Raw genomic sequence first — 57,671 nt, 5'->3', positions numbered from 1 at the left:
TTATTGCGGTTATTTACTTTATCCTGACTTTCACTATCACCCGTATCCTTCGTTACATCGAACGTCGCTTAGATTCTGATACCTATACAACCGGTGCCAATCAAATGCAAGTCAAAGAGGTGAAATAATGGCAGAAAAAATACTTGAAATCAAACACTTAAAAAAATCCTACGGTCAAAACGAAGTTTTGAAGGACATCTCTCTTTCTGTTGAGAAAGGCGAAGTGATCTCCATCATCGGGAGCTCTGGTAGCGGGAAATCTACCTTCCTTCGCTCCATTAATCTCTTAGAAACGCCGACTGATGGAGAAATCCTCTATCGGGGGCAAAACGTTCTCAATCCAGATTACGATCTCACCCACTATCGGGAAAAATTGGGCATGGTGTTCCAAAGCTTCAACCTCTTTGAAAACTTAAATGTCTTAGAAAACACCATTGTCGCTCAAACAACTGTCCTAAAACGGGACCGAGAAACGGCAGAAAAGATTGCTAAAGCGAATTTAGAGAAAGTTGGCATGGGAGAACCTTATTGGGCTGCTCGTCCAAAACAACTTTCTGGGGGTCAAAAACAACGGGTAGCTATCGCTCGGGCCCTCTCTATGGATCCAGATGCTATTCTCTTCGATGAGCCAACCTCTGCTCTGGACCCTGAAATGGTCGGAGAAGTTCTTAAAATTATGCAAGACTTAGCCAAAGAAGGCTTAACCATGATTGTGGTAACACACGAAATGGAATTTGCACGAGACGTCTCAAGTCGTGTGATCTTTATGGACAAGGGGGTCATCGCTGAACAAGGTGATCCAAAAGAAATCTTTACCAATCCAAAAGAAGAACGGACGAAAGAATTCTTACAACGTTTCTTAAACTAAAACAAACTCCCTCACTGGAAATCCTTCCGATGAGGGAGTTTTTAAATACCATCAATTAAAAGAAAGATTCCACACATAAACTTGTTGAAATCCTTTGATAGATATGAAGAAAGCTAGTGATACTTTCCTACGATATCCTGATTTATACTATATAAAAAGAAGGGAAATTTTTTCCCTTCTTTTTTATAACTCATTTTAATTTTCGAATTTTTGATGATTCTTATCATAAAAATCTATTAAGCCAAGCGCAGTTTCAAACGAGATGTTCTTCACTTTTGCACGACCTTGCGCAAGTGCAATGATAGACATTTCACGGGCGTTCGTTTCTTTACTAATACGATAGCCAGTGATTTTTTTATCACGTACCCAACCAACAACTGATTCCACTTTTTCGAAGTTCGATTTAGCCATGATTCTTCTCCTATATTATTATTTCCAATACTAATATAAAATTTTTTGCATATTTTGTCAACCATAATAGCTGAAAATACGAACAATTTTAAAAAAGTCAGATATTTTGTTATTTAGCTTTTAAAGCTGAGAGGATTTGGGTGCGAATATTTTCTACGCCATCCGGATTTGCTGGTAAGAAGAGGGTATTGGTGCCTTGTTTTTCTGCAAAGTTATTCAAAGTATCCAAATACTGGTTAGTCAAAAGAATCGACATAATCTGTTCTTCTGTCAAATTCACATTGGTGTCTTTCAATTCCTTGATAGAATCTGCCAAACCATCTACGATAGCCTTCCGTTGCTCTGCAATCCCGACCCCGTGAAGGCGATCTTTTTCAGCTTCTGCTTCGGCTGCGGTAACAATCTTAATCTTATCAGCTTCAGCCAATTCTTGGGCAGCCACACGTTTCCGTTGAGCAGCGTTGATTTCATTCATTGACTGCTTCACTTCAGCATCTGGTTCAACTTTAGTAATCAAGGTTTTTACGATAATGTAACCATAGGTCGACATTTCTTCAGCTACTTGTTTTTGAACCTCAAGGGCGATTTCATCTTTTTTCTCGAACAGTTCATCCAAGGTCAACTTTGGAACAGATGAGCGCAAGGCATCTTCGATGTATGATTTGATCTGAGCTTCTGGACGCATCAATTTGTAGTAAGCATCCGTTACATTGTTTTCATTTACGCGGTATTGTGTCGCTACATTCATGGTAACGAATACGTTATCTTGTGTCTTAGTTTCGACCACAATCTCGCTTTGCAAGAGACGCAATTGCACACGCGCCGCAATTTTATCGATTCCAAATGGTGCACGGACATGAATCCCACTGTTGCTGATCTTTTGATAGCGTCCAAAACGCTCAATAATCGCAACAGATTGTTGTTTCACCACATAGAGCGAGCTAATGAATACAGTAGCTCCAATTACTAGAATAGCCAATAGAAAAATCCAAATCATTTCCTGATTCTCCTTTATATTTTATTTACTTTTTAGAAGTGATTCTTTGTTAAAGAATCCATCATACCAACATGTTATAGAGGGTTTCATTTCCATTCAAGTTAATGAAAGAAGGGTCGAATTGTTCAATCCGATTGATCAGTCCTGCATAGTCATGCTTATCTGCCAAAGCGACACCAATCAAGACTGGCCCAGTCCCTTTACTTGCCCGTTTGATGTACTCAAACCGCGTGATATCGTCATTTGGACCTAAGATATCATTTACAAACTCTCTCAAGGCTCCTGGACGTTGCGGGAAGTTGACGATGAAGTAGTGTTTGATACCATCATAGATTAAGGCTCGCTCTTCCATCTCTGGCATCCGGTTAATGTCATTGTTCCCACCAGAAATCACACAACAAATGGTCTTCCCTTTGATATACTCTCTCAATACTTCCAAAGCTGCAACACTGGCAGCTCCAGCTGGTTCTGCAACCAAGCCTTGCTTGGAGTATAGATCAATCAAGGTCTCAGAGATCAAGCCCTCGTTGACGCCAATCAAGGTCTCAACATTTTTTTTCGTTGCTTCATAAGTCAGCTGACCAACCTTTTGAACAGCAATCCCATCCGCAAACTTATCAATCTGTTTGAGTTTTACTGGACCTCCGGCTTCAAAGGCTGCCTTCATCGACCGAGCGCCATCTGCTTCGATCCCAATCACCTCGATTTCCGGCGCTTGTTCCTTAATGTAGGTGGATACTCCAGCGATGAGACCACCCCCACCAACTGGTACTAAGACAGCATCAAAATCAATTGACTCTTTTTTTGCTTCCTCAAGAATTTCATAGGCTACAGTTCCTTGACCCGCTTGGACATTGGCATCATCAAATGGATCAATGAAGGTACAGTTTTTAAGCTCGGTATATTCCTGCGCCGCCTTAGAAGAAGCATCAAAGGTATCTCCTACTAATTTAATGGTCACATACTCTCCACCGAAGAAACGAACCTGGCTAATCTTTTGCTGAGGTGTTGTAATCGGCATAAAGATGGTCGCTGGGATTTTCATTTCCCGGCAGGTGTAGGCAACTCCTTGAGCGTGGTTGCCCGCCGAAGCACAGACGACTCCTCGCTCTCTCTCTTTCTCATTCAACTGAGAAATCGCGTAGTAGGCTCCACGAATCTTAAAGGAACGAACACGCTGAGCATTTTCCTTCTTTAAGTAGATTTTCGCTCCATACTTTTCGGATAAATAATGATCATAATCTAAGGGAGTCTCAACAACCACACCCTTTAAGACCTTGTGGGCTTTTATGATATCTTTCGATGTTATCATAGTCTTCCTCTTCTTCTCCTTATTTCATCTAATTATATCAAAAGACTGCAAAAATTTCAGCGTGTTTCCCAAATTTTCAGAAAAATCACCCAAAATGCTCGATACGGCACGTCTCTTCATACAGATTCTGCTAAATGGTTGAAAATACCTTCCAATCCATCTCTGCTATTGATGAAAAAGAAGTTGGGATTTCTCCCAACTTCACCATCACCTCATTAGTTATAGATTTTAAAGGCGTCGTCATCATTTTTTCCAACGAATGGCATTGCTTTACGCAATTCAGCACCAACTTTTTCGATTTCAAGGTTAGCTGCTTGTTCACGGTAAGCAGTCAATTTTGGACGACCAGCTTTGTAGTCGTTGACAAAGTCATTAGCAAATTTACCATTTTGGATGTCCGCAAGAACGGCTTTCATGTTTTCTTTCACTTGCTCAGTAATGACACGTGGACCTGACACGTAGTCACCGTATTCAGCAGTGTTTGAAATTGATTGACGCATTTTCTTGAATCCACCTTCGTAGATCAAGTCAACGATGAGTTTCATTTCGTGAAGTACTTCGAAGTAAGCCAATTCTGGAGCGTATCCAGCTTCCGTCAAGACTTCAAAACCAGCTTCGATAAGAGCAGTCAAACCTCCACAAAGAACGGCTTGTTCTCCAAACAAATCTTCTTCCGTTTCTTCTTTGTAGGTTGTTTCCAAAAGTCCTACACGTGCTGAACCAACACCTTTACACCAGTCCATAGCGATGTCTTTAGCGTTACCTGTAGCATCTTGGTATACTGCGTAAAGTGCAGGAACACCAAATCCTTCTTCATACGTACGGCGAACTAAGTGACCTGGTCCTTTAGGCGCACACATGAAGACATCAACATCTGCAGGAACTTTAATGAATTCGAAGTGGATGTTGAAACCATGTGCAAATCCAACAGCATTTCCAGCTTCCAAGTTTGGAGCAATTTCTGCTTCGTACAATTCTTGTTGGATTTCGTCTGGAGCCAAGATCATGATAACATCAGCCAATTTAGTTGCTTCTGCTACTGTGTAAGTATCAAAACCATCTTCTTTTGCTTTGTCAAAAGATTTACCTGGACGTACACCGATGATCACATCATGACCTGAGTCACGCAAGTTTTGAGCATGGGCATGACCTTGTGATCCATAACCGATCACGGCGATTTTTTTACCGTCAAGTGCTGCTACTTTTACATCTTTTTCGTATTCCATTTGAACTGCCATAGTTTTTTTCTCTCTTTTCTATTTTTATTGCCTCTTAGGCGGTAGTAACTATTTTGAATGGTGGGCTTTAATCGCGGGTAAAGCCAGTTGCACCCGTCCGTGCAACATTCTTAATCCCATAAGGACGAATGACACGCAAGAGAGCTTCGTTCTTCTCTGCATTTCCTGTCATCTGCACGGTGATGGAGCTTGGAGCCACGTCTACCACAGTCGCGCGGAAGGGCTGGATAATGGCTAGCAATTCTGCCCGTTTCTCTGCAGGCGCTGAGACCTTGATCAGAATCACTTCACGCTCGAGGTGAGGTTTATCTGTAATATCTCGAACGCGAATCACATCGACCTGGCGGTTGAGTTGCTTGATGATTTGTTCCACTTCATCATGAGACGCGACGTCAATGATAATAGTAATCCGTGACACATTGGGATTTTCTGTCGCCCCTACCGAGATACTCTCAATGTTGACTTGGCGTCTAGACAAGACACCAGTAAAGCGATTGAGAACCCCAGACCGGTTTTGAAGTTTGGCTGTTAACATTCTACGCATTAAACTTCACCCCCAACATCTCATGATTGCTCTTACCAGCTGGTACCATTGGTAAAACGTGCTCTTTCCGAGAAATGTCGATCTCGATGAACATTGGTACATCTTCGGTAATAACTTCCAAATCCTTCTCTAAGGTTTCGGGATTATCAAATTTGTAATTCTTAATCCCATAGGCTTGCGCCATCAATTGGAAGTCTGGCAAGGTTTCAAAGACAGACTCTGATGTTCGTCCATCATAGAAGGCTTCTTGCCACTGCCGAACCATTCCAAGTGAATGGTTGTTGAGCATGATGACCTTGATTGGAACCTTGTAAACATTCAAGATTGCCAACTCTTGGTTGGTCATCTGGAAGCCACCATCGCCGACAAAGAGCACGACTTCTTTATCTGGATTGGCAATCTTAGCACCAATGGCTGCTGGCACACCGAATCCCATGGTTCCTAGACCACCAGAAGTCACCAACTGCCGTTCGTTTTGGTACGGGTAGTACTGAGCAGCCCACATTTGGTGTTGGCCAACGTCTGTCACGACGATGGCATCCCCCTTGGTCAACTCACCCACGCGTTCAATAACTGCTTGGGGTTGGACCACGCGTTCTTTCTTATCGTAAGAACGAACCCGATTTTTATCTTGGGTAACTTTCTCAACCCATTTCTCCGTATTGGTATGAACCACTGGCTCTGCTAACAATTGTTTTAAGGCTTTTTTGGCATCGCCAACGACTGGAATATCGACTGCAATGATTTTACCAATCTCTGCTGGGTCAATATCAATGTGAGCGACTTTGGCATTCTTCGCAAAGGTCTTTGGATTTCCCGTCAGACGATCATCAAAACGACAACCGATGCTAATCATAAAATCTGCTTCTGTCATAGCAATGTTGGCCGCAAAAGAACCGTGCATGCCTCCCATCCCAAGGAAGAGAGGGTGGCTGGTTGCAATCGTTCCCTGTCCTAGAAGACTAGTTACCACAGGAATCTGATAGCGTTCTGCCAAGGCTACCAATTCATCCGCCGCTTCTGCATAGCTGACGCCACCTCCAGCCAAGAGGACTGGTTTCTTAGCCTTGCCAAGTTGCTTCAAGATTTTCTTAATCTGTAATTCATTTGGTTCAATAGTCGGCTGGTAACTTGGAATGTTAATGGCCGGATTGTAAATATAATCAGTTTCTAGGGCAGAGACATCTTTTGGAAGGTCAATGACGACGGGGCCTGGACGCCCAGTTGTCGCAATATGAACTGCTTCCGTGATAACCCGTGGAATATCCGCTGTCTCACGTACTTGGTAATTGTACTTGGTAATCGGCATGGTAATCCCAACAATATCTGCCTCTTGGAAGGCATCTTTCCCGATCCCAGAACGGTTGACCTGACCAGTAAACACAAGAAGAGGAACACTATCACTCATGGCATCCGCAATCCCTGTAATGGCATTGGTTGCTCCAGGTCCACTAGTGACGACTGCGACACCCAACTTTCCAGTTGATTTGGCGTAGCCTTCCGCTTCATGCAAGCACCCTTGTTCATGTCGACCAAGAATGTGTTTGATCCCTTTAAAACTATAAATAGCATCGTAAAGGGGCAAAACCGCTCCACCTGGGTAGCCAAAAATGGTATCAATCCCAAGATCTCGAAGCGTTTCTAGCACAAGCTCTGAACCTGTCTTTGCAGTTTCTAAGGTAATTTTCTCCATGTCTCTCCTTTCTGTTTCTTTGATTATCAAATGAGCATGCTACTATCATATCATTTTTGGAAAATATTTCAAGTAAAAATCACAAATTTTCTGAATTTTCTATCCAAATCCGAATAATGAGATATTTCCTGAAAAAAGAACAATCCAATCAAAAAAGTCTCTAGGAATCCTAGAAACTTTGCTTGCTTATAGCCAGCCCCTTTCTTGGGCAATCTTTGCTGCCTCGGTCCGGTTCTCTGCATCCAATTTAGTCAGAATCGCTGACATATAATTGCGGATGGTCCCGTTAGAGAGAAATAAACGATCAGCAATTTCTTGGTTGGAAGCTCCTTTGGCGACTTCTTTTAGGACTGCTTGCTCCTGAGAACTTAGAGGATTGGGATGGGTCAAGATTCCCTCCATTAATTCAGGAGAATATTCTTTTTGACCTGCCAAAACGGTATGCAGGGTGCCCATCAAGTCCGTGATGCGGCGTTCTTTTAAGACATAGGCATCGACTCCAGCCTTCAGGGCCCGCTCAAAGTAACCCGGCCGCTTAAAGGTGGTAACGATGACAACCTTGAGCTGGGGTTGTTGACTTTTGGCCCATTCCAACACTTCTAGTCCTGTTTTGATAGGCATCTCAATATCTAAAATAGCAATATCAACTGGATGGGTTTCGAGTAAGCGAATGGCTTCTTGCCCATCTCCAGCTTGCAAGACTTCTTCTACATCCTCTTGCAAAAGCAAGAGCTGGCAGAGGGCATCGCGCAACATACTTTGGTCTTCTGCAACTAATAAGCGCATTTTATTTCCTTTCTTGATAGGGGATCCGTATTTCTATCCGGGTCGGCTTGTATTGATGACTGATCTCCAGCTCTCCTCCCAACAAGGCAATCCGTTCGCGGATCGAGTGCAGGTCCTTATCGGAGACCTTATCAAAGCCGATACCATTGTCTTCTGCGACCATTTCCACCCCTGTTTCGGTGGAGCGATAAGTGAGAAGGGCTTGCGTCGCTTTGGCATGTTTGATCATATTGGTGGCTAGTTCCAGAGACACCATGGCCAGAGCAGACTCTAGGACCGGCGAGATGCTAGCTGTATCGAGCTCGTTTTGAATCTCTACTTTGACTTGAGCTACTTCCAGCATTTGCTTGACGGTTTCCAACTCTCTTGCCAGGGTTCGCTGTTTCAAGTTCTCCACAATCTCTCGGACTTGGTGCATAGACTCTTGACTAATGGCTTGGATCTCTTGCACCTGCTCCTGCGCCTTCTCAACCTGACCCAATGCTAAGAATTGATCAGCCAGGTCTGCCTTGACACTGAGCATAGCAAAGGTGTGCCCCAGACTGTCATGTAGATCACGGCCAATCCGATGGCGCTCGTTTTCTGCCAGCAAGAGATTGATCTGGGCATTTTGCTTGGCATGGTCAGCTTTCAACTCTTCCATCATCCGAATCCGAACCATGCCGTAAGTCATGGCATGGGTAAAGAAGAAAATGATGATTAAAAATACCCATTCATACTCCATCGCATTCTGTTTGAAAAAGATAACTCCAAAAAGTAGAAATTGCGATAGAAAAACTGTCCAAAGATAAGGAGAGCGAAAATTGCGAATCTCAAAGTGATAGACTAACAGGTTACTGATGAAGAAATAAAACCAAAAATAGTTGGCGTTAATAAAAAGAGTATTTCCTGCTACATAGGCTAGGAGGTACAGCCAACAAATCCAGATCAGCTTTTTGTTTTCAGTAATCAAGATTCCTAGATAGGAAGCAATAAACAAGAGGGCTAAAAAGAAGTGCCAGTAGGGAACCTCACCCAATAAAATAGAGATAAATGGGAATCCCATAAAGACTAGGCTAGCGTAAAACATATAATGAATACGCTTGAGTTTTTCAATCATGAACGAACCTCAGAATGACGACGATAGACGATGACAAGGGTAAACAAGACCAAAGTAAACAAGGTTAAATAGAGACTAGCAAAGCCATTGACCTGCCCCTTATTTAAAAAGGTCTTGATCAGTTCCATCAATTGATAGGTTGGCAGGCATTTGCCAATAGCTTGCATCCATTCCGGAAAGACACTAATAGGCATCCATAGGCCACCCATAACAGCCAGTCCCATATAGAGGAGATTGCCCGCAACCGACATCAATTGACTGGAAGGAAGCAAGGTCAAGACCAGACCGATAGCTACAAAAGCTAGACTTCCTAGGATGAGAAGGAAGGCCGCTAAGACCCAATCCTGTAGAGACATGTTCACATGGCGCACCACATGACCCACGGTAAAGACGACCCCAATGGATAGGAGAAAGTCTACAAAGAGACCCGCAACCTTTATTAGATAATATTCTACCATAGATACCGGGGTATGGCGCAAGACTTTTTGCCAATTATTGAGTCGATCAGTTTCAAGAACTGTTGGAAAGGAAAATAGAGCCGTAGACATCATGGAAAAAGCCGTCATGGAGAGGAGATAATCCCTCATAAAGTGAGCGGGTGCCCCTGGTGTATCCTGGTACATCCCTGAAAAGAAGAGATAAAAAGCCGTGGGCATCCCTATTGATAATAAATAATAAATGGCTTGGCGTCTGGTCAAATGCCACTCAACCACGCCGAGAGCTTTCATGCGTTTCATCTTCTCTACCTACTTCCTTTGTATTTTCAAAAATAGAATCCAATAAACTTCGATTGGTCACTTCGATCTCTTGGATCGAACAGCCTTCTTCTTGCAATCGAGTCCACAAACGATTGGCATCGCCTGTCACAACTTGAAGGGCATCAGGTTTGACCGTCACTTGACCAATTCCGTCCATCCCTGCCACTAGAGCTTGGTATCGCAAAGGCAGGGTAAAATGTTTTTCTACCTCTTCACTTCTCATAGCTAGTGGCGTCGTATCTCGAAGCAAACGTCCCTGATGCAAGACCAGGATCCGATCAGCCGTATGCTCGACTTCCTCAATGTAATGGGAAGAATAGACAATAGTGACGCCTTGTTCCTTTAAATCCCCGACAATCTCCCAAAAGCGTTGGCGAGTGGACGTATCCATGGCAGCCGTTGGCTCATCCAAAAAGAGAAGAGACGGACGACCAATCAAGGTCAGGACAAAGGATAGGAGACGTTTTTGCCCACCAGACAGCTTACTGGCCAATTGTTTCTTTTGTTCTAGACTAAAACGCAATAGCTCATCGATTTCACAGACCGTTAAGGGATTGGGATAGATGGAGCGAAAGAAACTAATTAGTTCCTGCACGGTTAACTTTTGCACGATAGCATTCTCTTGAGGGAGATAAGAGATACTAGTCTTCAATTGAGGATGACCAGGAGCTTTTCCCTCTATTTCAATGGTTCCAGAAGTTGCCTTCCTATCTCCTAGGAGGCAATTCAGCAAGGTCGTCTTCCCTGCTCCGTTAGGGCCAATCAAAGCCAGGCAATCCCCTCGTTCGACTGCGAAAGAAAGATCTTCTAGAATCCCTTTTCCTTTAATACTTTTCTTCAAGTTCTCAACTCTAATGACACTCATGAGACTCTCCTTTCAACCAGGCTTGGCCAGCTGGAATGATGACATAGACGACCAAGGTCACTCCCCAAACCGTTTGGAAAAACCAGCTAGGAAAATGGGCAGAAAACCATCCCGTCATAACCTCTGTTGCCCAAAGGACCAAACACAGAGCAGCTACCAATCCAATTTCAATTTTCTTTTTCATTGCTCCATCTCCTTTTTAACAGCCTTGACCATTTTTAGCCCTTCTTGGACTGCCCAGCTCATGATGCCAATCCCCGCAAATAATTCCCAAGGGAAATGGTAATAGAGGCTATCATCCTTTGAAAAGATCAAATAGACGACCATCCCAACCACTGTTAACGTAAACACTTTATAGAACCATTGTTTCATTTTTCCTTACCTCTTACTTTCTGACTTCATTATAGCGAAAGGAATAACAGGCTACTAGATGATTTTGTCACTGGCTGACATGACAAATGTCATGGAAAATAAAAAAGGCCGGACAAGAGTCCGAACCTATGGTGCTGGCGTTTCTTCTTTAAAACCGTGGAGTTTTAATCCTGTGAAAACAGTCGATGCCTTGATGTCTTTTAGGTCACCGATACCAAGATCTTTAAAGTAAGATAGGTCTTTAACCTTGTCCCAATCAATGGTTTCCATATCAACAGAGACCGTTGAGGCTAATTTTTTCTCTGGAGTGACCTTATATTCGATACTGAAGCCAGCCATGTCTTTCAGAGCCTTGTATTCTGAATCTGACTGCAAGCCTTCATTAATAATTTTTGTCATCTCTTCAGGACTTAGATTAGCTGAATTAGTGGCGATTTTTTCTGGCAAGGCTGATAAAACATCTAACTTTAATTTCTGAACCTTATCACCTTTTGTCGTGATGGTGTAGCGATGTTGATTGCCATTGATTTCTGCAGTGAGAACCTTGGTTTCTTCCTTTGCCTCACTAGTACCAGTTTCACTTTTTTCTATCGAAGTAGTGGTTGAGCTTTTTGATGTTTCTGTGGACTGAGACTTAGTAGCACACCCCGTCATCACAAAAAGCAAAGCTCCTAAAAAGCAGATTACCTTTTTCATTTGCTTTTTCTCCTATTTCTATTTTTCTAAAGTATAACATATCAAATAAAAATTGTCTAAAAACACCTATCTAATCGCTTTCATAAAGTTTTTTTTATCAAAAAAAGGGCCAAAAAATCATTTTTTTGGCTCTTTTTCCTGCTATTTTTGAAATTTTTTGATTATTCAACGCTAAACAAATATGGGTAAACTGGTTGATTTCCTTGATGAATTTCGACTTCAACGTCCTCATATTTAGCCATCAAGTTTTGAGCCAACTCATTGGCTAGATCTTCTTGACCATCTTCACCGATATAGATCGTAACAATTTCACTATCTTCGTCCAACATCTTATCAAAGGTTGCTATCAAGGTTTCCATCATATCTGGATTGGAAACAACGATTTTGCCATCGACCATTCCAAGATTGTCGCTTTCATGGATTTCAAGGCCATCAATGGTTGTATCACGAACGGCTGTCGTCACACTACCTGACACCACATCTTCAATCGCTGCTGCCATTCGATCATGGTTTTCTTCAATAGACTTGCTCTCATCAAAGGCAAGAAGACTGGTCAATCCTTGAGGGATGGTCTTGGTCTCTACGACAGCTGCAGGTTGTTCAATGACTTCTGCTGCTGATTGAGCGGCCATCAAGATATTTTTGTTATTTGGCAAGATAATGATGTTGCGCGCATTCAACTCTTCAACAGCTTTGACAAAGTCTTCTGTTGATGGGTTCATAGTTTGACCACCAGAGATGATGTAATCCACACCTTGCGCTTTGAAGATATCCGCTAATCCGTCACCCGCAACGACTGCGATGATAGCATATTCTTTTGCTTCAGCTGGTTTCGCTTGACGCTCTTCTTTTTCAACTTGTGCTTCGTGCTGGTTGCGCATGTTGTCGACTTTTACCTTGACCAAGCTACCATATTTCAATCCTTCTTGCATAACAAGACCTGGATCTTCAGTATGGACATGGACTTTGACGATTTCGTCATCATTAACCACTAATAGAGAATCCCCAAGATTGTTCAAATAGTTACGGAATTCGTCGTAGTCAAAGTCTTTCACATAGGTTGGGCCTTGTTTCAAAGCGACCATGATTTCTGTACAGTAACCAAAGGTGATATCTTCGGTTGCCACATGACCTGCTACTGACTTGTGGTGCTCTGCGTTGATCATTTCTGACATGGTTGCTGGAGTCGCCACAAATTCTTCAGAAGCGATAAATTCTCCTGTCAAAGCTGATAGGAACCCTTCATAAATGAAGACCAAACCTTGACCACCAGAGTCCACTACACCAACTTCCTTCAGTACAGGAAGCATATCTGGTGTTTTGGCAAGAGCTGTCTTAGCTCCTTCAAGGGCCGCACGCATGACTTCGACAGCATCATTGGTAGATTCTGCTTTTTTCTTGGCACCGATGGCAGCACCACGAGAAACGGTCAAGATGGTTCCTTCTACAGGCTTCATTACCGCTTTATAAGCTACTTCAACCCCTGCTTGGAAGGCTGCCGCAAGAGCTGCTCCATCCAATTCATCCTTGTCTTTGACACTTTGAGAAAATCCGCGGAACAACTGAGAAGTAATGACTCCTGAGTTTCCACGCGCTCCCATCAAAAGCCCCTTCGCAAAGATATTTGCTGCTTCTCCAACAGTTGAAGCAGAGCGATCGGCTACTTCTTTTGCACCATTTTCAATGGTCATCCCCATATTGGTTCCAGTATCACCGTCTGGTACAGGAAAAACGTTCAATGAATTGACATACTCGGCTTGTTTATTTAAGCGAGTAGCCCCTGCTTGGACCATTTCTTGAAATAAACTAGTTGTAATTTTAGACACGATTATTCTCCCACAATTTTAATGTTTTGGATATAGACGTTGACTGTATCCGTTGTGATTCCAAGTTGATTTTCTAGACTGAATTTGACACGCTCTTGAATATTTTTTGAGACTTCGCTAATTTTTGTACCATAGCTCAAAACAGTGTAAACATCAACCGCAATACTTCCTGCTTCCGCTGTTTTCACAACGACACCCTTAGAGTAGTTTTCCTTACCTAAGAGAGCTTGGAAATTATCTTTAATCGCGTTTTTGCTAGCCATCCCAACCACTCCAAAAATTTCAGTGGCTGCACCGCCTACAACAGTTGCGATGACATCATCAGTCAATTCAATTTGACCATCTTTTGTATTGATTTTTACTGTCATAATTTCTACCTCAAAAGTATTTTATATTCTATTTTACCATAAAAGAGGGCGCGTGTAAAAGGGATACATCTTTCTCCTATCGGTTGATACAAATGTCCAAAAAGAGAAAAAATAAAGAAAAAAGAAAAGGACCTCCAAGAGATCCTCATTTCTGATTAAACGCGTTCTACTTTACCAGATTTCAATGCACGAGCTGAAGCCCAAACTTTTTTAGGTTTACCATCGATAAGGACAGTTACTTTTTGAAGGTTTGGTTTTACGGCACGTTTGGTTTGGTTCATCGCGTGTGAACGGTTGTTTCCTGATACAGTCTTACGACCAGTAAAATAACATACTTTAGCCATTCTGTTTTGCCTCCTATTAGATCTAATATTACGGATGTGCTAGCACCACATACCGTACTATATTACCAAAAAAACTTTCTCTTGGCAAGACCTTTGAATAAGTTTTTCTTAGATCGGCTTATGAAAAGGAATTCTCACCTACATAGATGATTTCTAGGTTCCCCAGTGAGACCTCTCCGACGATGTAAAAGTCCTTGCTGGTTAAATTGCTAGGATTTTCCTGGTGTTGGATAGCTGACAGAGAACTTTCTACATTGACATGAACCCGCCAGTCGCTCGGGACATAGAGACTCAAACTTCCAAGGGAAACATCCACCGCAAACTGAGCTGACGGCCCTTCGATCCGGCAATTGTCAAAATAGATAGAAGCTTCTCCTAAGCTCACATCGGCACTTCCGCCCGTAAAATTCTGGTCATTCAAATACTTGGTCACTGTAGAGAAGGAGACATCGATGTCATTGCCAGCAGTTTGGGAAGATGATCCTGCTGAGTAGGAGTTCCAAGTCGCTTTTGCTTTTTTAGAGGGCTTAAAGAGAATATTCAGACCAATCACCGCTAAAATAGAAGAAAAGATGACCACCGAGTTGGATACCGGAAGAAAATGATATTGGCCATTAAGGGAGAACAGGGCCAAGATCCCATATAGGAAGCCCCAGCCAAAGTGCCGCTTCAAAAAACTTGAGAGAGAAAGGACTGCTAGCAAAACAACCCAAGCCAGCGTCCAAATACTGATTTCCCATTTTACAAAATAGCCTTGTAAGAGCACTAGAGCTGCTAGGAGGATTAAGAAAATCCCAATTAATTTATTTTTCATCTCGTTACCTCATTTCCTTTAACCGTTCTTTTAAGAGTTGATAGTAGTGTCGGGACACGTGTACCTGTTTGTGGGTTTGATAAAAATTCACTGTACTGGTTCCCGAAAAAGATTTTTCGATAGAATAAATCTGCTTGGTATTGACAATGGTCGACTTGGAGATGCGACAGAAAGCAATTGGTAAGATCTCTTCCAACTCATAGAGTTTTTGACGAACCTCATAAGCCTCTTCTCTGGTATGCCCATAGATCTTTTCACCATCTGTCTCAAAAAAGAGAATTTCTGACACATCCACGAAGTACTCACTTCGATCCTTGTAAAAGGTCAAGGGCGTCATTTTTTGCTCCAAGATCAACTGTTGCAAGCGGGCGACATCTTCCGTCAATCGAGGAGCCCGAATGATCATTTCTGGCTCATCCATCTGAGGATCTAATTCGATGCGAACTTTCATATGACTCCTTTCTTAACCTTTGTTAGTAACATTATAACAGCTGTTCAAAATCTTACAAGTCCTTTTCAGTAAGTGGTTATTTTCAGCCCCTAAGTGGTTCTTTCAGACAGCTAAAAAGGACTTGGTCTGAAGAAATCTCTTCATGCCAAGCCCCTGGAACGAATAAAATTAGAAGCATTATTTTTCTTTTGGTGCGTCTGGAAAGAGAAAACCAAGACCAAGACAAGCCAAGACACCCGAAGTAATCACGACCCCATTTGAAATCGGAAGAAGATCATAGATGGCATTGGCAATGATGAAGCCAATCACTGCACAAATCAAGCTGGACTTGTAGTCTTTCTTGAGTGCATTTTCAAGCGTAAAGAAAGCAAACAAGACAACTGGAAGCAAGGGCCAAAGATTGGCATCTATTTTCGGGTAACCAATGATACTAAAGGTGATGACGGCGAGAGCTGCAAGGATAAATCCAAAACCAATTAATTTTTTCATGATACTACCTTTTTTTGTAATGTTATCAGAAGACTAGCTTCTTTTGATAATCCTACTATAACAAACAGAGGCAAGAGTGACAAGGAAATTTGGATAAGTGGTCGAATTATCGGACTATCTGGTCAAATCTCCGTTCATTCCTAGGCGTTAGAAGACAATATTCGAGGATAACGGAAGGTCAATGAATTACCGTAGAGATGGAGAAAAGGTTTTGGATGCTTTGTCATTTTTGGTACAAATAAAACTTTTCGTAAAACCTGGTTTGACACAGTTGGATTTCAGGTACTTTCAGTTTAGCTTTATATCAACCATCATCAAAATCCAACTATTTTCTTATTTTAAAAAATATGAATAAGTTTGATTGAATGAGGGAATTTCTTTAAATTTTTTCTTAGCACCTATAAGTTAATAATACTATTCTTTAAATTATAGTTTATAATTATCTGATGTTTCAATGACCACAAAACAAAGTACAGCGAATCACTTCCTTTAGTCAAACATATAACTGAACAACATTGTTTATCTTCCTGCACTTTCATATTTTTTCAATCCTTTTCTAAAAATTGTACGACTGATAATAATCAAAAAAACTGTAAAAACTATTTGATAGAAAAATAGGTTCAATGTATCTTTCCCTAAAAATATTAATACTGCAGGATTGGCAATTAATAAATTGGGAACAAATAACATAGTGATCAATCTGTTAATACCTGTAAAAATATTATATGGATACTTAGAAATTCCAATATAATTCAAAAATACATCTACTTTTGAAAATTTAGTTGGGAACCAAAATGAACTAATCGTTATTAGAAACCAAATTGAATAATATATAATACAACCACACATTAAAGAAAGGATATAAAATAATATTTTTAATGAATTTAAATGTACATTTAAATTTCCATAACTTATAAAAATGATCGCAAGACCAAAAAAAGTATTCACGAATTGAACTAAATTAAATGATCTAAAAATATAGAACAACTGAGTATCAAACGGCCTCAATAAAATTTGATCCAAGTTACCACTCAAAATATCTGATTCTAAAATTCCCATACTTCTAATTAACAATCCCATCATAACTCCATCTACAATAGTGTAGGAACCTACCAAAAATAAAATTTGATAATAGTCCCAACCATTAAAAGAGTCTATGTTTAAGAAAATCAATCTAAAAAATACAATAGGTAAACCAATCCACAGTATCGACGAAAATAGACCACAAAAGAAGTCAAAATGAAAATTCATATCAGATTTAAAACCAAAATGAAGTAGCCTAAAAATTACTTTTATTCTAAACATTTTATCCTCCCACATTTGAGAAGTGCTCCACTCCTTTTCTCAATATGAATCTTGATATAATATAAAAAATGATGCACCAAATCAATTGAATACAAATAATTCTCAAATAGTCTATTAATTTATATGTATCATTACTAAACATCTGAAGCGGTTCATATACTAAGTATTTAAAAGGTAATACATCTAAAAACAGACGAAAATTATTTGAAAAAAAACTTAAAGGCAATAATATTCCTGATAAAAACTGAATTACTATTTCTTTAACAGTAAGGACAAAAAATATATTTTCTAACCAAAAAGAAAGCATACCTACACAACATGATATTAAAAACCATAGAACCATAGATAGAATAATTGCAATACTTCCTAAAATAAGAATTTCAATGGTTAATAACTCATTCTTGTAATAAACACTGGAGAATAAAATGACAGGAATGATGATAAATAATAAATGAGCAAGCCTATCTCCAAGCATTTTACAAAAATAATACTTATAAAAAGTAACAGGTTTTATTAATATGCTAAAAAAATTTCCTGAATGAACATCGTCATTGATTTCCCAATCAACTGGATAAAAAACAAAATATGAAAAAATTATAGTCCCCAAATAGTATTGAACCATTGAGGTAAAATCATATCCTGCTATATTTATCTGGTTACTCTGATATATATACGTCCATAAAAATACTGATATCATAATTTGTATACTTGCCTGTAACATTAACAATAGTACACTTGATTTATAGTTCAAAATAGATCGAAATGATATCAGAATAATAGACATTTCTTTTTTCAATTGTGCTCCTTTTTTGTAAAATAGTTTTGTAAAATAATTTCTTCTAAAGAAAGATTTGATATTTCAAAATCTTCTATATCTACAAGCTTATTGATTGATTCTAATGTCTCAAAGACAAAATCTCTAGGTATTTTTAGTATACATTCCGATTTTGTTTGAGAAATGACTACTACTCCTTTAACAGAGCATAACTCTGGTACCAAATCTAATGTCATTTTTATCTTTAAATATTTAAAATCAGAAAATTTAGATAAAATAACATCCATTGACTCCTGCAAAATAATTTTTCCTTTGTCAATGACGATTAATTCGTCACAAACAGACGAAATATCATCCATATCATGACTCGTTAAAATAATAGTAGTATGACATTCTTCATTCATTTTCTTTAAAAATGTTCTGATATCTTTTTTAGACTGTATATCTAACCCTATAGTAGGCTCGTCTAAAAATAATATTTCCGGACTTGTTAAAGATGCCGCGATAAACTCCATTTTCATTTTTTGTCCAAGAGAGAGGGTCCGGACCTGCTGGTAAAGCTGATCTTTTACATTCAACAAATTGCTTAATTCCTGAATTCGTTCTTGTAAAATCGCCGGTTCTACCTCATATAAAGTACCAATCAATTGAAAATAATCCATAGCCGAAACATCTTGAAATAACTGTAATTTATTTCCTACTACTATTGAAATTTTTTTTCTAAAATTTATACTTCTTTTAAATGGAATTTCTCCATTCACTTCTAATTTTCCGGAACTAGGATAAAGAGTCCCAGTCAACATTTTAATCGTTGTGGATTTACCAGCTCCATTACTCCCAATAAAGCCAACTATACTCCCTCTCTTAATCGTAAAACTAATATCTTGAACAGCTCGAATCGTTATTTGATTACGTTTCAAAAATCTCTTGATAAATGGGAGTCTTGAATCAAAATTATAAAAATTTTTAGATAAATTCTGAGCATTAATAACTATTTCACTCATATATCTCTCCTTTCGATAAAATATATTTACTTGTACTTTTTCCATACTTTACCAAAATGCTAAAGATTGAGCTAAAATCTTCGGGATGGGTAAAATAATATTTGTCTTTAAAAAGTTTCTCAAAACCTTCAAGGCGATTATTGAAATCATTAAATTTTGTATTGTCTAGCTGGTTGAATGTCTCTTTAATATCCATAAACTTTCTCCGTGATTCTTTATTTCACTTTATAAATAGAAGAGTGTCTATATATTTATAGATCCTCAAGAACTTGCATTTTATCAAGTATAAGTAGAATAGTATGTAAGGGTTTACATATTCATATTGTATGATTATTTAAGGAATCCGTCAATTTTCCACATTATTATATGACAAAATGTATTTTTTAAAAATGCAAAAATCTATGAGCAAGATGTTTGACTTCCTTTTTTAAAGTATATATACTTATATTAACCTTAGAAAAGAAAAAATGTTTGAACAGATATTCAATAATAATTACTTTTTTTAAAATTAAAATTCGAACTTTAAATTTTTATCTTTTTTATATTATTGAGTAACCTAAATTGCCCAATTTGTAAAATTTAGCTAGACAAAAAAAGACATCCAAGAGAAATTTCTTAAATGTCTGTAAACGTTGATATAAGCGTGTTGATTAACGTTTTGATAATTGTGATGCTTTACGAGCTTTCTTAAGACCTGGTTTGGAAAGTATGGGTTTCAGTTGGACTAAAAACAGCGTATTATCAAGGCTTTTCAGAACGATATCTACTGATTAATTTCATAAAATCTGAATCAATATTTTTAAAATAGGGGAATAGTTTAGGTCTCTAAGCATTAAAATAATACACCTAACTTTGGTCACCGTTTTTTAGTTATTCACTCTTTTTTCGGATAGTGTTTTTAAAGTTATGATGTAAAATGCCGCAATTAAAACACTATACATCATAATCAGAGGATAGACAATTAAGGATAGAATCAATCCCACTCCTTTAATTATTAGGTCAGGTATCAATAACTTCCTATATTGTGCGGTAGCTTCAAGTAATTCTTTCTGATCTATATTGGGTTTATCAATTACTTTATGTAAAAACCAGTTTGCTACCGTTGAAACAATAACGATCAGTCCATAAAAGAGCTGTGCCGTATGATTCATGAAATGACTACTAACTATTCCAGTAGCATAGGGCATAAATGAAACAAAAAATAAAAGATACAAATTCTTTCAAATTTCTCCCTTTTCAACTTGGCTAACTTGACCTGCATTACCTAGGTCGCTTTGCTTTAAATTATACTTTTTTCTTAAACATTTGATACGAGTAGGTATTTCTTGTGAGTAATTTTCATCAAAAAATTTCATATATAATCTCCCTATAATCATGGAAAAGTAGTAAAAATAGTTGTTATCCTAGTTGATTAAAAAAAACTCTGATTTCCTCATCTTTTATAAAATAATATATAATTTTCCCCTCTCTTCTAGTGTCCAAGATGTTTTGATTGGCTAGTTTACGAAGATGGTGGGAGGCAGATGCCATACTGAGATTTAATAAACAGGCTATATCGCAGACACAGAGTTCTTCGACGGCAAGGAGATAAAAGATGATATTTATCTGTTTATTATCGGTAAATTTTGATAAAATGCGAAGTGATTTTTGGACTTTTTCCTTTTCAAGGTAGTTCGTTGCGGTTGTAACATTTTGTTGATTTATAACATCCACTTGACAGATACTATCTTTTTTCATAATTTTTTCTCCTAGCCTAACACAGCCCATAGCATGTCAAAGCTGTTGTTTTCAATCAGGATATACATCCCCAATCCTAAATAGACAACGGCAATAAACCATCTGCTATATTTCTCCAAAGTTTCTCCAACAGAAGGGACTTGTGCTAATTTTTGGGCAGAAAAAACCAAGAGATAAATCATGACTAGAAAAGTAAGTAAAGTCACTATCAAATTCGCTAAATTTAAGGTGGTAAAATATGGGACAAAGACACCTATATTGTCAGCGCCACAACTTGCAAAAGTAATCATAGCGACTAGAAAAATCAGGTTTTTATTGTCTTTTCGCAAACCATCTTTTGCAATAGCTTCTCCATCAGAATCTCCTAAAAGCAAAACTTTGAGGCCTAGGAAAATTGGAATCAAACCTAGTAAACCTAAAATCTCTTTACTAGGAATATAATTTAAGACAAATGCAAAAAGCAAACTTAGGAATATTAGACTAACAGAGCCTAGAAATTGTCCTAAATAGATGTTAATGATGTCCTTTCTGCTTTTTCTTTTGGCAAAAAATAACATTAGGATAATAAGTAAGTCTACGGCTGTCCCAGAATACAGGATTATTGAAGTAACAATATTTTGAATCATAAAACACCTCATTCAAATATATTTTTGAATTTATTCTAACATTAACCTCTGTAGATGTCAACTTAAAATCCACCAATTAATAATTGCATGTCAATATTTGTGTTGTGAAACTAGTTTCAGAAATATATAGTCTTAAAGTATGTCCACTGCCAATGGTTTTTTCAATATTTAAGAGGAGATTTATAATGGTTCATTTCTATAAATTTATAAACGAGTTATATATTTTGTTTAACCAATTATTAACTATTTTTATCAATAATCACTTCATTAATTTGTACTTTTTAAATTTGATTTATTTTTCGTGCATATTTTATATGAATTTAATTCTAATACATTTTAAATAAAAAATACGCAATTTTAATTGGCACTGACCCCCGTAAATGAGAATTAAATAAAAACACCTCCAAGTTGGAGACGGTGGTATTATTGTCAAGAAAATAGAATAACAAGCTATAAAACTGTCGAAATAGGTGGCTTTTAGGATTTTAAAAGAAATCAGTTCTATAATAAATTAAAAATCGTGTTGGTAGAAAAATCGTCTACTTCTACCAACACGATTTTACAAAGAGCCGGTACTTACATCTCTTTTTCTCCTGTAAAACTATTGTATCTTGATACTTTAAGGAGTTTCAATCACTCAATCTGTTAACCGTTATTTTTTGGATCTAAACTTAACAACATCGCATTAATGGCGACGATGACTGTTGACACAGACATTAGGATTGCTCCTAATGCAGGGCTTAATGTGATACCAATAGGAGCCAAAATTCCTGCAGCTAGAGGGATAGCTATAAAGTTATAACCAGCTCCCCAAAATAGGTTTTGTTTCATTTTACGAGTTGTTTTGTGTGCTAATTCAATGAATGATTCAATATCTCCTGGATCGGATTGAGTCAATATGACATCAGCTGAATCCAATGCAACTTGAGTTCCAGCACCTATAGCTATACCAACATCTGCTAAGGCAAGAGAAGGAGCATCATTTACACCATCACCTACCATGATAACTTTCTTTCCTTCATCTTTAAGTGTTTTAACCAACTCATATTTATCTTGTGGAGATTGATTTGATCTATATTCAATCCCTAAAACTTCTGCCGCGCCTTGAGCCGCTTTTTCATTATCACCTGTTGCCATAATTGGTTGAATATTGTTCTTTTTAAGAGCTTTAATTAACGCTTTACTCGTTGGTTTTAATTCGTCCCCTAAAGCTACAGCACCAATGGCATCATCGTTTTCTACTAAGACACTAAGAGTTGCTCCTTTTGGAATATCCATATCAAGATTACGTCCATAGGCTTTTTGACTGATTAATTGGTAACGGTGCCCACCTGCTTTACCCTCTACTCCAGAACCGGAAATCACATCAATCGAATCAAAAGATGCTGGACGTATATTTTGCTGCTCGGCGAAACTTATAATTGATTGAGCAATTGGGTGGCTAGATCCTCCTTCAATACCTGCCAATAAGGCAATGATTTCCTCTTTTGTATATTTGTCATTAAGAAGTTTTACATCTAATACTTTAAATTCACCAGTTGTTAAAGTACCCGTTTTATCTAAAATGATCACATCTGCATCTTGAGCTATTTCTAAGGCTTGGCGGTCTTTTACTAGTAAGCCACGGCTAGCTCCTAAGCTTGTGCTACGGGCGGTTACCAATGGAATAGCCAGACCCAATGCGTGCGGACAAGCAATAACTAATGTAGTAATAGTAAATATAACTGCCGTTGGGATATCTCCAATAATCATCCACACTACAAAAGCAATTAGCGCGACAATAACAGCAATATAGAAGAGCCACCCTGCAACCTTTTGCGCAATATTTTCTGCTCTGGAAGGCTGACTTTGAGCTTGGCTGATTAAATTCTGAACTTGAGAGATGAAGGATTGATCACCTGTCTCATTCACTTTAATATAAAGAACCCCTTCTCCATTTGTTGAGCCCCCGATTACTTCATCGCCAGGGCCTTTTTTAACTGCTTTTGATTCTCCAGTCAAAAGAGCTTCATTTAAACGTGATTCGCCACGCTCGATAATCCCGTCTGCTGGCACATTTTCTCCGGCTTGAACACGAATTAAATCACCTACCTGTAAGTCAGCAACTGGACGTGTTTCAATTGAATCGTCTTCTAATACAACGTGAGCATCTTTCGGCACTAACTTAGCCAATTCTGCTTGTGCGTCTCCTGCTTCTCCAATAGCTTTCATCTCAATCCAGTGACCTAATAGCATGATTAATAGTAATGAAGCAAATTCAAAGAAAAAGTCCATCACGTGTTCACCCGTTACGTAGGTAATGATCACAGCATAAATACTGTATAAATATGAAACACTTAAACCTAAAGAAACGAGTGCCATCATTCCAGGTTCTTTTTGTTTAAATTCGTCAACTGCACCTTGATAGAATGGACGTCCACCATAAATAATTAATATAGTAGATAAAATAGCTACTACAATATCAGAATATGGAAAAGTAAACTGGAATGGTAGTTCAAATCCATGCAAAGGGACTAGGAGCATAATAATGATTCCTAGTGGCAATGACTTTAAGAAAAGTTCCTTAAAGCTTCCGTGATGATGGTGGGCATGCCCACTGTGTCCGCTGTGATTATGCCCGCTGTGATCATGTCCACTGTGCCCGCTGTGATTATGTCCACTGTGACCGCTGTGATTATGTCCACTGTGACCGCTGTGATCATGCCCAGCATGATGTACTTGATGTTGATCCTTATGGTATCCATGTTCATCTGTGATTCCATGCTCGTGTTTTAACTTATCCATGTTGTCATTATTCATTTTAAATTCCTCCTTATGCTTAATGATGATGTAAATGACATTCGCATTGTCCTTCTGGACAATTGCAATCCACTTCTTCTACTGCGAAAGATTTTTTCATCTCTAATATTTTTTCTAGTCGATCTATATCATCGAAGCTTAAAACATGATCTTCAATGATGCTTCCTATTACATTTCCGACTTTCTTATTGCAAATACGGTTAAAAATATCTTCTGCATAATCCCTTACGGCTTCTGTCTCTTCAATATTGGCAGTGTAAATAAACTTTCTACCTTCATGCTCTGTATTTAGTACGCCTTTTCCAACTAATCGACCTAAGATCGTTTTGATAGTGGATTGTGTCCAGTCCATTTTTTCTTGCAATACGGAAATGACTTTTTTACTAGTTACTCGATCATTTGCCCAAACTACACGCATGACTTCCCATTCTGCATCTGTGATATAAGTATTAAATTCTATCGTGCTCATTCTCCTTCCTCCCTAGTTGTCTACAGATGTAAACGAATATGTTTAAAGTAAGTTTACCATTGTAAACGAATTATGTCAAGTCTTTTTATTAAATTCTCACTTTTTGGGGTCAGTCCCTTAAAACATGCTATTTTTATCATTGATAAATATTAATAGCTAACTTTCCGAAAAACAACTATTTTCTGGAAAGATAGTTTTGAGCATTTCTAAAATAGCTCTAGAATATTGATAAAGTCATTCCCATATTAGCTAAGACTCGATTATACATTACAAGAGAATATTAACGATGAGTTTGAAAACATCCGAAAACTTTTATAATAATTTGGTACAAATTTTGGTACAAAAAATGATTCAACATCAAAAAAAGCCTATCACAATAGGCTTTTTCTTGTATCATTTGATGCCGATTGCAGGGATCGAACCTGTGACCTACGCGTTACGAGTGCGTTGCTCTACCAACTGAGCTAAATCGGCGATTACCCTTATAGTATAGCACTATAAGGAAGGATGTCAAGGGATTCTTAATTCATCTTTTTAATCAAAATCTGACAAGGATTTTGAGGCCCCCACAGTTGCGGAAAAATCTCTAGTTTTTTAAAGCCAAGACTGCGATAAAAGACATTGGTTCGGTCATAATCTTTATTAGAGCCTTCTGCCACTATTTTCACCTGCAAAAAATCAACATTTTTGCCAGCTTCACTCTCTAAAGTAGCAAGCAATTGACTACCAATTCCTCTACCTTGATGAGCTTTTTTTACACCGAGACAATCAATTTCTGCACAATCTTCACTGGAATAGGACAAGCTTACAAAGCCAAGCAAATTACTCTCCTAAAAGGCGGTCCACACCTTCAAGTCCTTGGCTCCTTCGATGTAGGCTTGCGTGCTTTCTGGTATTCCAAACCATTCTGGCAAATCCCTTAAAATCTCAGCGACAACTGCCATTTTTTGATCTTCACTCTTGACTTCTTCAATAACAAACATTACAAAATCTTTTCTTGGTTTTAGTCTTACTCTAGCTCTTACGAACCAGCACTTTCGTAGGCATCTAACCCCCTGTCCCAAAGTTTCAGAGAGATGCAAAAGAAGATAAGAGAAATCAGAATCAAACCACCAATATTAAAGAAGACATCCTTGTCCTGCAAGAAATAGCTGGCAGGATAGTAGGCCGTAAAAGCAAAGGGCACAATAAAGCTAATTAACCAACGAAGGAGGGAATTATAAATGGAAATCGGGTACTTGGCAAAATCATTAAACATATAAAAAATGTAAATCATGGCACCTGACTGCTTGGTCCAAAAAGCGATGCTGGCTGTTGCAATTTTCAGGGAAGTATAGATCAAGGTCGCAAAAGGAATACAAACTAGAAAAATCAGGAATTTGGGAAGAGTCCAAGCAATGCTAGTCGCCGTTGTCGTTAGTAAGATTCCACCGACCAAAAGTTCGCCCAAGGCATCAATCTGAAAGGTCTCAACGAGGATGTGAAAGAGAGGACTGATAGGACGGGTCAGATACTTGTCAAACTCCCCTTTTCGAACTAGTCGTTGACCTAAAGCCCAGAGATTGTCAAAAAAGAGATGATCTAATCCCTTTGGAATTAAGGAAAATCCATAGATAAAGGCAATCTCTTGAAAGGTCCAACCTTCTAGCGAGGGGATGTGTTGAAAGAGTACATTGAGAAACAAGAGGTTTAGGCCTTGAGTCAGAAAGACTCCCAACACACCTACCACAAAATCCACCTTGTATTCCATGATTTGCTTGATGTATTGTCTGATAAAAATCAGATGCATGCGTTGATATTTTTTCATACTAACCTCCCTGAATGGTGATAAATGACTGGACTCGTTTCCAAATCAACTGAGACAAGCCCACCATCACTATAAGCCAGAAAAGCTGAAGCAAAAGTGCTTGAAGAATCTGACTGGCATCGTATTTCCCAACAATGATCATAACCGGAGTGTAAATCAAGGATGAAAATGGCAATAAGGAGAGAATATCTGAAACCACCTTTGGAAAAAATGTCAAGGGAATCAAACTGCCAGACATAAAGGCCACTATTGAAGTCTTGAGTAGATTGGAACCCCATAGGTTTTTAAAGACAAAGGCTGAAAATCCAAAGCAGATATTAAAGAAAAAGTTAATCAGATAAGCCAGAGTTAAGCTAAAGAGATAAAGGACAGTTAATCCCAGCACTTCTACAATACCTTGCCCAGATAAGATTTTCATCAAAACAATGACACTTAAAAATGGCAGCCCAACAGAGATAAAAATCAACCACTTGGAACCAAGCTCCGTAAAGAGGTAAGAAGCCGCAAAATGCACTGGTCTCAGCAAGCGCATGATAATGGAGCCATCCTTGACCTCCTCCCCAATCATAAAGGAGCTATCAGACCTAGTCAAAAGATTGGTCACAAAACTCATGATGATGTAGAGAGTGATATCTGCCATACTGAAGCCCTGAATCAAAGGCTCCTGGGAGGAGTCAAAGACTGCCTTCCAGAGATAAAATGCCACAAAAGCCCCCATGACATCACCAATCCGATAGAGAATAAAGTTGACTCGATAGCTAATCAACTCCTGAATCCCTGCATTGATAAAGGGTTTATAACGTCTCCACAATTTGACCATCTTAGAGCTCCTTTCGATAGAAGCGACGGATAATATCTTCAATATCCGTATCTACCATCTTCAAATCACGGACTTCAAAATCAGATAAGGTTTGCTTGATAATATCGGCCGACTGGTAGCGGGAACTATCGAATTCAATATTGAGAGTATTTCCTTGTCTATCAATGGACATATCAGGTAAGCCTTCATAATGAGAGACAAGATGACCTTGACCTGGTACCAGTTCAAAGGAGAGAGTCTTCATCTTGCCAAAGGTCTCCTTGAGCTGACTCACCGTTCCATCAAAAATCTCTTGCCCCTTATCAATCATAAAAATCCGATCACAGAGTTGCTCAATATCACTCAAATCATGAGTGGTCAAGAGAATAGTTGTCTCTTCCTCCTGATTAATCTGAGTAATGGCCCGACGAATGTTGTCCTTGACCGACACATCCAAACCAATAGTCGGTTCATCTAAAAAGAGAACTTTGGGATTGTGAAGTAAGGAAGCTGCAATATCCGCCCGCATCCGTTGACCTAGTGAAAGAGTCCGCACAGGATCCTTGATAAATTCCTTCAAATCCAAAACTTCATTCAAAAAGTCCATGCGCTTATGGAAAAGCGAGTCCGGTACATCATAGATCTCTTTCAAAACCGTGTAGGTCTCTTGCAGAGCCAAATCCCACCATAGCTGGGTGCGTTGCCCAAAAACAACCCCAATATCCTTGACATAATCTTGGCGATTGTCCTGCGGAATCTTGCCATTAATCCGACAAAAACCAGATGTCGGTTTCAAAATCCCTGTCAGCATTTTGATGGTGGTTGACTTCCCAGCACCATTTGCCCCGATAAATCCTAGAATCTGCCCTTTTGGAACTTCAAATGTTAAATCCTTGACCGCTTCAAAAGTCTGCTTTTCAGGATGAACAAAGGAGCGCAAGGCTCCCTTTAACCCCGGCTCCTTAACTGTCTTCACAAAATTTTTCTGAAGATGTTGCACTTCTATCATTGCCATATCTATCTCCCTATCGTAAGAAGCAACATTGTATTTTTGACTACAAGTATTCTAAATCCTTACTTTCTACACTTTTTCAATATTATTACAGAAGGCTTTATACCAACCTATTATAATCTAATAAAAAAAGGAATGCAAGCGTTTGCTTATTGAGTATGAAATTAGAGATTTCTCTCTTAAAATGAAACTTTTAATCAAGAATTCTGTTAAATAGTTTCCTTAAGACACCAAAAAACCTGCCCTTAGGGGCAGGCTTCTTGTTAAGAAAAAGAATTTTTTTAATCGAGAAAATTAACGATTCTACTGTTAATCCTTCAGCATTTAATTATTATCATCAGTCTCAATGGATTTTTAAGCCCTCAATTATTCTCTAAAAATTCTTTAATACGAGAAACAATAGCATCGCTTTGATAATGATAGAGGTCGTGAGGCGCATCCATATAGTCGACTTGAACATTAGACTGGTCGCTTGCAAATCTCTCTGCATAACGTTGCCACTCTGATTGGCTAAAGGTCGTGCCTTCACCGTTAGAAACCAGGAGTAAGGCTGGAATTTTCGGATTAATGCTAGATGGAACTTTCTTGGCATTTTCCTTTGCCAAACGGGATTCATGAAGCATGGCTTGTGACATCAACTGCTTATATGCTAGTAATTTATATTGTTGTCATTCAGTTTCAGTCAGAGTTGGATTTTTTATATAAAAGGACTCAGGGAAATAGCGTAATAAGCCAATCTTACTGCTCCAATAAGCCACAGTAAGCAAGGCCTGATTATCCTTTAAATCTTCATAACTCGCTGGCAAGGCCCAATCCAGGCCAATCAAAGTCTTCACTTCATTCGGATATTTCTCTTGCCAAGCAAGACTCTCTAAACTAGCCATAGAATGCGAAATAATCACATAAGGACCTGAAACATGAGCTTGCGCCAAAGCTTGACGGGTCTCAGAAAGGACCTCCATCACATCTCTTGAACGATCATTATCTTCACTAAAACCATATCCTGCTCGCTCCACGACAACAACTTTGTATTTTTTGGATAGGGAATCTGATAGATTCTTAAAGTCTAGGATAGGGGAGGCGATGCCAGCACCTGAAAGTAACACGATTGTTTCAGGCCCTTCTCCAGTAATCGAGACATTCATTTGATGGCCATTGACCGTAACCTGTTTACCTATGGGTGTGAGTAGCTTCCTTTCTTTTTGCAAACTGACTTGGTGAAACATAAATGTAGCACCTAAAAAGAGGATAAGAAAGCCACAAAGGATCCAACTCCACTGTTTAAATTTTTTCATAGCGTTATTGTACAAATTTTAGAGTGTTTTATCAATATGACTTAGATATTTTTGTTGCAATAATAAAAGAGATAAATAATCACCTCCAACACCAACAAAAAAGGCTTATCCTTACGGATAAACCTCTGGTTAATAACGTTTCAAGCAAGATTATGCTTTGTTTTCTGAATATAGTTGATTTAATCGCCGTACTTCCCATTACATTGTAAACCTCTATATTATCGTAAGACCTGGTTTGGAAAGCATTATTTTCAATTGATTTAAAAATAGCTTCATAACAGTATTTAAGGGCATCCTTACGCAACTAAAATTTCAAAAAATTGATATTAGCTTGATAATTTAGGGAAGTTCCAGTATGGTTTTGAAGCGCTTCATTATAACTATATACAGGGCTTCATTTTTTAAAGAATTCTTTCCCAAAAACGTCCCTAAGCCATGAACTAGTATAATCAAACCTATCACCAAACCTTATAATAGTCAAATCTTGAACCTCAGTGGCAGCAACCGATATTTTTATTTCTCTTGGAAAATGTAACTGGCGCAGATTTAGTTTTGTTTTGAGATAAATTTCCCCAAATATTTCATCACTGCCTATCACTTCTCCATATTTACTTGCAATTTTGAGACATTTAGAAAACACTTCTTTTTTTGAGCCGCTAACAGACAATAAATTTCTATTTATAAAAATGTACGGTATTAGCTTCATTCTTACACTTCCTTATATGATTTTTTTAAGACTGTTATAAACATCTAACAAGAGTACGGGCGAAGAGGCAATAGGAGTTTTTCTAAGGTATTTATAATCCTAATCGTTCCGAATCCCAGTTTCCATATTCGTCATACCCAAATCCATCAGGATCCATTGCATCAATTCCACATTGCTCTAGAAACCTAGAACAGTCATGACAATAATAAGACTCATAGCTTTCATCGCTACCTTCCCAATCAATTTCATGCTTGGTAAACAACTCACCACACTCACTACATTCGTATAATTTTGACATAATATTAACTCCTATTTCAAATTAGATATCTATATGTTCAACAAAGTCAATAATTTTTAATTTCATTGCTTTTGTAATTGGTTGTTTTCTAATATTTTTAATCATTTCAGACTTAGACGTAGTTTTTAATTGTTCTTTAACTACGCGCTTTGCCACTTCTTCATAACCGTATCCAGCAATTGAATCTGCAGCTAAACCTAAAAAAACTAATAAAGCAATTCCACCTAACATGCCAAATGGTCCAAGAGCAGCCAATGCTGTAGTTAATGCTGCAGCACCTGCTAAACCTGTTGTACTCATTGCTACTAACAAGACTACAGCTGGCAAACCAAAACCTGCTAATTTCTTAACAATTGCGTCCATAATAATTCTCTCCTTTATTAGTGTAGCTTACATTTCTCTTATACAATTCACGACAGAAAATGAATTAACTAACCCAATGTTATATTTTTTGTTAATCAATTTCACGCATTCAGAGAAACTCAATTTATTTTCCTTTATAAATTCAATTTCTTCCCCGCCATTCTTAATCATATAGTCTGCAAATTTTGAGGCAATAATATATCTTCTAACAACGAAATAAATCATTCCAAAAATCAACACAATATTAAGTATTACTTGTAAATCCATTCTGACTTTCCTCCTATAATGGCACGGCACGGTGTATACTACACCAAAAAACTTCTGGTCATGTTTCTGACACAGAATCTAGAACAAACATATGACTCACTTTATTTTTAATAAGCTAATCATAACTTCATTCCTCACTTTCTTAAGAATATCGATATTATAATCCATAATTTTTATTTTGTCAAATATTTTTTACTTAAATTATATTTTTGACCAAAACAATGCTTTTTTATGTCCCAAATTTCTGTTATAATGTAAATACAGAATTGTAGGTGTTGTGAAATGAAAAAAGAAAAATATCCCTCAAATGAGAAAACAAGACAAATACTGCAAGATAATTTAAAGTCTATCAGAGAAATCTTAAATTGGACTAGTGAAGATTTAGGTAATCTTATTGGTGTCACTAAACAAACTATTAGTAATCTAGAAACAAAAAATAGCAAACTAACCAAACTACATTATATTGCAATACGAACAGTAGTTGATTTTGAAATTGAACAACTAAAGTCAGCCGACTCTGATAGAGCTAAGCGTGCTGAAATGTTATTAGAAGTATTGTCCAAAGCTGAAGCAGAAAATCTAGATTTTGATGAAATCTCTCAGGCTTCTAAATTAATTGTATCCTCTAAGTCTGCTGCTATTGCAGGTAAAATTATTGGTGCGTTAGTACCAATCCTTTTAATTGGTCTCAATAAAAAAAAATAGAAATTAGTAAATTGGAACACTGAACAAACTCTCTGAATAAAAGCTCCTCTTCTTGCTGTAAAAAACAGTTAATAGAGGAGCTTTTTTTCCTAGATTGTCAAATTAAGCTAGACAGAAAAAGCATCCCGTATTTTTGATACGAAATGCTTTTAATAAATGTAAATATGAATTTTATTCTAATACATTTTAAATAAAAAATACGCAATTTTAATAGATCTTGCGTATTTTATAACTTTATATTGAGAGTTATTGTAAATTAACTTTCCGAAAAATGTATCTTTTCCGGAAAGTTTTAGCCATTATCGTATCTATTTTTCATGTATATTACCGACAATTTTGCAGAACAATTATAAATAATTGGATATTATATGATTGAATAACTACTTAATCTCAATATATGTTTTTTTATTTCCATCCTCATCTTTCATATCTATAATTTTTGTCATTTTATTAAGCTCACCAACTATATTATGTTTTTCATCTTTAATCGTCATGGAAACTTTATCATATTTATAATTCGTAACTTTAGGAATAACTTTTTTAAGTGATCTGGTAGAATTAAAGTACTGAATATTATCTTTTACGTGGCTTATTTTATCCTCACAGAAATAAATCCTATCCGTAGGTAAATAAGTCTGTTCACTATTTTTGTAGTAAAAAACACCATTTGGTACTTTTTTCATATCTACATCCAAGAGCAAATTTGATAAAACAAGAAATGAAAAAAATATAGTAACAATAATTAAAGCTGTTAAATCTAGTTGCCCAAGTGTTTCCTTTCTTGTACGTTTATCTATTTTTTCAAACTTATTTAAAATATTTGATTCATTATGTATAAAGTAATCATTATCTACTTTCACTATATCATTAGAAATCACTTTAATTGATCTATTAGTGTTTAAAGAGAGCCATGACTCTTTTGACAATATAAATTTATCACGTATCTTTTGAGATTCATTTTCAGTACTACTATTTTGTTTTTTCAATAAAAAAACACTTTTATCAATATTCCATTTCCTTTTGCTACACCTTATTTTATAATATTTCCCATTACTAATCGATAAATTTTCAATCTCCTTAACTTTTCCTATCAGACTTCTTGTAACTTTAGTTAAAAATATATCTTTGTATTCTATAAAAACAATCCAACCTAAAGTAATAAAAATTAGTTTTAATAATCCAGAAGAGAAAGTATAGATCGAAAAAAATTCTTGAGAAGCCTCCTCGTAATGAGAGGAGGTCATTTTATTAAGTAAGTAAATAAAATTATTACTCACTGAAATTTTTTCCGAAAATAATAATGAAATATATAAAATTGGAATATATATAATAGTTGAATATTTAATTCTACTCAATTTTTCCTTGATCTTTTCATTATTTTCTATTTTATCCCTATATTTTTCTGGAAAAAAATATTTTATATCTATACTTGTAAATTGAGTCGTAATCGTTCCAAATATTAACATTAAAAATGTCCAACCCAAAGGTGAGTTTTCTATACCGATTAATGAACTGAAAATTATTAATATTGAAGAAAAGCCAATCACTATCCATGGAGAAATTCCAATAAATTGATATACAAATCGAAATAGAAATAAAAGAACTGAACAAATTAAAAGTCCAATTATAATAGTTACTATTGTTTCTACGTTCAATATAAAAATTTCTATTAAATGTAAGTTATTATTTATTACTTTGAAATCCTCTACAATTAACAGTCCAATTGATATATAATATAGAAAACAAATTAAAATATTTATAAACTTCTTTTTTGAAAAGATTATGGCGGGTCTTTTTAACTGTTGAAATATGTTTCCAAGCTCTTCCCTATCCGTTTGAGCATTGACACGAATAAAATAAAAGAAAAGGAAAAGGACTAGATTAATCATAAGAACTAGGTTGATCATAGTCGCCATGACCAACTCTATATTGTTATATATCAAAAATTTAAATAATAATAATGACATTAACATTAATGTTATGTATATTACAATACCATTGACACATATTGTTAAAAAGAAATTTGGTAACATTGGTTGAGTTATAAAAGTTTTTTTGAAAAAATTCATTATATTATCCCTATCTTTTAAATTAGCAGTCTATGATACTATTTCAATTTAAATATTAAAACAATGACAAAACCTAAAATGGCTCTATACACAATCACTTAAAACTGCTATTTTTGAAACACTACTACCTTCGTTGTTTCAAGTATAAACTTCTCATCATCTACAGGCACCTTATATATTTTAATTTTACAGTCTTTTGTTTTAACCTGAAGATCATAGACTCTATAAATTTGATAATCATAGTTTGTGTTCAATGACGCTTCTATTTCATTTCGAGTCATCTCAAAACCATCTACATATCTACTCGTTGTTGTTTTTACTTCGACATGGATCTCCTTTCCATCCTTGTCCCAATACCGAATATCGTAACCTAGACCATCACCTTCTTCTATAGAGAGATGTACTGGAGTAGCTAATCCTTCTTGCTGAGCTGATTCCATTAAATAATCAAAAACTATTTCTTCCCCTAAAGCACCGATTTTACTTTTTGCTTTCTGTATTTTTTCAAAATCGAGTTTCTTGGCAATTCCTGAATATTTTGTGATCGATTTTTACCTTCATCTTCAAAAGTTATGTTGAATCCATCATTCTTATTTGTCTGTATTTTTAGGATTTCATTGAAGGTTGAATTTGTAAAGATAAAGTTCAACTCCTCGATCGTTTCAAGTTCTTCCTTTAACTGTTGAAAGGCAAACATCGAAAACGTTGCAGCAGCAATCTTCACCTTGCTTCCAGGCTTTATTTCTTTCTTTAATTCATCTCCTAGACGAATACTCCGATTATCAATCTCCATTATAATCTCCTAATATTAACTCAACAATTTAATTATATCATGTAAAAACTATATTGGCCCTTCAAACTAAAAATTATTACTAAAAATGAGTAAATTGTTTTGTTTACAATAAATACTTTTCCAAATAAGAGAACCAAAAAAGGCTTATCCTTGCGGATAAACCTCTGGTTAATAACGTTTCAAGCAAAATTAAGCTTTGTTTTCGCTACCAAATACGTCGATACGTTCTTCAACTGAAGCTGTGATTGCTTCGAATCCTGGTTTCAAGAATTTACGTGGGTCGAAGAGTTTCTTCTTGTCGTATTCTGCTTCGTTTGCATCGTATTCACGTACGAATTGACGAGTTGCATTAGCGAATGCGATTTGGCACTCAGTGTTAACGTTAACTTTCGCAACACCAAGTTTGATAGCTTCTTTGATTTGCTCATCAGGGATACCTGAACCACCGTGCAATACGATTGGGAATCCTGGAAGAGCTTCTGTCAATTTCTTCAAGTGGTCAAGGTCAAGACCTTCCCAGTTTGCTGGGTATGGACCGTGGATGTTACCAATACCTGCTGCCAAGAAGTCGATTCCTGTAGCAACCATTGCTTTAGCATCTTCGATTGGTGCCAATTCACCTTTACCAACGATACCGTCTTCTTCACCACCGATTGTACCAACTTCAGCTTCAACTGAGATACCTTTAGCGTGAGCTTTTTCTACAACTTCTTTCGCCAATTTAAGGTTTTCTTCAACTGGAAGGTGTGATCCGTCGAACATGATTGAAGTGTAACCAACTTCGATACATTCAAGAGCATCTTCGTAGTGACCATGGTCAAGGTGGATTGCAACTGGTACAGTGATACCCATTGCTTCAACAAGGTTAGCGATCATGTTGCGAGCTACTTTGTAACCACCCATGTATTTAGCAGCACCCATAGAAGTTTGGATCAAAACTGGAGCTTTTTTAGCTTCTGCTGCACGCAAGATAGCTTGAGTCCACTCAAGGTTGTTTGTGTTAAATCCACCAACTGCGTAACCATTGTCACGAGCTGCTTGGACAAATTTTTCTGCTGAAACGATTGCCATTAGTAGTAGGCCTCCTCTAATTTATTGTGGTTAAACCACTTACATTGTTTATTTTATCACTTTTTAGATGAAAATGCTAGCTTTTCCTGTAGCTTTAAGCGCTTTCTTATTATAAATGAGGAGGAATGCTTACTTTCCCAAGACTTCTACAGCCCATAGAAACGCAAAAGAAGGGAGCCCAAGCTCCCTCTTTTTAATCCTCTGCTTTAAAATTTTTTAATGAAACTAAAAATGCAATCCCGGAAATCACTAGGAATCCTCCTGCGACCCATTGAGAATAGAAGAAATAAGTAAATTCATGAACTTTCCCAAAGATTTTTCCAAATAGCCACATCAAGGGACTTTCAAGATACGAAAAACTCCAGGACAAAATAAGGAGATTCGCAAATAAAAGAATGAGACCCGCTACCAGAAAGAGATTGGAAATCCACTTATGAATCCTCTTTTCATCTTTTAGGAGCCACCTAGAAGCGATGGCTAGAATACAGACAAAGAAGTTCCAGCTAATTAAAGCCATCAAGGCACTTCCGAAATCTTCATGAGCAGCGAGCCCCATGGCCAAAATCATGACTGGAGCAAAAAAATTAATGGCACTTCCTATGAGCGCTAGGAGCCCATTGATCAAAACCAGATAGTGCTTCTTCATGTTCACACCTCATCTCACACCTATTCTATCATAAAGTTTTGAAAAACAAAAAAGATAGCCGAAGCTGTCTTGATCATCCGATGCGGAGAGAGGGACTTGAACCCTCACGACCTAAAGCGGTCACAGGATCCTTAGTCCTGCGCGTCTGCCAATTCCGCCATCCCCGCGATTGAGTACCTTACTAGTATATCAATCTTCTACTTTCTTGTCAAGATTTTTTTCAAACTTTTTTCAAAGGTTGCAGATTTTCACAGGTTAAGCAGAGCGTCGGCAGCTTCACTTGTCTCTCCTGTTCAAATGAGGATTCATCCCTATTACAGAAGGGCTCCTTTAAGGGACTGGAATTGTCTCACTGGGGGTAACCAGATATTTTTCAAATTCTAAATCAGGCATACAAGAGGCCATATCTTCTCTAATCCGCTCCAGTGCTTCCAAGCGCATCTCTACAGAGGTCGCTCTGTTTCCCTGGATGATAAAGAGGGCATTGCGGGTAGTCTCCTCCATCTTATAGCGCTCACCATCTCTCACATCTAGCCAGGCCATAATACCCTCTTGATCTCGGTAGACCGGATCGGTTTCACTAACATGCTTTTCTGTTGATAAGATGGGCAAAAAGGTATCCTCTCTTTGACTAATCGTAAACTCGATTGGTCCTTGGATCTTATCCAAATCATGCCCTCCAATGGCTAAAAAGGAACGGAGACATTCGACATTATAGATATCAATCACACTATTGATCGTCGGAAGGAAGCCACGACTTTGGATATTCTTAATCAAAGCAAGAATTGTCGGCGGGTTCTTCTTGACACTACGCCCCGATTCCTTCAACAAGTCCATATAGCCTTGTACAACTGCCTCCTCTTTCACCAAGCTGAGATCACAATTTAAGGCCCAATTTTCCATCTCCTTCTTTTTAGCTAGAAAAGTTGCAGACAGGTGAGCTTGTGGATCCACCTGTTTGGCCACTCCGATTACAACTGTCTCAATCCCTAAGTCAACCAAACTTTGATTCAGTATCCAGTCCATATGCTCTTCCTCCTTCTGCACTACTTCAGGCTTACACCCTTATTATACTCCTCCGAGAACCATCCTTCAAGTAAAGAAAGAGAGTTGGACAGAAATCGGTAATTCGTTAGAATTCGATTTCGTCGTCCAACCTCCGCACAGTTGAGTAGGGCTATAAAAGCTGATGAAATCAGCGTAGTAGAGTCCACTCAACCACTGCGTCTTGCTCGACAATCCAAATAAACATAGAAAGAGGCTAGGAATTTTGTCCCAGCCTCTTTGGATTATTCTTCTTCTTCGTAAGACTCTTCTTCGTCTTCTTCGTCACTTAACTCAACTTCTTCATCCAACTCATCTGGTGAGATTTCATTAATTTCAGCGTCATAGGCTTCCACTTCATCCTTCTCATCTTCTGGGTTTTCATCATCGTAAGTAAGCGCTGGATCTGCTTCATAGACATCTTCGTCTTCTGGATCATCCGCATTGTAATCGATCGCGTCTTCGTCTCCATCCATAAAGGCGTTGACACGTTTTTTCTTACGTTTCTTAGGCTCTTCATCTTCATCTGTTTCTTCAAGAGCGATGATTTCTTCATCTACCTCATCGATCGCATACCATGAGCGAAGTCCCCATTTGTTGTCTCCTAGTGGGATAAAGCTTCCGTCCACATTCAATTCCGTATAGAACAATGGAAGAGCTTCACGAATTTCACTGTTTGATTTTTCAAGGTAGTTTTGAATTTCATTGACCAGGTCATTGAAATACATTTCATGATCACGGCCACGTGACTCTAAGATTGCACGGGCTACTTCAATCATTGAAAGTTCACTTTTTTCTTGTCCAGCAAATACTTCTAATTCCAAGGTAGATCTCCTTCATTTTTATCTCAAGGCAACACTCTTTTCATTAAAAAAGAGGATACCCCTAAAATACATCATTTATCGTTACACTCTATTGTACGATAATTTTCCCCTTTCGTCAAAGGAAAATTCCGCGCCAAGAAGAAGAGAAAAGCCGGGACACATGGCCTCAGCTTTTCTTCTTATGACTTGTTTCCATCAAGATGGAAGATTGTCTTTTTTATTTTACTTTTGCAGTACTTGTGATCACTTCAACAGCTTTCTTCACAGCGATGTCGTGTTTCAACATTTCTGGTGAAAGCAAGCTACGAACTTGTTCAACTGGCATGTTGTAGTCTGCTGCCAATTGTTCGATTTCTGCAGTTACTTCTTCGTCAGTTGCTTCGAAGCCTTCTGCTTTAGCAACCGCTTCTACGACAAGGTTTGTCTTAGTACGTGCTGCTGCATCTGCTTCATATTGTTTGTGAAGATCTTCTTGAGTTGTACCAGTGATTTGGAAGTACATGTCTGGAGAGATTCCTTGACGTTGCATGTTTCCAAGGAATTCATTGACAGCACGGTGTACTTCTTCGTGGATCATTTCTTCTGGAAGGTCAACGATTTCTGCATTTTCTACTGCAAGGTCAATCGCTGCTGACTCAACTGCATCTTTGTAAGCTTCTTCTTTCGCTTCAGCCAACTCTTTGCGGTATTTTTCTTTCAATTCAGCAAGAGTTTCAACTTCTTCGTCGATGTCTTTTGCCAATTCATCGTCAAGAGCTGGTACTTCTTTTGCTTTTACTTCGTGGATGGTTGTCACGAATTTTGCTTCTTTACCTGCAAGGTCAGTTGCTTGGTAGTTTTCTGGGAAAGTTACGATGACATCAACTGTTTCACCAGCTGAGTGTCCAACCAATTGGTCTTCGAAACCTGGGATGAATTGACCTGAACCAAGTCCAAGTGAGAAGTTATCTCCTTTTCCTCCGTCAAACTCAACACCGTCAACAGAACCTACAAAGTCGATCACAACGGTATCACCTTCAGCTGCTGGTCCTTCTTTGATTACCAATTCAGCCAAGTTGTTGCGTTCGCGTTCGATACGTGCATCTACATCTTCATCTGTTACTTCTTTAGAAACTTCTACAGATACTTCAAGGTCTTTGTAAGCACCCAATTTTACTTCTGGTTTTGTAACAACATTTGCTGTCAATGTCCAATCTTGACCTTTTTCCATTGATACAACGTCAAAAGTTGGTTGAGCAACCACTTCAAGACCTGCTTCTTTTACTGCTGCTTCATAAGCTGCTGGAAGAAGATCGTTCAAAGCATCTTGATAAAGTGATTCTTCACCAAAACGTTGGTTGAAGATCGGACGTGGAAGGTGACCTTTACGGAATCCTGGTACGTTCAAGTTTTTCTTAACAGACTCAAACACGCGGTCTAAAGCTGGTTTAATTTGGTCTTGACTGATGGTAAAAGTCAATACTCCGCGGTTTGTTTCTTTGTTTTCAAATGATACAGACATTCTGTCTCTCCTTAAAATAATATAGTCATTCCTAATAATTTTACCATAAAACTTCGAAAATGCAAGTTTTTGGGCATCTTGGTTTTGTAGAAACTGCTTCTTTTTAGAGGAATTTTATAGTCGTTTCTGGAGACCAAAAGATTAAAAATCTCTTTCCTATCTCAAAAATTGTCCCGGAATAAAAAAACTAGTCCGTGCCTGAACTAGTTTCCTTCCTATTAGGATTTTCGAAGCGGATCATCTTGGTAAGTAGCACGCGCCCCACCGATTAACTTGGGACGACTGGCTAGAGCCGTCACATGAGCACCACCCAGTTCTTTCAAGACTGGGCGAACGGGTACTTGCACATGCTTGACATGCATCCCAATAGAAGTGTCCCCGATGTCCAAACCAGCCTGAGCTGTGATAAATTCAACTTCGACTGGGTCTTTCATATAACCGAAGGCTGCCAACTGTCCGGCACCACCCGCATGGAGGCTCGGTAGTACATTGACGATTTCTAAGTCTTTCTTTTCTGCTAGTTCACGTTCGACCACCAGAGCGCGGTTAAGATGCTCACATCCTTGGACAGCTAAGTAAATCCCTTTGGGAGTTAGGGTATCTAGGATGGTTTTCACAATGGCTTGCCCAATCTCTAGGCTTGAGTTCTTCCCGATACTTGCGCCAGCGACTTCACTGGTGGACAGGCCTAATACGAGGATTTGTCCCTGATGCAGATTGGCCTTGGATAAAAGATCCAGCAAAATCTCCTGGGTTTCTCTTTTTAATTGTTCTAACTCCATCCTCTAATTCCCCTTCTTTGGCAAGAAATGGTACAGAGCATATCCCAGAGCCATCCCAACGAAGTTTTGAACCAGATTATGAGGAACCTCTTCAATGGCCGCTACCCAGGTATTTCCTAAAAAGAGCGCTGATGCTAGGGCATAGCCGCCTACCATGATAACCGTTCCTAGAAGCAGACCGATGTAACGGGCTTTTCCTTTAAAGCCAGCAAAGTAGCCTTGAGCTCCGTGGAAAAGGAGACTAAAGAACATCCATTGAGGATAGCCAGAGAGGAGGTCTAAGAGAAAGGCTCCAAGACCACCGACCACTGCTCCTTCTTTGCGCCCCAGATAAAAGGCGGTAAAATAAACGCCTAAATCCAGCAAGGTCACCATCCCGGTTGGAGTTGGCAACTTGGTGTAATAGCCCAGCACAACTGTCAAGGCGGTTAAAATGGCTAAATGCGCGATTACTTGGGTACGGTTATTGGTCATATTGAACTACTCCATATTGATCTGATTTTTGAATGGCTTGGTAGACGAACGCTTTTGAAGCCTTAACAGCTTCTAACGTTGCCTTCCCTTGAACTAACTGGCTTGCAATGCTAGAGGCAAAGGTACAACCAGCTCCTGTATTATTCTTCTCTAAAACGTCTTCTTCGAAGACCGTAAAGTCTTGGCCATCATAAAAGACATCAATGGCTTTTTCCTTGTTGAGGCGATTGCCCCCTTTGACCACGACGTTGGCCGCTCCCAATTCATGGAGCTTACGAGCAGCTTCCTTCATATCATCGAGCGATTGAATCTTGCTTTGGATCAAGATCTCAGCCTCTGGTAAGTTTGGTGTGATGATGGTCACATAAGGGAAGAACTTAATCAATTCATCTCGAAGAGCTGACACTTCCACATCATGGGTTTCCTTGCAGACCAAGACAGGGTCTAAAACTACAGGGATATCCGCATGGGCCTTGACGTAGTCCAAGGCCAGGTCTGCCACTTCAACATTTGGCAAGAGGCCGAGTTTAATAGCAGAAAAAGGAACATCCTTGAGAGAGTTGAGCTGTTGGGCAAAGGTCATCGGATCCACCGGAATGACTTCAAAACCGTGCTCGGTCATGGCTGTCAAACAAGTCACCGCTACAAAACCATGCTGCTTATTGGTTGTATAGGTCGCAAGGTCTGCATGAAGACCTCCTCCACTAAAAATATCATTTCCTGAAATAGCTAGAATCAATTCATTGCTCATACCGAATCTCCTTTAAATATAAGCCATTTGGCGCTGCTGTAGGACCTGCTAGATTGCGGTCCTTTTTTTCTAAAATCAAGTCAATTTGCTCAACCGGCATTCGTCCATTGCCAATCTTTAGCAAGGTTCCCACCATATTGCGGATTTGCTTGTAGAGAAAGCCATTACCTGAAAAGGTAAAGAGAAGGCGATGATTTGCCCTATCCTCAACCAAGCGAGCCTCTGTAATCGTGCGAACCTTATCTTCCACACTAGTACCCGAAGCAGTAAATCCGGTGAAATCATGGGTTCCCTCCAACTTTTGGATGGCTACTTGCATCTTGGCCACATCCAAGGGGTAGGGATAGTGGGTGGCATAATGGCGCATCATGGGGTTCTTGGGGCGACCATAATCCACGATGAATTCATAGGTCTTGCTGTGCTTCTTGTAACGTGAGTGAAAGTCATCTGCTACTTGCTCCACCTGGATAAAGTCAATATCCTCTGGGGTCTGGGTATCCAGAGCGAAGCGGAGCTTCTCCTCATCCCGTGGCTGAGGGAGATCAAAATGGATGACCTGCCCAAGGGCATGGACGCCTGCATCCGTCCGGCCCGCGCCATGGATGGTCACGGGATTTCCTTGATTGAGACGCATTAAGGTCTTCTCGATTTCTTTTTGTACACTACGCGCATGCGGTTGGCGTTGGAAACCTGCAAATAGCGTTCCATCGTAAGAAATAGTTGCTTTGTATCGTGTCATGTTTTTATTTTATCAAGTTCATCCAAGCTGAACAAGGCAGAAAAGCCATGACTGTCCGGGTACAGTTTTGAGGTCAAAAAAAGAACCAAGTCTTTCCTTTTCCATCTCTGGAAAATAGAAAAACTTAGTTCAATCGGGGGGCTGATTAGTCTTCTTTCCGTCCCTTGAGACCCATCCCTGTTGCACCAAGAACAGCTCCAAGTAAGGCCAAACCTAAGATAGACTCTTGTCCAGTCTCAGGAAGTTGATGGCTAGACGGTGTTTGGTCTTGCACCGGTGCTGGCTTAGCCTCTTCCACTGGTTTTTGCTCTGAAGCGACTGGAGCTGGTTGAGCATTCACAAGTGGCTTCACTTCAGGAGCTACTGGTCTTACTTGATGATGACCTCCTTGATCAACTTGAGGTAAGTCTGGTTGAGGACTTGGACCATCCTGTAAACCTGGAGTCGGAGTGATCACTTCTGCCTCCTTGGTGCCCACTTCCACAATCTCAGAAACAGCTTCTTTCGTAACTTCTGTTCCTACCACTTGGCGGCTCTTATCAAGAGCAGAGACCGCAACAAATTCACGATGCTGGCCTTTGGCACCTACTTGAACCACTTTTCGTTCACCCTTGGCCAAGTCTGGATTGGTCCGTTCGACGACTTCAAAATCTAGTTCTGTTTCAACAATTTCCAAGCTTGGTTTGTCTTCTACCAAGGCTCTGACATCATTTTCTGCTTGACTTCCCACTTGGGTGATTGGTTTCAACTGGCTGAGAGCTTGTGTTAGGCTTGTCACTTGCTCATCTACCTTTTCTTGATGGGCACGACTGACAGTCCAGTTCAATGTATCCAAGACTTTTGCAAGAGCTAAACGAGATTCCTCTGTATAGATGGAAAGATCTGTTGGAACACTTGCAAGGGCCGCACGAAGGGCTGTATAGTCAGCTTTGAAATAGTCTTTGTTATGGTTGGCAAATGCTTCCATGACCTGGAAGACTTCTTCTTCCTTGTATTCATTGGCTGGTTCATCTGCCCAGATTCCCAACATACTTCCGGACACTGGTAATTTCACATCAGGGTATTTGGTTGAAGCTAATTGTTCAAATGGAACGGTTTCTGAATGTTGGATAGCTTTATCGAGTGGATAGCTTTGCTCTCCTCTATGGCCCAAAACATAGTACCAGTCACCGTTGGTATTGAGGAATTTGTAGCCCTTGTCTGCTAGGTACTGTGGTGATGCGAGGTTATAGCCCCACCATCCTTTAGACCAGTATGAAATCAAGACATCCTTGTCAAAGGCAACATCATCTTCATCTCCATAGTAGAAGCCATCGTTAAAGGCCATTGGTTGCAAGCCTTTTTCACGAGCCATAGCTGCGAGACTATTGGAATAGTCCGCAAACTTACCATAGAGCTCATACCATTTGAGATAGTACCAGCCTTGGGCATTGGTAGCATCATTGGCGTATTCGTCTGTTCCATAGTTAAAGATCTTAGACTTGCCTTTGAAATAGTCCATGTACTTGCCAATTAGGGCCTTGGTGAAGTTGACGGCTTCTTCGTTGGTTAGATCCATGGTTGTCTTGGAAACCGTATCAAAGGTTGCTTGTGGATGTTCAATACCCAGTTTTTCCATCGCTACCAATATGGCATCCATATGACCTGGACTATTGACTGCTGGGATCAAGCCAATCCCTTTTGAGCTAGCATAAGCCAGTAACTCATCCATTTCTGCTTGTGTCAAAGCTTGACCATTTGGATCGTCATAGTAGGCCTTGGTACCTTCGAGAAGCGCCTGTTTCACATCGTCGCTGGCATAAGTCTTGCCATTGGCTTCCAGGGTCATATCATCGAGCACAAAGCGCATGCCATCATTTCCGACAAGGAGGTGCAAGTCAGTGTAGCCTAGCTCACTAGCCTTATCCACGATTCGTTTCAATTGATCCAGCGAGAAGTATTTGCGTCCTGCATCAATGGAAATTACCTTGCTCTTGGCTAGTTTTTCAGCAGCTTCCTTGTCTGCCAACTCTTTGGCATAGCTTTCTGTATGGACTAAGGCCTCTTGAGCGGCTTTGAGAGAAGCAATCAGTTCTTTGGCTTCTGCTCGTGTCGTTTCTGCTCCCACTCCTTCTAGTGCCTCTTTCGCTGCTGTAAAGGCTACTAGCGATTCTGGAGTGTAATGGTCCAAATCAGTTGGAGCTTCCGCAAGAGCTTTTTCGACGATTTCAGGGTCCGCTACAAAGTAGTCTGCGTTCTTATCCGCAAAAGCCTGCATGAGCTTGAAGAGAAGCTCTTTTTTGTAGGTTGCAGATGGCGTATCTGCCCAGGCAGCTACCATCCCACCGATAAATGGAACCTTAGCCCCATCATTCTTTTGAACAACATCAATCGCTGATTTAGAAATCCCTTCGAGACCTTGATCGAGATTGTACCAACCTGATCCAGCCTTGTCACGACCAAGGACATAGTACCAAGCATCATTGGTGTTAAGAATTTGATGGCCTAGTTCAGACAAGAATTTTGAAGAAGCCACATCATAGCCGTTCCAACCACCTGTCCAGTAGGAAACAATGATATCTTTATCAAAGGTTCCGTAGGAGGTGTCGCCATTGTAGTAGATACCGTCGTTGAAGGCCATTGGTTTCATCTTGTGTTTTTTCACAATAGCCGCTAGATCATTGGCATATTGGATGAATTTTTCGTAGCCTTTATCTGGATAGCCTTCATCTGGCCAATGCTTGCTAGCTTGGAGAACCTGCCAACCATGGGCATCTGTTGCATCATTGGCATATTCGTCCAAACCGATGTTAAAGATGTCTGTCTTGCCACTGAAATAAGCCGCATACTTGTCCACCAAGGCTTTGGTGAAATCTAAGGCTTTTTGGTTGTCTAAATCAACGGTCCGTTCTGACTTTTTCGTGCCAAAGTAATTAAAGTAAGGGTTTTCGATCCCTAATTGCTCCATAGCGGTTAGGATTGCATCCATGTGCCCTGGGCTATTAATTGTTGGAATCACGCCTATATTCTTGGATTTAGCATAAGCCAAAATGTCATCCATTTGAGCCTGCGTCAAGGCTGTTCCATTTGGATCGTCATAGTAAGCTTTGGTTCCTTTTTCAACTGCCTCTTTGACCGCTTGACTTGAGTAGGACGCATCTCCTACTTGCAAGGACATGTCATCAAGGACAAAGCGCAAACCATCATTTCCCACTAAGAGATGCAAATCGGTATAACCTGTCTTGCTGGCTTCATCAATGATTTCCTTTATTTGATCAGGTGAGAAGTACTTGCGACCCGCATCAATAGAGATGACTTTTTTCTTGGCCAATTTTTCTTCTTGCTCTGGATCTTTAGCGGGTGTTTCCGTCGCTGCTGTTACCGGAACCGGTTGAGCTGTCCCATCAGCTTCTGTGACAGAGATCGCTTCTTCACGAATCAAGCGATCAAGATCAGATGCGCGCAATTCTCGATCAGGTAAGGTCGGTTGACTTTGATCAACGATTGGAGCAGGAACAGTTGGTTTTTCTACCACCGGCTGAGCAGCTTCCTCCGTAGCGGAGAGAGGCAAGTCTCCTTCACTTGGCTGCGTCGGAAGAGTCGTTGCAGGCCTTTCTGTAACGCTTGGCGTATCTGCTGCTACGACTTGACCGCTAGCAAAAAAGCCAACCAGTACCGAAGCAACTCCTACAGCATACTTGCGAATAGCATAACGTGGTTGATGTGATTTCATCAGGACCTCCTAAAATTTGTTTTGTGTAAACGCTTACTTCCAGTCTATCTAGAAAGCAGGCCCTCGTCAAGCCTTCTTTGAAAGGTTCTTTAATTAAGAGAAGAAGCTATAAAATTTTATCCCTATATTTCATTAAAACTAGCGGACAAAAAAAGAGCTTGGCTCTTAAAACCAAACTCTTTATTGATGTATTCTAAAAACAAAGGCTCTGAGTACCGGATTTCTTTCTCTCGGCACAGTGGTTGATTGGAACTAATCCTACCTGCGGTACTCGCACTTCCTAATCAACTATGCGGGGGCAGGACTACGAAATCGAGACTTCATCTACCGATTTCTGTCTCTTGGCGCAGTGGTTGATTGGAACTACTCCTACCTGCGGTACTCGTACTTCCTAATCAACTGTGCGGGGGCAGGACTACGAAATCGAGACTTCATCTACCGATTTCTGTCTCTTGGCGCAGTGGTTGATTGGAACTACTCCTACCTGCGGTACTCGTACTTCCTAATCAACTGTGCGGGGGCAGGACTACGAAATCGAGACTACGTCTACCGATTTCTGTCTCTTGGCGCAGTGGTTGATTGGAACTACTCCTACCTGCGGTACTCGTACTTCCTAATCAACTGTGCGGGGGCAGGACTACGAAATCGAGACTGCGTCTACCGATTTCTGTCCTGCTCCCTATATTGCCCAATCTCCGTTGCGGAAGACTGGGACGCGTGTTCCATCCTCACGGATGCCGTCGATATCCATTTGGCTTGAGCCGATCATGAAGTCAACGTGGACGTCTGAGCGGTTGAGGCCGGCTGCTTCGAGTTCTTCTTCTGTGAACTCTGCTCCACCTTCTACGCTGGTTGCATAGGCTGCCCCGATGGCCAAGTGGTTAGAGGCATTTTCATCGAAGAGGGTATTAAAGAAGGTGATGCCTGATTGGGAAATTGGGCTTGGATCTGGTACGAGGGCACATTCACCCAAGGCACGCGCTCCCTTGTTTTTGAAGACCAAATCTTTCATGACTTGATCGCCTTTTTCTGCTGTGATATCCACAATTTCTCCATTTTCAAAGGTCACTTTGATGCCTTCAATGATGTTCCCATTGTAGCTAAGCGGTTTTGTGGAAGTTACATAACCTTCTGCACGACGGAAGTCAGGAGCTGTGAAGACCTCTTCTGTCGGCATGTTTGGCAAGAAACCTTCGCCTTGGGCATTGATGGCTCCAGCAGATTCCCAGACGTGGTTTTTTGGCAAGCCAAGGGTCAAATCGGTGCCTGGCGCTGTGTAATGAAGGGCTGAGAATTGTTCTTTATTAAGTGTATCTGCCTTGCTCTTCAAAATAGCAGCATGCTCTTCCCAAGCCTTGACTGGATCTTCTTCGTACACCCGGCAGGTCTTGAAGATTTGATCCCAAAGGAGATCCACTGCTTCTTCGTCGCTCGCCGCATTTGGGAAGACCTTTTTCGCCCATTCTAAACCAGCTGCTGCAGCAACTGTCCAGCTGACCTTGTTGGATTGAGTAGCGATGCGCATTGGTTTCATGGCCATGCCCAAAGCCTTAGCAGAAGCCGAAAGTTTCTCTGCCTCGACACCATTTAAGGCACCTGGATCAGACGAGCGCACACCCAAGCGACTGGCCTTGTGTTCCAAGAGGTAATTCATCTCTGCAATCTTGTAATCAGGCACGTTGTCCAAGCGATCCATCGGTGCATGGAGGAATTTTTCACGGGTAGTAAAATCATCTGCCCATTGGATGATCACTTCATGCGCCCCCAAGGCATAGGCTTCCTTCACGATCAAGTGGGCCAATTCTCTTTGCTCCACATCGATGTTCAAAGCCAAAGTATGGCCAGGTTGCACGTTGATGCCGTTTGCCACCAACAATTTTGCGTATTTTTCTAAGTTTTCTTTAAAATTTGGTAAAACCATGTTCAATCCTTTTCTATATTAATCCTTTAAGAGTGACAAGAGGTTTGCTACCACGACTGTGGAGCAGACCAGGCCAGTGACTTTTAAAATTGTATCGGTATCTAGCTCTAATTGATAGCTAAATGTTTTTTGAGCAGGTTTGTCTTCTGCAAAAATTTTGACTCTCATCGTTCTATTCCTTTCTTAGCATCCTCCTCGCCTAGATAGAGGCGTCGTGCCTCTGGGCTGTTGGTAAGAATATCGAGATAGGTTTCATAAGCATCGGGCAGGGGCTTTCCCAAAGAGATATCTAGCTCTGGATTCACATTTTTCCCATAGATAGAGCAGAGATAAAGACGTTCATTGAGCGTCGGAAAGACTTCGAGTGACATGAGCTCAGCCTGACCGACCCGCTCCCAATCTTGCTCTTGGATATCTGGTAGGATATAGGCTTGGAAGAGTCCCATCAGAGGATTGTCCTCTGGTTGGCCACTTTCCTTATCCGCCTGAACCAAGGAAAGCCGATGACCAAAACCAGCTACTTGGCGCTCCTGTCCCTTCACCGAAACCGTAATCGGATGCCCTCCCATATCGCTATAAATCCATTCTTTAGGCAGCCTATAATCTAAGAGAGGCTCAAGATCTTTGACAATCGTTACAGGACTAGAGCGTAGAAACTGACGAGTGACTGCTTTACAAAAGAGAATATTCTCCTCTTTCAAGGTCACTCCCTTCCAGCTATTTTCCTCCTTAAAATGGTTAAAAAATACCAGATAGGGCTCTCGCACCATTTGTGCTAAGACATAGATGCCATTTCGTAGACGAATGGAAATGATTTTCCCTGACTTCCAGGATGTTGCTCTTTTTTTCTTTTCTATCATTAACCAACCTCAAACCGAGCGAGGATCGTTGAATCCATCAAAACAAATCATCAAATAAACTAAGCTGGTTGTCTTCTGGCATATTGCCGAGGATTCCCATCTCGTCCATCTTTTCCACCAAGGTTGAGGAGACGCCTCCACGTTTGCGCAACTCTGTTTTAGAAAGGAATTCTCCTTCTTTGCGAGCTCGTACAATCTGCTTGGCTACGTTCTCTCCCAATCCATCCATGGCGACAAATGGTGGGATAAGGGTGTCTCCATCGATGATGAATTCCGTTGCATCACTGCGATAGAGGTCTAGTTTCCCAAACTTGAAGCCACGTTCCCACATCTCATTGACAATTTCAAGGGTGGTGTAGAGGTCAATCTCCACATTGGAAGCTTCGTTGTTCTTACGTTTCTCAGCGATTTCCTTCATCCGCGCTTTCACGGCTTCTAGGCCTGCACCCATGGTCTTGATATCAAAGGCCTTGGCACGAATTGAGAAGTACGCACAGTAATAGTAGAGAGGGTGATGCACTTTGAAGTAAGCTACCCGTAAGGCCATCATAACGTAGGCTGCCGCATGGGCTTTTGGGAACATATACTTGATTTTTCCACAAGACTCGATGTACCATTCAGGGACGTTGTTAGCCTTCATGGCCTCAATATAGCCATTGCGCTCTTCTTCAGGAATCTTGAGCCACATGCCTTTCCGCACCCGCTCCATGATGGTAAAGGCCATTTTTGGATCTAGGCCAGCGTGCATGAGGTAAACCATGATGTCGTCCCGACACCCGATAACGGTCGATAGGTCCGCAATCCCCGCCTTGATCAAGTCTTGGGCATTTCCCAACCATACGTCGGTACCGTGAGACAGACCTGACAGCTGAAGCAACTCGGCAAAGGTGGTCGGATGGGTTTCATCCACCATGCCCCGAACAAAGTTGGTCCCAAACTCTGGAATTCCCAGCATACCGGTTGAGGTACCGATTTGCTCCGGTGTGACTCCTAAGATATCGGTCCCTGAGAAGAGGGCCATGACACCTGGATCATCCATAGGAATATCATTTGGATCAATGCCTGACAAGTCTTGAAGTTTCCGAATCATGGTCGGATCATCGTGTCCCAGGACATCGAGCTTGAGGACGTTCTCATCGATATCGTGGAAGTTAAAGTGAGTGGTTTGCCATTCGGCGGTCACATCATCTGCTGGATACTGAACAGGGGTGAAGTCATAAACATCCATGTAGTTAGGAATAACAACGATTCCCCCTGGGTGCTGACCGGTCGTCCGTTTGACCCCAGCGGCACCTTGGGCCAGACGCTCGACCTCTGCATCCCGGTAGTACTTGCCATAGTCCCGCTCATAGCCCTTGACAAACCCATAGGCTGTCTTGGCCGCAACCGTACCTACTGTTCCTGCCCGGAAGGCGTATTCTTCCCCAAAAATATCACGGACATCCAAGTGGGCGCTCGGCTGGTCTTCCCCTGAGAAGTTCAAATCGATATCGGGTACCTTGTCCCCATCAAAACCAAGGAAGGTCTCGAACGGAATGTCTTGGCCGTTTTTGCTAAGCTGGTGTCCACAGTTTGGACAGTCCTTATTGGGCATATCAAAGCCTGAACCATAAGAACCATCCGTGATAAACTCACTATACTGACACTGACCACAGACATAGTGAGGCGAGAGCGGATTGACCTCGGTAATCCCAATCATGGTCGCTACAAAGCTAGATCCAACAGATCCCCGTGAACCCACCAAGTAACCCCGTTCATTGGAGCGATGCACCAAGAGTTGGGAAGCCAGATAGATCACGGCGAAGCCATTCCCCAGGATAGAGGTCAATTCTTTTTCAATCCGCAAATCAACAATATCAGGTAGCGGATTGCCATAGATTTCAAAGGCCTTCTGATAGGTCAATTCGGCAACTGTTTCTTCGGCCTTGTCAATAAATGGGGTATACAAGTCTCCTTTAACCACTTCAACGGGTTCAAAGATTTCTGCCAGGTCGTTGGTGTTTTCAATAACAATCTTGCGCGCCAAGTCTTCCCCTAGAAAGGCAAATTCATCCAGCATTTCATTGGTTGTGCGGAAATGGGCTTTTGGCAGAGGGGCTGGTTGAGCGTTTTCTCCATGGCCGATAGTCCGGTTGATGATAGCTCCTTGCCCGAGACTGCGGACAATGATTTCTCGATAGATCTCATCCTCGGGCTCAAGGTAGTGAACATTTCCTGTCGCTAGGACTGGTTTGCCAAGGCGATCTCCCACCTCAATCAAACTCTTGATGATGGTCTGGAGCTCGTCCATATCCTTAACCTGCTCTTTGGCAATGAGGGGCGCATAAATGGCTGGAGGCATCACCTCAATAAAGTCATAATACTTGGCTACTTCTACTGCTGCGTCAACTCCTTGAGAGACGACCGCATCAAAGACCTCTCCTTCAGAACAAGCCGATCCCAGGATCAACCCTTCCCGATGGGCATCTAAAACTGTCCGGGGAATCCGAGGAACGCCCTCAAAATATTGAGTATTGGAAAGAGAGACCAATTTGAACATATTTTTCAAGCCGGTCTGGTTCTTGACATAGATGGTTGCGTGTTTGACCCGTGCCTTTTTGTAGGAATCCGGACTAATTAGATCCAAATTCAGCTTAGCTAAATTGGTCACGCCATGTTTTTCGGCTACATCCTTGATAAAGATGAAGAGCAAGCGGCCCGTTGCTTCCGCATCATAGTTGGCCATGTGGTGGTGTTCCAAGGCAACTCCAAACCGCTTGGTCAAGGGCCCCAAACCATGACGCTTGTACTCTGGATAGAGGTTCCGAGCGAACTCTAGTGTATCAATTACTGGCTGAGTGATTTTGGGAAGGCCATGACGCTCATAGTTGGCATTCATGAAGCCCACGTCAAAAGTAGCATTATGGGCAACCAAAACCGCATCCTGACAGAATTCCTGGAACTCCTCCAAGACCTGTTTCAAAGGTTTGGCATTGCGAACATGGTCATCGGTAATGCCTGTCAGGTCCGTTGTAAAGGCGGAAATGGGATGCCCTGGATTGATGAACTCATCGAATTCGGCAATAATATTGCCCTTGTGCATTTTAGAAGCGGCAACCTGAATCAGATCATTGTAAATCGCTGAGAGTCCTGTCGTTTCCACGTCAAAAACCACATAGGTTGCTTCATGAAGGTCTAAATCGACTTCATTGTAAGTAATCGGCACGCGGTCTTCGACAATATTGGCTTCCATCCCATAGATCAGTTGGATGCCAGCTTTTTTAGCTGCCTTGTAACCATGAGGGAAGGACTGCACATTGCCGTGATCGGTAATGGCAAGAGCCTTGTGGCCCCATTTGGTTGCTTTTGCGACTAACTCCTCTACCTCAGGTAGGGCATCCATGGTCGACATATTGGTATGGGCATGGAACTCGACCCGACGCTCACCTTCTGGCATCAGATCCTTGCGCTCATAGTGGACCACTTCTTGAACATCCTGGACATTCATGGTCAAATCTCGTGTAAAGTTATTGACCTCGATATTTCCACGGACCCGCAACCAAGAGTTTTTCTTAATCATGTCAAACTTCTGAGCTTCTTCTTCGTTTTTAGCCCATTTTTGAAGCGAAAAACTGGAAGTATAGTCGGTCATCTTGAAATTGATCAAGACCCGACCTGTCCGAGTCACCTTTTGTTCAACATCAAAGACCACTCCTTCAAAGACAATACGGTTCTCTTCTGTCGTGATATCGATCATAGGAGTGACCTCTGCCTTATCCAGCTTGGGCTTAGCCGCAGCCTTTTTGGCCTTGAAATCAAAAGCTGGTTTTTCTTCTGCTGGTGGTGGGGCCATTTGAGACAAGGACTCCATGGCCCGCAGAGTTTCTTCGTTAGCTGCTTGGAAGATTTGATCCTTTTCAGCCTCGAAGGCTTGCTGGAGTTCTTCTGTCAACTGGTCATCCGCTTCGACCCGACACTGGAAATGGGGAAAGCCAAACTTGGTCAATTGACTAGCAAGATTAGGCAGATGGTTTTTCCGGTGGTGCTCCGTATCCACAGATGAAGGGCCACTAATAATCAGCTCTTTTCCTTGAGAGCGGACTTGCAGGTGTTGATACATGCTCTTAAAGCCCTGACTCGCACAGGGACCATCTTCAAAAGCCTCCTGATAATAGGCTTGCAAGAGCTCCTCACTAAAAGTTGGATTCTTTACCTGAATCTCAAACACCGCTCGATTTCCTGTCTTTGAAAACTCCTCAGCCAAGCGGTTTTTGAGCTCCTGAAAAATCGTGATGGGAAGAATTTCGGCAAAAACAAAACGAAATTCCCAAACACGACTGAGTTTATGGACGATGACCTCTTGGATTTCAGCCCCTTCAAAAGCGTCTGATTCACGCATTTCCAAAGGCATTCCCAACTGATTCATTAAGATTTCAAACTTGTTTGACATGATATTTCCTCGTACAGTAGTGACCCTATTTTACCATAAATCGGCCTGTTTTTCGACAGAAAAAGAATGGGGCCAGGTGCGAGCTCCTACACAATTAGCGAGTCATTTTTCACGGGGCTCAGTTATGATATAATAGAACAGAATATTTATTAAAAGGAGCCCTCTCTGTGAAGAAAATTTTACTAACCGGTGCCTGTCTGCTGACCCTGACTGCCTGTAGCACGCCTAGTCAGAATCAGCTAGAAAACAAACCCAAGCAAACTCAGAGTCAACAGAAAGCCAAAGAAGAAAAGGTGAAGACGAAAACTTTTTCAAGGGCATTAAGTGCTGATGTCGTCACTAAAATCAAAGTCTACTATCTAAAAGATAAGGTGACTGCTTTTTCTTTCATTCATGAAAAAGAGATCCCTGAAGAGGAAAAAGATAAAAGCCGTGAAGAGCTAGCTGACTTTTATCAGGAAGACATGGAAAGCAGTCCCTATTTTGAAGCGATGAACAAAGCCAAAGGGATTGAGTTAAAAGTTCTAATTTCTGCAGATAAAAAAACGGTTCGGCAATTTATCACATTTGATTTGGCCAAGATGGATGTAGATGAGGCGGCGGCGGCTTTGGGCGTGACAGACAAAAAGGGGACCCTCTTTGAAAAACTAAAAGATAAACCTGAAGACTTTTTTAAAGCTATCGAAGAACAAGGTTTGACAGAAGAAGAATAAAGCTTTCTAATTCATTTTTGAACGTTTACCTGTTCACAAATTTTCGCCTATTTTTTCATCCGAGTTTCTTACTCTAGTTCTATTTACTATAAATTTAAAGGAGTTTTTATGCGCCTCACTAAAAAAACAGTTCTGATTGCTATCGCTTCTCTTGCCGTTTTAGGTCTATGTCTATGGGGAGGAAGTTTGTATCTCACTAGGCAAAACGCCCTGAAACGATTTGATGAAAATTTTGTTCACTATCAAGCAAAAAGTGATGACCATCAAACTTTTATTGCACAAGATATCAACAGAAAAGAAGTCTATAATTTATCCTATTCTCCTACTAAAGAAACTGTTGCCATAACGAAAACAATTAAAAAAGGGGATATCTATTCTTCTGATTACCTTTACGGACCAACGACAGTCTATGATATCAAACAAACCGCTGATCGCTATACCATCATCACTTCAGGACATCCCATCCTCGTCGACTTTGGAACGACTTCAGTCAAGGTAACTTATAACAAAGACAGTTTTGAAATACCTTACTCTGAGTTGTCTTTTGGAGAGTCTTTCCCTAGCGAAGATAACTAGATCGCTACTTCTCTAGATTACTAGTCTTGAACACTGAACTAACCAAGCTATTAGCTATGGTTAGTTTTTTTTGCAAAAAATTGTTTTTAACTTATTCAGCTCGAGGGTAAATTATTCCGAATAGCAATAATCTCTTAGCGCTTCGGAAAGTCAGGGGTTTAGCTACTTCTTCAGGAAAAGAAAACTGCCAGGTAAAACTGGCAGTTTAGCTTATTTATTTAAAATTGAAAGGGTTTCAAGCAGGTTGTCTGCATGCACTTCAATCGTGTCGCCTGAAGCTTTAATTTTCACTTCTACGACACCGTCAGCTGCTTTCTTCCCAACAGTGATGCGGATTGGCAAGCCAATCAAGTCACTATCGCTAAATTTAACACCGGCACGTTCGTTACGATCGTCGACCAAGACTTCGTAGCCAGCCTTGACCAATTGGTCTTCGATCTTGCTAGTCAATTCAAGACTTGCTTCGTCCTTGACATTGACTGGAATCAAGTGTACATCAAACGGTGCTAATTCTTTAGGGAAGTTGATGCCCCAAGCGTAACGGTATTCACCTTTTGGAGTTTTGTTCACAAAGAGGCGAGCGTGTTGTTCCATAACGGCTGAAAGAAGACGACTCACACCGATACCGTAGCATCCCATGATGATTGGGACTGCACGACCATTTTCATCCAAGACATCCGCTCCCATACTTGCTGAGTAGCGAGTTCCGAGTTTAAAGATGTGACCAATTTCGATCCCACGCGCAAAGTTGAGAACGCCTTGTCCATCAGGAGAAATTTCACCTTCACGAACTTCACGGATATCCACATACTCGGCAGTGAAATCACGACCTGGGTTGACACCAGTCAAGTGGTAACCATCTTCGTTGGCACCAGCAACAGCATTGCGACTATCTTGTACCTTACGATCTGCGATAATCTTGACATTTTCTGGAAGATTGACTGGCCCAAGAGAACCAAAGTCCGCTCCCAATAATTCTTTCACTTCCGCCTCGGTTGCAGGTTCTAAGAAGTCTGCATCAAGGTAGTTTTTCAATTTGACTTCATTGAGTTGGTCATTGCCAACGAGTAGGGCAACAACTGGCTGCTCGTCTGCGATATAAACCAAGGTCTTGATTGTTTGGTCTTCAGAGACATTCAAGAAAGCAGCAACTTCATCAATCGATTTGACACCTGGTGTTTCCACGCGAGCTACTTGATCTTCAGTCACAACACGGTTGCTTGGTTTGTAGGCGTTAGTTGCCATTTCCAAGTTAGCTGCATAGCTTGACTCACTTGAGTAGGCAATGGTATCTTCACCAGAAACCATCCATTTGAGCAATTCTGCCTTGATTTCTTCTTGCACTTCTGCAGGAATCTCGTCAAATGATGCAACAGACTTGTCTAACACCACCCAACGGTCAAGGTCTGTACGAGAAGGAGTAATGGCCATAAATTCTTGGCTATCCTTACCACCCATAGCTCCACCGTCACCAATGATGGCTTTGAAGTCCAAGCCACTGCGAGTGAAAATGCGTTCGTAGGCTGCCTTGTACTCATCATAAGTTACATCCAAGCTATCGTAGTTAGCGTGGAAGCTATAGCCATCTTTCATGATGAATTCACGGGTACGAAGAAGGCCATTACGTGGACGTTTTTCATCACGATACTTAGGCTGGATTTGGTACAAGTTCAGTGGCAATTGCTTGTAAGACTTGACAGAATCACGGACAATTGCTGTGAACGTTTCTTCGTGAGTTGGACCCAAGATAAAGTCTGACTTCTCACGATTTTTCAATTTGTACAAGTCTTCCCCGTAAGTTTCATAACGGCCAGATTCGCGCCAAAGATCCGCACTGAGAAGGGCTGGAGCCAACATCTCAACGGCACCAATCTTATCAAATTCCTGGCGCATGATCTTCTTAGCTTTTTCAATCACACGATTTGCAAGTGGCAGATATGAATAAACACCTGCTGATACTTGACGAACATAACCAGCACGGAGCATCAAAGCGTGGCTAATGACCTGCGCATCACTTGGCATTTCGCGAAGTGTTGGAATAAGCATTTTACTTTGTTTCATTCAGATTCATTCCTTTTCTATTTCAAAAATAATTTCATTATATCGTTCCAAGTCACGGCAATCATCAAGATAACCATGACTGCCACTCCAGCAAGGGTCAAGTAGGTTTCTACCTCCTGCTTCAGCGGTTTTCTACGGACCAGCTCGATCAGATTGATCAAGATTTTTCCACCATCCAAGGCCGGAATGGGGATCAAGTTAAAGATTCCGATATTGATGGACAACATGGCCATCAGGGACAGGATAGCTGGAAGTCCTAGCTCCGCTGCTTGTGAACTAGCTTTGTAGATCGCTACCGGACCACCCAACTTGTTCAAACTAAAGTGGAAGATAATATCCTTCAAGGCCGTTAAGATACGAGTTGCGGTGTACCAAGTATCTGTCACACCTGAGAGAAGCTTATCGAAAAAGCCGGTCTTAACGGCATTAATCACACCGATATAATAGCGTCCACCATCTTCTTCTGGTTGGACCGTCACTTTTTGAGTCTTCCCGTCTCGTTCATAGGTGATCGTTACTTCTGGATTTTTTCCTTGGTTACGGGTTGCCTTCTGGACTGAATCTGTCAATTCATCCCAGTTGGAAACCTTGTATTCATTGATCTGAACAATCTGGTCATTGTCTTTTAGACCAGCCTTAGCCACTACTCCTTGAGGAACAACTCGAACATGGTTGCTGTAGTAGTCCACTGCTCCTCCCTGCATAAAGGCCAGGAGCGAGTACACAACAATACTCAGGATAAAGTTGTTCATCGGACCAGCAAAGTTGGTAATCAGTCGTCCCCAGATACTAGCGTTTTGATACTGC

Annotated in this window: 60 protein-coding genes, 2 tRNA genes and 2 pseudogenes (2 of these 64 cut by a window edge); 5 read left to right on the top strand and 59 right to left on the bottom strand. The window is 40.2% G+C overall.

Annotation, left to right across the window (positions count from 1 at the left end):
• Window positions 1–128 carry the 3' end of an ABC transporter substrate-binding protein/permease gene (locus EL081_RS02085; protein WP_126403791.1) on the top strand. Its footprint begins 1,435 nt before the window's first position, so only the last 128 of its 1,563 coding nucleotides appear in the window; the start codon falls outside the window, past its left edge; it ends in the stop codon at window positions 126–128.
• Window positions 128–868: an amino acid ABC transporter ATP-binding protein gene (locus EL081_RS02080; RefSeq protein WP_126403790.1), complete on the top strand. Its 741-nt coding sequence runs from the start codon at window positions 128–130 to the stop codon at window positions 866–868. Before EL081_RS02085 ends, EL081_RS02080 begins: the two co-directional genes overlap by 1 nt.
• A 195-nt stretch (window positions 869–1,063) precedes the next feature.
• Here the strand turns inward: EL081_RS02080 and EL081_RS02075 are convergent, their stop codons facing one another.
• The 39 genes and pseudogenes from EL081_RS02075 to EL081_RS01875 form a co-directional block, all read right to left on the bottom strand.
• Window positions 1,064–1,279 (bottom strand): hypothetical protein, encoded by a 216-nt coding sequence (locus EL081_RS02075; RefSeq protein WP_006594972.1) that lies wholly within the window; start codon window positions 1,277–1,279, stop codon window positions 1,064–1,066.
• 109 nt (window positions 1,280–1,388) lie between these two features.
• A complete protein-coding gene (locus EL081_RS02070) occupies window positions 1,389–2,276 on the bottom strand; it encodes an SPFH domain-containing protein (protein ID WP_126403789.1) in 888 nt (295 codons plus the stop codon).
• A gap of 61 nt (window positions 2,277–2,337) precedes the next feature.
• A complete protein-coding gene (gene ilvA, locus EL081_RS02065; protein ID WP_006594974.1) occupies window positions 2,338–3,588 on the bottom strand; it encodes a threonine ammonia-lyase IlvA in 1,251 nt (416 codons plus the stop codon).
• A 215-nt stretch (window positions 3,589–3,803) separates the two neighbouring features.
• Window positions 3,804–4,826: a ketol-acid reductoisomerase gene (ilvC, locus tag EL081_RS02060; protein ID WP_023027688.1), complete on the bottom strand. Its 1,023-nt coding sequence runs from the start codon at window positions 4,824–4,826 to the stop codon at window positions 3,804–3,806.
• A 67-nt stretch (window positions 4,827–4,893) separates the two neighbouring features.
• The gene (gene ilvN, locus EL081_RS02055) at window positions 4,894–5,370 is read right to left on the bottom strand and encodes an acetolactate synthase small subunit (RefSeq protein WP_006594976.1); all 477 of its coding nucleotides are present in this window, start codon (window positions 5,368–5,370) and stop codon (window positions 4,894–4,896) included.
• A complete protein-coding gene (locus tag EL081_RS02050; protein ID WP_126403788.1) occupies window positions 5,363–7,063 on the bottom strand; it encodes an acetolactate synthase large subunit in 1,701 nt (566 codons plus the stop codon). The genes ilvN and EL081_RS02050 overlap by 8 nt, the downstream gene beginning before the upstream one ends.
• Window positions 7,064–7,249: 186 nt before the next feature.
• Window positions 7,250–7,849, bottom strand: a complete 600-nt coding sequence (locus tag EL081_RS02045; RefSeq protein WP_126403787.1) for a response regulator transcription factor — start codon at window positions 7,847–7,849, stop codon at window positions 7,250–7,252.
• A gap of 1 nt (window position 7,850) precedes the next feature.
• The gene (locus tag EL081_RS02040; protein ID WP_126403786.1) at window positions 7,851–8,948 is read right to left on the bottom strand and encodes a sensor histidine kinase; all 1,098 of its coding nucleotides are present in this window, start codon (window positions 8,946–8,948) and stop codon (window positions 7,851–7,853) included.
• Complete coding sequence (locus EL081_RS02035) at window positions 8,945–9,685, bottom strand: ABC transporter permease (RefSeq protein WP_003004324.1); 741 nt, start codon at window positions 9,683–9,685, stop codon at window positions 8,945–8,947. The genes EL081_RS02040 and EL081_RS02035 overlap by 4 nt, the downstream gene beginning before the upstream one ends.
• The gene (locus EL081_RS02030) at window positions 9,654–10,571 is read right to left on the bottom strand and encodes an ABC transporter ATP-binding protein (RefSeq protein WP_126403785.1); all 918 of its coding nucleotides are present in this window, start codon (window positions 10,569–10,571) and stop codon (window positions 9,654–9,656) included. The genes EL081_RS02035 and EL081_RS02030 overlap by 32 nt, the downstream gene beginning before the upstream one ends.
• On the bottom strand, window positions 10,558–10,755 hold the full coding sequence (locus tag EL081_RS02025) for a hypothetical protein (protein WP_126403784.1): 198 nt from the start codon (window positions 10,753–10,755) through the stop codon (window positions 10,558–10,560). The genes EL081_RS02030 and EL081_RS02025 overlap by 14 nt, the downstream gene beginning before the upstream one ends.
• Window positions 10,752–10,943, bottom strand: a complete 192-nt coding sequence (locus tag EL081_RS02020) for a hypothetical protein (protein ID WP_023027681.1) — start codon at window positions 10,941–10,943, stop codon at window positions 10,752–10,754. Before EL081_RS02020 ends, EL081_RS02025 begins: the two co-directional genes overlap by 4 nt.
• A gap of 126 nt (window positions 10,944–11,069) precedes the next feature.
• Entirely contained in the window at window positions 11,070–11,639 is a 570-nt protein-coding gene (locus EL081_RS02015) for an SP0191 family lipoprotein (RefSeq protein WP_126403783.1), read from the bottom strand.
• Between the two features lie 161 nt (window positions 11,640–11,800).
• Window positions 11,801–13,465 carry a DAK2 domain-containing protein gene (locus tag EL081_RS02010; RefSeq protein ID WP_126403782.1) on the bottom strand — a complete coding sequence of 555 codons (1,665 nt, stop codon included), beginning with the start codon at window positions 13,463–13,465 and terminating at the stop codon, window positions 11,801–11,803.
• Between the two features lie 2 nt (window positions 13,466–13,467).
• Window positions 13,468–13,833, bottom strand: a complete 366-nt coding sequence (locus EL081_RS02005; RefSeq protein ID WP_006594986.1) for an Asp23/Gls24 family envelope stress response protein — start codon at window positions 13,831–13,833, stop codon at window positions 13,468–13,470.
• Between the two features lie 155 nt (window positions 13,834–13,988).
• Window positions 13,989–14,177, bottom strand: a complete 189-nt coding sequence (gene rpmB, locus EL081_RS02000) for a 50S ribosomal protein L28 (protein ID WP_001140948.1) — start codon at window positions 14,175–14,177, stop codon at window positions 13,989–13,991.
• A gap of 118 nt (window positions 14,178–14,295) precedes the next feature.
• Window positions 14,296–14,991, bottom strand: a complete 696-nt coding sequence (locus EL081_RS01995) for a LiaF transmembrane domain-containing protein (RefSeq protein ID WP_125330080.1) — start codon at window positions 14,989–14,991, stop codon at window positions 14,296–14,298.
• Window positions 14,992–14,995: 4 nt separating this feature from the next.
• Complete coding sequence (locus tag EL081_RS01990; protein WP_048788766.1) at window positions 14,996–15,442, bottom strand: LytTR family DNA-binding domain-containing protein; 447 nt, start codon at window positions 15,440–15,442, stop codon at window positions 14,996–14,998.
• A 177-nt stretch (window positions 15,443–15,619) separates the two neighbouring features.
• Window positions 15,620–15,931, bottom strand: coding sequence for a hypothetical protein (locus tag EL081_RS01985; protein ID WP_126403781.1), 312 nt, complete (start codon window positions 15,929–15,931; stop codon window positions 15,620–15,622).
• Window positions 15,932–16,450: 519 nt separating this feature from the next.
• The gene (locus EL081_RS01980; RefSeq protein WP_003013947.1) at window positions 16,451–17,236 is read right to left on the bottom strand and encodes an ABC transporter permease; all 786 of its coding nucleotides are present in this window, start codon (window positions 17,234–17,236) and stop codon (window positions 16,451–16,453) included.
• A gap of 1 nt (window position 17,237) precedes the next feature.
• Entirely contained in the window at window positions 17,238–18,032 is a 795-nt protein-coding gene (locus tag EL081_RS01975; protein WP_003013825.1) for an ABC transporter permease, read from the bottom strand.
• Window positions 18,029–19,015 carry an ABC transporter ATP-binding protein gene (locus EL081_RS01970; RefSeq protein WP_003010129.1) on the bottom strand — a complete coding sequence of 329 codons (987 nt, stop codon included), beginning with the start codon at window positions 19,013–19,015 and terminating at the stop codon, window positions 18,029–18,031. The genes EL081_RS01975 and EL081_RS01970 overlap by 4 nt, the downstream gene beginning before the upstream one ends.
• On the bottom strand, window positions 19,008–19,211 hold the full coding sequence (locus tag EL081_RS01965; RefSeq protein ID WP_003010127.1) for a hypothetical protein: 204 nt from the start codon (window positions 19,209–19,211) through the stop codon (window positions 19,008–19,010). The genes EL081_RS01970 and EL081_RS01965 overlap by 8 nt, the downstream gene beginning before the upstream one ends.
• 670 nt (window positions 19,212–19,881) lie before the next feature.
• Window positions 19,882–20,166, bottom strand: a complete 285-nt coding sequence (locus tag EL081_RS01955; RefSeq protein WP_227223595.1) for a hypothetical protein — start codon at window positions 20,164–20,166, stop codon at window positions 19,882–19,884.
• Between the two features lie 69 nt (window positions 20,167–20,235).
• Window positions 20,236–20,370, bottom strand: a complete 135-nt coding sequence (locus EL081_RS10200; RefSeq protein ID WP_264081591.1) for a hypothetical protein — start codon at window positions 20,368–20,370, stop codon at window positions 20,236–20,238.
• Window positions 20,371–20,413: 43 nt separating this feature from the next.
• Complete coding sequence (gene cadX / locus EL081_RS01945; RefSeq protein ID WP_126403780.1) at window positions 20,414–20,752, bottom strand: Cd(II)/Zn(II)-sensing metalloregulatory transcriptional regulator CadX; 339 nt, start codon at window positions 20,750–20,752, stop codon at window positions 20,414–20,416.
• Window positions 20,753–20,763: 11 nt separating this feature from the next.
• Window positions 20,764–21,378 carry a CadD family cadmium resistance transporter gene (locus EL081_RS01940; RefSeq protein WP_002911684.1) on the bottom strand — a complete coding sequence of 205 codons (615 nt, stop codon included), beginning with the start codon at window positions 21,376–21,378 and terminating at the stop codon, window positions 20,764–20,766.
• 645 nt (window positions 21,379–22,023) lie between these two features.
• A complete protein-coding gene (locus tag EL081_RS01935) occupies window positions 22,024–24,177 on the bottom strand; it encodes a heavy metal translocating P-type ATPase (protein ID WP_126403779.1) in 2,154 nt (717 codons plus the stop codon).
• 19 nt (window positions 24,178–24,196) lie between these two features.
• Window positions 24,197–24,646 (bottom strand): CopY/TcrY family copper transport repressor, encoded by a 450-nt coding sequence (locus tag EL081_RS01930; protein WP_002908710.1) that lies wholly within the window; start codon window positions 24,644–24,646, stop codon window positions 24,197–24,199.
• Between the two features lie 401 nt (window positions 24,647–25,047).
• Window positions 25,048–25,120 (bottom strand) — tRNA-Thr (locus tag EL081_RS01925).
• 47 nt (window positions 25,121–25,167) lie between these two features.
• Window positions 25,168–25,629, bottom strand: a pseudogene (locus EL081_RS10120) (GNAT family N-acetyltransferase).
• A gap of 38 nt (window positions 25,630–25,667) precedes the next feature.
• The gene (locus EL081_RS01915) at window positions 25,668–26,453 is read right to left on the bottom strand and encodes an ABC transporter permease (RefSeq protein ID WP_126403777.1); all 786 of its coding nucleotides are present in this window, start codon (window positions 26,451–26,453) and stop codon (window positions 25,668–25,670) included.
• A gap of 1 nt (window position 26,454) precedes the next feature.
• The gene (locus tag EL081_RS01910) at window positions 26,455–27,273 is read right to left on the bottom strand and encodes an ABC transporter permease (RefSeq protein WP_126403776.1); all 819 of its coding nucleotides are present in this window, start codon (window positions 27,271–27,273) and stop codon (window positions 26,455–26,457) included.
• A 1-nt stretch (window position 27,274) separates the two neighbouring features.
• Window positions 27,275–28,267: an ABC transporter ATP-binding protein gene (locus tag EL081_RS01905; protein WP_126403775.1), complete on the bottom strand. Its 993-nt coding sequence runs from the start codon at window positions 28,265–28,267 to the stop codon at window positions 27,275–27,277.
• 359 nt (window positions 28,268–28,626) lie between these two features.
• Window positions 28,627–29,559: pseudogene (locus EL081_RS01895) on the bottom strand (alpha/beta fold hydrolase).
• 394 nt (window positions 29,560–29,953) lie between these two features.
• The gene (locus EL081_RS01890) at window positions 29,954–30,265 is read right to left on the bottom strand and encodes a hypothetical protein (RefSeq protein ID WP_126403773.1); all 312 of its coding nucleotides are present in this window, start codon (window positions 30,263–30,265) and stop codon (window positions 29,954–29,956) included.
• Window positions 30,266–30,356: 91 nt separating this feature from the next.
• Window positions 30,357–30,563, bottom strand: a complete 207-nt coding sequence (locus EL081_RS01885) for a hypothetical protein (RefSeq protein WP_070590689.1) — start codon at window positions 30,561–30,563, stop codon at window positions 30,357–30,359.
• Between the two features lie 21 nt (window positions 30,564–30,584).
• Entirely contained in the window at window positions 30,585–30,926 is a 342-nt protein-coding gene (locus EL081_RS01880; protein ID WP_126403772.1) for a hypothetical protein, read from the bottom strand.
• Window positions 30,927–30,953: 27 nt separating this feature from the next.
• A complete protein-coding gene (locus EL081_RS01875) occupies window positions 30,954–31,193 on the bottom strand; it encodes a hypothetical protein (protein WP_126403771.1) in 240 nt (79 codons plus the stop codon).
• 282 nt (window positions 31,194–31,475) lie between these two features.
• Here EL081_RS01875 and EL081_RS10235 point away from each other — a divergent pair, with 282 nt between their 5' ends.
• On the top strand, window positions 31,476–31,898 hold the full coding sequence (locus tag EL081_RS10235) for a helix-turn-helix transcriptional regulator (RefSeq protein ID WP_126403770.1): 423 nt from the start codon (window positions 31,476–31,478) through the stop codon (window positions 31,896–31,898).
• A 380-nt stretch (window positions 31,899–32,278) separates the two neighbouring features.
• Here EL081_RS10235 and EL081_RS01865 read toward each other — a convergent pair whose 3' ends face one another.
• The 18 genes from EL081_RS01865 to EL081_RS01780 all read right to left on the bottom strand — a co-directional run bounded on the left by EL081_RS01865 (window position 32,279) and on the right by EL081_RS01780 (window position 53,514).
• Window positions 32,279–33,814, bottom strand: a complete 1,536-nt coding sequence (locus EL081_RS01865; RefSeq protein ID WP_126403769.1) for a DUF1097 domain-containing protein — start codon at window positions 33,812–33,814, stop codon at window positions 32,279–32,281.
• Between the two features lie 260 nt (window positions 33,815–34,074).
• Window positions 34,075–34,407, bottom strand: a complete 333-nt coding sequence (locus EL081_RS01860; protein WP_126403768.1) for a DUF3883 domain-containing protein — start codon at window positions 34,405–34,407, stop codon at window positions 34,075–34,077.
• 26 nt (window positions 34,408–34,433) lie between these two features.
• Entirely contained in the window at window positions 34,434–34,760 is a 327-nt protein-coding gene (locus EL081_RS01855; RefSeq protein ID WP_126403767.1) for a hypothetical protein, read from the bottom strand.
• A 189-nt stretch (window positions 34,761–34,949) separates the two neighbouring features.
• The gene (locus EL081_RS01850) at window positions 34,950–35,831 is read right to left on the bottom strand and encodes a class II fructose-bisphosphate aldolase (protein WP_048789867.1); all 882 of its coding nucleotides are present in this window, start codon (window positions 35,829–35,831) and stop codon (window positions 34,950–34,952) included.
• Between the two features lie 193 nt (window positions 35,832–36,024).
• A complete protein-coding gene (locus EL081_RS01845; protein WP_126403766.1) occupies window positions 36,025–36,477 on the bottom strand; it encodes a hypothetical protein in 453 nt (150 codons plus the stop codon).
• 81 nt (window positions 36,478–36,558) lie between these two features.
• A tRNA-Leu gene (locus tag EL081_RS01840) sits at window positions 36,559–36,644 on the bottom strand.
• A 163-nt stretch (window positions 36,645–36,807) separates the two neighbouring features.
• A complete protein-coding gene (locus tag EL081_RS01835) occupies window positions 36,808–37,503 on the bottom strand; it encodes a B3/B4 domain-containing protein (protein ID WP_117744905.1) in 696 nt (231 codons plus the stop codon).
• Between the two features lie 263 nt (window positions 37,504–37,766).
• Window positions 37,767–38,345, bottom strand: coding sequence for a DNA-directed RNA polymerase subunit delta (rpoE, locus tag EL081_RS01825; RefSeq protein ID WP_048691524.1), 579 nt, complete (start codon window positions 38,343–38,345; stop codon window positions 37,767–37,769).
• A gap of 217 nt (window positions 38,346–38,562) precedes the next feature.
• On the bottom strand, window positions 38,563–39,846 hold the full coding sequence (gene tig / locus EL081_RS01820) for a trigger factor (RefSeq protein WP_048717652.1): 1,284 nt from the start codon (window positions 39,844–39,846) through the stop codon (window positions 38,563–38,565).
• A gap of 218 nt (window positions 39,847–40,064) precedes the next feature.
• Entirely contained in the window at window positions 40,065–40,628 is a 564-nt protein-coding gene (locus EL081_RS01815; protein WP_126403765.1) for a TIGR01440 family protein, read from the bottom strand.
• A 3-nt stretch (window positions 40,629–40,631) separates the two neighbouring features.
• On the bottom strand, window positions 40,632–41,102 hold the full coding sequence (locus tag EL081_RS01810) for an ECF transporter S component (RefSeq protein WP_048691530.1): 471 nt from the start codon (window positions 41,100–41,102) through the stop codon (window positions 40,632–40,634).
• Window positions 41,092–41,853 (bottom strand): bifunctional hydroxymethylpyrimidine kinase/phosphomethylpyrimidine kinase, encoded by a 762-nt coding sequence (locus EL081_RS01805; protein WP_126403764.1) that lies wholly within the window; start codon window positions 41,851–41,853, stop codon window positions 41,092–41,094. The genes EL081_RS01810 and EL081_RS01805 overlap by 11 nt, the downstream gene beginning before the upstream one ends.
• Entirely contained in the window at window positions 41,843–42,592 is a 750-nt protein-coding gene (gene truA / locus EL081_RS01800; RefSeq protein ID WP_126403763.1) for a tRNA pseudouridine(38-40) synthase TruA, read from the bottom strand. Before truA ends, EL081_RS01805 begins: the two co-directional genes overlap by 11 nt.
• Window positions 42,593–42,737: 145 nt before the next feature.
• Window positions 42,738–46,304 (bottom strand): family 20 glycosylhydrolase, encoded by a 3,567-nt coding sequence (locus tag EL081_RS01795; RefSeq protein ID WP_126403762.1) that lies wholly within the window; start codon window positions 46,302–46,304, stop codon window positions 42,738–42,740.
• Window positions 46,305–46,983: 679 nt separating this feature from the next.
• Window positions 46,984–48,225, bottom strand: a complete 1,242-nt coding sequence (locus EL081_RS01790) for an aminopeptidase (RefSeq protein ID WP_048691540.1) — start codon at window positions 48,223–48,225, stop codon at window positions 46,984–46,986.
• A gap of 18 nt (window positions 48,226–48,243) precedes the next feature.
• On the bottom strand, window positions 48,244–48,393 hold the full coding sequence (locus tag EL081_RS10020) for a hypothetical protein (RefSeq protein ID WP_023022162.1): 150 nt from the start codon (window positions 48,391–48,393) through the stop codon (window positions 48,244–48,246).
• The gene (locus tag EL081_RS01785; RefSeq protein ID WP_126403761.1) at window positions 48,390–49,085 is read right to left on the bottom strand and encodes a hypothetical protein; all 696 of its coding nucleotides are present in this window, start codon (window positions 49,083–49,085) and stop codon (window positions 48,390–48,392) included. The genes EL081_RS10020 and EL081_RS01785 overlap by 4 nt, the downstream gene beginning before the upstream one ends.
• A gap of 37 nt (window positions 49,086–49,122) precedes the next feature.
• Window positions 49,123–53,514, bottom strand: coding sequence for a PolC-type DNA polymerase III (locus tag EL081_RS01780; protein WP_126403760.1), 4,392 nt, complete (start codon window positions 53,512–53,514; stop codon window positions 49,123–49,125).
• Between the two features lie 167 nt (window positions 53,515–53,681).
• On the opposite strand from EL081_RS01780, the gene EL081_RS01775 reads away from it, so the two are divergent.
• Entirely contained in the window at window positions 53,682–54,227 is a 546-nt protein-coding gene (locus EL081_RS01775) for a DUF1307 domain-containing protein (RefSeq protein WP_185946465.1), read from the top strand.
• Window positions 54,228–54,335: 108 nt separating this feature from the next.
• A complete protein-coding gene (locus EL081_RS01770; RefSeq protein ID WP_126403759.1) occupies window positions 54,336–54,803 on the top strand; it encodes a hypothetical protein in 468 nt (155 codons plus the stop codon).
• Window positions 54,804–55,013: 210 nt separating this feature from the next.
• Here EL081_RS01770 and EL081_RS01765 read toward each other — a convergent pair whose 3' ends face one another.
• On the bottom strand, window positions 55,014–56,864 hold the full coding sequence (locus EL081_RS01765; RefSeq protein WP_126403758.1) for a proline--tRNA ligase: 1,851 nt from the start codon (window positions 56,862–56,864) through the stop codon (window positions 55,014–55,016).
• Between the two features lie 17 nt (window positions 56,865–56,881).
• A protein-coding gene (gene rseP, locus EL081_RS01760; RefSeq protein WP_006595030.1) for an RIP metalloprotease RseP crosses the window boundary here: on the bottom strand, window positions 56,882–57,671 show its 3' portion. The gene runs 470 nt beyond the window's last position; 790 of the gene's 1,260 nt are visible here — the last part of the coding sequence; the start codon falls outside the window, past its right edge; its stop codon occupies window positions 56,882–56,884.

The organism is Streptococcus viridans, assembly GCF_900636365.1.
Taxonomy (GTDB): Bacteria; Bacillota; Bacilli; order Lactobacillales; family Streptococcaceae; genus Streptococcus; species Streptococcus viridans_A.
The sequence above is the reverse complement of the archived record's forward strand: the minus strand, read 5'-3'. Positions and strand labels throughout refer to the sequence as shown.

Bases quoted from the DNA above. Each gene is read 5' to 3' on its own strand.
- EL081_RS01995 (WP_125330080.1), bottom strand. From the start codon at position 14,991: ATGAAAAATAAATTAATTGGGATTTTCTTAATCCTCCTAGCAGCTCTA.
- EL081_RS01910 (WP_126403776.1), bottom strand. From the start codon at position 27,273: ATGGTCAAATTGTGGAGACGTTATAAACCCTTTATCAATGCAGGGATT.
- EL081_RS01765 (WP_126403758.1), bottom strand. From the start codon at position 56,864: ATGAAACAAAGTAAAATGCTTATTCCAACACTTCGCGAAATGCCAAGT.
- EL081_RS01985 (WP_126403781.1), bottom strand. From the start codon at position 15,931: ATGAAAAAATTAATTGGTTTTGGATTTATCCTTGCAGCTCTCGCCGTC.
- EL081_RS01955 (WP_227223595.1), bottom strand. From the start codon at position 20,166: ATGAATCATACGGCACAGCTCTTTTATGGACTGATCGTTATTGTTTCA.
- EL081_RS02035 (WP_003004324.1), bottom strand. From the start codon at position 9,685: ATGAAACGCATGAAAGCTCTCGGCGTGGTTGAGTGGCATTTGACCAGA.
- rpmB (WP_001140948.1), bottom strand. From the start codon at position 14,177: ATGGCTAAAGTATGTTATTTTACTGGTCGTAAGACTGTATCAGGAAAC.
- EL081_RS01935 (WP_126403779.1), bottom strand. From the start codon at position 24,177: ATGAATAATGACAACATGGATAAGTTAAAACACGAGCATGGAATCACA.
- EL081_RS01815 (WP_126403765.1), bottom strand. From the start codon at position 40,628: ATGGAGTTAGAACAATTAAAAAGAGAAACCCAGGAGATTTTGCTGGAT.
- EL081_RS01795 (WP_126403762.1), bottom strand. From the start codon at position 46,304: ATGAAATCACATCAACCACGTTATGCTATTCGCAAGTATGCTGTAGGA.
- EL081_RS10020 (WP_023022162.1), bottom strand. From the start codon at position 48,393: ATGAGAGTCAAAATTTTTGCAGAAGACAAACCTGCTCAAAAAACATTT.
- EL081_RS02020 (WP_023027681.1), bottom strand. From the start codon at position 10,943: ATGAAACAATGGTTCTATAAAGTGTTTACGTTAACAGTGGTTGGGATG.
- EL081_RS01990 (WP_048788766.1), bottom strand. From the start codon at position 15,442: ATGAAAGTTCGCATCGAATTAGATCCTCAGATGGATGAGCCAGAAATG.
- cadX (WP_126403780.1), bottom strand. From the start codon at position 20,752: ATGAAAAAAGATAGTATCTGTCAAGTGGATGTTATAAATCAACAAAAT.
- EL081_RS10200 (WP_264081591.1), bottom strand. From the start codon at position 20,370: ATGAAATTTTTTGATGAAAATTACTCACAAGAAATACCTACTCGTATC.
- EL081_RS01965 (WP_003010127.1), bottom strand. From the start codon at position 19,211: ATGGATATTAAAGAGACATTCAACCAGCTAGACAATACAAAATTTAAT.
- EL081_RS10235 (WP_126403770.1), top strand. From the start codon at position 31,476: ATGAAAAAAGAAAAATATCCCTCAAATGAGAAAACAAGACAAATACTG.
- EL081_RS01905 (WP_126403775.1), bottom strand. From the start codon at position 28,267: ATGGCAATGATAGAAGTGCAACATCTTCAGAAAAATTTTGTGAAGACA.
- EL081_RS02080 (WP_126403790.1), top strand. From the start codon at position 128: ATGGCAGAAAAAATACTTGAAATCAAACACTTAAAAAAATCCTACGGT.
- EL081_RS01885 (WP_070590689.1), bottom strand. From the start codon at position 30,563: ATGTCAAAATTATACGAATGTAGTGAGTGTGGTGAGTTGTTTACCAAG.
- EL081_RS01770 (WP_126403759.1), top strand. From the start codon at position 54,336: ATGCGCCTCACTAAAAAAACAGTTCTGATTGCTATCGCTTCTCTTGCC.
- EL081_RS01880 (WP_126403772.1), bottom strand. From the start codon at position 30,926: ATGGACGCAATTGTTAAGAAATTAGCAGGTTTTGGTTTGCCAGCTGTA.
- EL081_RS02040 (WP_126403786.1), bottom strand. From the start codon at position 8,948: ATGATTGAAAAACTCAAGCGTATTCATTATATGTTTTACGCTAGCCTA.
- EL081_RS01785 (WP_126403761.1), bottom strand. From the start codon at position 49,085: ATGATAGAAAAGAAAAAAAGAGCAACATCCTGGAAGTCAGGGAAAATC.
- EL081_RS01930 (WP_002908710.1), bottom strand. From the start codon at position 24,646: ATGAGCACGATAGAATTTAATACTTATATCACAGATGCAGAATGGGAA.
- EL081_RS01835 (WP_117744905.1), bottom strand. From the start codon at position 37,503: ATGGACTGGATACTGAATCAAAGTTTGGTTGACTTAGGGATTGAGACA.
- ilvN (WP_006594976.1), bottom strand. From the start codon at position 5,370: ATGCGTAGAATGTTAACAGCCAAACTTCAAAACCGGTCTGGGGTTCTC.
- EL081_RS01970 (WP_003010129.1), bottom strand. From the start codon at position 19,015: ATGAGTGAAATAGTTATTAATGCTCAGAATTTATCTAAAAATTTTTAT.
- EL081_RS01865 (WP_126403769.1), bottom strand. From the start codon at position 33,814: ATGGCGACTATGATCAACCTAGTTCTTATGATTAATCTAGTCCTTTTC.
- EL081_RS01790 (WP_048691540.1), bottom strand. From the start codon at position 48,225: ATGGTTTTACCAAATTTTAAAGAAAACTTAGAAAAATACGCAAAATTG.
- ilvA (WP_006594974.1), bottom strand. From the start codon at position 3,588: ATGATAACATCGAAAGATATCATAAAAGCCCACAAGGTCTTAAAGGGT.
- EL081_RS01890 (WP_126403773.1), bottom strand. From the start codon at position 30,265: ATGAAGCTAATACCGTACATTTTTATAAATAGAAATTTATTGTCTGTT.
- truA (WP_126403763.1), bottom strand. From the start codon at position 42,592: ATGACACGATACAAAGCAACTATTTCTTACGATGGAACGCTATTTGCA.
- EL081_RS01805 (WP_126403764.1), bottom strand. From the start codon at position 41,853: ATGAGCAATGAATTGATTCTAGCTATTTCAGGAAATGATATTTTTAGT.
- EL081_RS01780 (WP_126403760.1), bottom strand. From the start codon at position 53,514: ATGTCAAACAAGTTTGAAATCTTAATGAATCAGTTGGGAATGCCTTTG.
- EL081_RS02015 (WP_126403783.1), bottom strand. From the start codon at position 11,639: ATGAAAAAGGTAATCTGCTTTTTAGGAGCTTTGCTTTTTGTGATGACG.
- EL081_RS01810 (WP_048691530.1), bottom strand. From the start codon at position 41,102: ATGACCAATAACCGTACCCAAGTAATCGCGCATTTAGCCATTTTAACC.
- EL081_RS01845 (WP_126403766.1), bottom strand. From the start codon at position 36,477: ATGAAGAAGCACTATCTGGTTTTGATCAATGGGCTCCTAGCGCTCATA.
- EL081_RS01860 (WP_126403768.1), bottom strand. From the start codon at position 34,407: ATGGAATCAGCTCAGCAAGAAGGATTAGCTACTCCAGTACATCTCTCT.
- EL081_RS02030 (WP_126403785.1), bottom strand. From the start codon at position 10,571: ATGAGTGTCATTAGAGTTGAGAACTTGAAGAAAAGTATTAAAGGAAAA.
- EL081_RS01875 (WP_126403771.1), bottom strand. From the start codon at position 31,193: ATGGATTTACAAGTAATACTTAATATTGTGTTGATTTTTGGAATGATT.
- EL081_RS02045 (WP_126403787.1), bottom strand. From the start codon at position 7,849: ATGCGCTTATTAGTTGCAGAAGACCAAAGTATGTTGCGCGATGCCCTC.
- EL081_RS02025 (WP_126403784.1), bottom strand. From the start codon at position 10,755: ATGAAAAAGAAAATTGAAATTGGATTGGTAGCTGCTCTGTGTTTGGTC.
- EL081_RS01940 (WP_002911684.1), bottom strand. From the start codon at position 21,378: ATGATTCAAAATATTGTTACTTCAATAATCCTGTATTCTGGGACAGCC.
- EL081_RS02070 (WP_126403789.1), bottom strand. From the start codon at position 2,276: ATGATTTGGATTTTTCTATTGGCTATTCTAGTAATTGGAGCTACTGTA.
- EL081_RS01850 (WP_048789867.1), bottom strand. From the start codon at position 35,831: ATGGCAATCGTTTCAGCAGAAAAATTTGTCCAAGCAGCTCGTGACAAT.
- EL081_RS01855 (WP_126403767.1), bottom strand. From the start codon at position 34,760: ATGGAGATTGATAATCGGAGTATTCGTCTAGGAGATGAATTAAAGAAA.
- EL081_RS02005 (WP_006594986.1), bottom strand. From the start codon at position 13,833: ATGACAGTAAAAATCAATACAAAAGATGGTCAAATTGAATTGACTGAT.
- EL081_RS02075 (WP_006594972.1), bottom strand. From the start codon at position 1,279: ATGGCTAAATCGAACTTCGAAAAAGTGGAATCAGTTGTTGGTTGGGTA.
- tig (WP_048717652.1), bottom strand. From the start codon at position 39,846: ATGTCTGTATCATTTGAAAACAAAGAAACAAACCGCGGAGTATTGACT.
- EL081_RS02050 (WP_126403788.1), bottom strand. From the start codon at position 7,063: ATGGAGAAAATTACCTTAGAAACTGCAAAGACAGGTTCAGAGCTTGTG.
- ilvC (WP_023027688.1), bottom strand. From the start codon at position 4,826: ATGGCAGTTCAAATGGAATACGAAAAAGATGTAAAAGTAGCAGCACTT.
- EL081_RS01980 (WP_003013947.1), bottom strand. From the start codon at position 17,236: ATGTTTAGAATAAAAGTAATTTTTAGGCTACTTCATTTTGGTTTTAAA.
- EL081_RS01915 (WP_126403777.1), bottom strand. From the start codon at position 26,453: ATGAAAAAATATCAACGCATGCATCTGATTTTTATCAGACAATACATC.